Below are 50,899 nucleotides of genomic sequence, written 5' to 3'. Positions count from 1 at the left end.
GTTTGAGGGACGACCGCCTTCCAACCAACAGGCCGCTCGCGAGCGCGCTTCCAAATCGCGCCGTAGCGAGCGGGCGGCCGGCCCGTTACCCCATCTACGCAGGCCGCGGTTCCTAGAGCGGCGGAATGTGGGCGCCCCCTTCCATTTCCCGTCCTCCGACCCCAGATAGACCGCCATGGTTTCCCAATCTCCCGACATGAAAGCCAGGCCCGAAGGCCCGGTTCGCGCACCATCGGCGGTTCCGATCGATGATGCCGTGCTGCCCTACGAGGTCGACGCGCTCGACGTGCGCGGGCGGCTGGTGCGACTTGGCCCGGCGCTCGACGAGATCCTGACCAAGCACGATTATCCGGCGCCGGTCGGCAAGCTGCTCGGCGAGGCCATCGTGCTGACGACGCTGCTCGGCACCGCGCTGAAATTCGAGGGTCGCTTCATTCTGCAGGCCCAGACCGACGGCCCGGTGTCATTCCTGGTCGTCGACTACATGGCGCCGGATCGCCTGCGCGCCTATGCGCGCTTTGACGCCGCGCGTCTCGGCGAGACCAGGGATTCCGGCGCGCTGCTCGGCCGCGGTCATCTCGCCATGACCATCGACCAGGGCCCCGACATGAGCCGCTACCAGGGCCTCGTCGCCCTCGACGGCGGCAGCCTGGAAGACGCCGCCCACGAATATTTCCTGCGCTCGGAGCAGATCCCGACGCGCGTGCGCCTCGCGGTTGGCGAGGAGTGGCGCTCGAACGACGGCGGCAAGCATCGTTGGCGCGCCGGCGGCATGCTGATGCAGTTTCTACCGAAGGCGCCGGAGCGCGCGCGGCAGGCGGACTTGCATCCCGGCGATGCCCCTGATGGCGTCGAGGCGCACAGCGTCACTGAAGACGATGCCTGGGTCGAGGCGCGTTCGCTGATCGAGACGGTCGAAGACGTCGAGCTGATCGATCCCGAGCTCTCCGGCGAACGGCTGCTGTTCCGCCTGTTCCACGAGCGCGGTGTGCGCGTGTTCAATCCGATGGTCCTCAAGGCGCAGTGCTCCTGCTCGCGCGATGCCGTCGCCTCGATGCTCAAGAGCTTCTCGCCCGACGACCGCGCCGCGATGGTCAAGGACGACAAGGTCGTCGTCACCTGCGAGTTCTGCTCGTCAGTGTACGATTTCACGCCGGATGAGGCGGGGGTCGAAGACGCGTAGCGAACTCTCGTAGGGTGGGCAAAGCGAAGCGTGCCCACGTCTCTGAAATCGTGAAAGATGGTGGGCACGGCGCTTTGCGCCTTTGCCCACCTTACGGCACCTCGCTGTGTCGCGCCGCTGTCAATCCACTCGCGCAAAAATATTCCACTTTACCGAAATTCGGTTTCGGCGTATGTGTCGCTCACCCCGGCTCACTCAAGAGGGGCGATCTTGTGGTCGTCACGTTCGCGAGCCGGGTCTGCGGTGGACGCGGCAGCGTCGGCACGAGAGGTGCGGGCAGGGCGGGTAGTCCCTGTGAGCCCGAGGCTTCGTGCAGACGAGCGGCGCTGCTAGGTTCGTCTCGCCTGTAAGTTTCCGGCTCCGTCGACAGGGCTGGAAAAACTGCGGCGAAATGGCGAACCGCGCGTACGGCAAAACCGTGTGGTCCTGACCGTCGTTGCTACGGTCAAGCCTTTCGCGAAGATGCGAGCGAGCTCAACCGGGCAGACTGCATCATCCAATTCGCGGGGCGAGGGAGGCCAGAAGGAAAGTTCGGCTCCCGGGAGAGCACGGCATAAGCCGTCCGACCATCGCGCAGGGAAGGCCGAGTGATCGGCACCACCTGTATGCTGCTGTGCGGTTCTTCCTGCGTGTGCATTTCGCGCAGCGGACCGCGGGTGCGAGCTGGCACCCGGCCTTCCCTGCGCCCTCTTGGCTTTTAGAGGGTGGAGCGACCAAGCAAAGCTCGGGCGAAACCAGCCGCGAGAATGCGAAGGCGTGTCTGTGAGTCAAACTACGTGCCACCCACTCGATATCGTAGGGTGGAAAAGGCGCTCTTGCGCCGTGCCCACGATCTCTCTCGGCCGCGAAAAATACGTGGGCACGCTTCGCTTTGCCCACCCTACGGCACCGCCTCAGTTCAACACCCGCTTGCTGTCCGGGCTGTCCAGCGAAAACGCCGGCACGTCGATCTCGAAGCGCTCGCCGCTTTCGGTGACCATCTGGTAGCGGCCGGTCATGAAGCCGGAGGCGGTCGAGAGCGGGACGCCCGAGGTGTATTCGAAGCGCTCGCCGGGGGCCAGGATCGGCTGCTCGCCGACCACGCCCTCGCCCTTCACCTCCTGCTGGCGGCCGGAGGCGTCGGTGATGATCCAGTGCCGCGTCTTGAGCTGCACGGTCTCCTCGCCGGAATTGGTGATGACGATGGTGTAGGACCAGAAGTAGCGGGAACGGTCGGCCGACGACTGCTCCGGAACAAAGTTCGGCTCGACGGTCACTTCGATCTGGCGGGTCACGGCGCGATACATCTGGCCATCATACCGATTCCCCGGCCGGGAACCAAACGCGCAACACGGCTTTGGCGACATCGTCCCGCCAGAATTCGCGGGGAAGTACACCCCGATTTGATCCAGCCGCTTTGCGAGAAAACGGCCGGACCGGTACACTTCCTTTGACGCGTCGCGATTTGCGGAAGGGTTTTTGGCCCCCAATGACCATTGCCGACCAAGTGACGGGACAGACGATCGCGGGAACCGCGGGGGCCAAGCCCGCAGGGACCAAGCCGCGCGCCGCCGCACCTGCCATCACGCTGCCCGCCATCGGCGAGCGCGAGCTCCGGCTCGACCTGTTCCGCGGGCTCGCGCTGTGGCTGATCTTCATCGACCATCTGCCGGCCAGTCTCTTGACGTGGTTCACCATCCGCAATTACGGCTTCAGCGACGCCACCGAGATCTTCATCTTCATCTCCGGCTACACCGCCGCCTTCGTCTACGGAAGGGCGATGCTGGAGAGTGGCGTCCTCATCGCCACCGCGCGCATCCTGCGCCGGGTCTGGCAGATCTACGTCGCCCACGTCTTCCTGTTCACGATCTTCCTCGCCGAAATCTCCTATGTCGCGACCAGGTTCGAGAACCCGCTCTACACCGAAGAAATGGGTATCCTGGATTTCCTCAAGCAGCCCGACATCACCATCGTGCAGGCGCTGCTGCTGCGCTTCCGTCCGGTCAACATGGACGTGCTGCCGCTCTACATCGTGCTGATGCTGGCGTTGCCGCTGATCCTGTGGTCGATGAAATGGCGCCCCGACTTCACGCTCGGCCTCTCGGTCGCGCTCTACGTTGTCACCTGGGAATACGATCTCTATCTGTCGGCCTATCCGAACGGCTTCTGGGCCTTCAATCCCTTCGCCTGGCAATTGCTGTTCGTGTTCGGTGCATGGTGCGCGCTCGGAGGTGCGCGACGGATGTCGCGCATCCTGGCCTCGCCCGTGACGATGTGGATATCGATCGCCTATCTCGCGGCGGCGTTCTGCGTGACGCTGACCTGGTACGTGCCGCAGCTCTCCCACTTCATGCCGAAGCGGATCGAGCAGTGGATGTATCCGATCGACAAGACCGATCTCGACGTGCTGCGCTTCACGCATTTCCTGGCGCTGGCCGCGCTCACCGTGCGCTTCCTGCCCCGGGATTGGCCGGGCTTGAAATCGCGCTGGCTGCGACCATTGATTCTATGCGGGCAGCATTCGCTCGAGATCTTCTGCCTCGGCGTCTTCCTGGCCTTCGCCGGCCATTTCATTCTCGCCGAAGTCTCCGGCGGCGCAGCCATGCATGCGCTGATTAGTCTCTCCGGGGTCCTGATCATGTGGGGCGTGGCGTGGGTGATTTCGTGGTACAAGCGGGTGGCTGACAAGAGCGGTGCGAAAACCAAAAACGCCGTCGGCAACGCCGATCTGGCGGGAGGGGGCTGATGAAGGCGAAGGTTCTCCTGAGCCTGATCCTGCTATGCGGTAGCCTCGCCGCGCCTGTGGCGCGCGCGGGCGATGCTGCGCCTGCCGCGCCCGCGGCGTGCGAACTGCCGTCCTATCTGCTTACCAGCGAAAGTCGGCTTTCCAGGGTCGCCGATGCCGTCAAGGCCGCCAAACCGCTCGACATCCTCGTCATCGGCAGCCGCTCGACCACGATTCCGTCTTCGGAAAGCAGCTCCTATCCGGCGCGCATGGAGGCAATCCTCAAGGAGAAGCTGCCAGCGTCCGAGGTGGTGCACGTCTCCGTAGAAATACAGAGCAAGAGAACGGCGGAGGAGGCCGCCTCCACCTTCGTTAAGCTGATAGAAGCAAAAACGCCTACTTTGGTCATCTGGCAGACCGGGACCGTGGATGCTATCCGATCCATCGATCCCGACGAATTTCGCAGCGCCGTGACCACAGGGGTTGTTGCGTTGCAAAAGGCAGGGGCCGACGTCGTCTTGATGAATTTGCAGTACAGCCCGCGCACCGAAACGATGATCTCGGCGCAACCGTTTCTCGATAACATGCGCGTGGTGGCGCAGGAGCACGATATTCCGCTGTTCGATCGTTTTGCGATCATGCGGCAGTGGAATGACCAGGGTCAGTTCGACCTGTTCAGCCCGTCCCGCGGGCCCGAACTGGCGAAGCAGGTCCATGATTGCCTTGGCCGGGCGTTGGCACAGTTCGTGATCGACGCTGCCCATCTGGAGCCGGCCCAGCAGCAAAATTGAGGTCTAGCGTTAATGAGTTCTCTCCGCCCTTTTTGCCTGACAACATGGTTTGCCGCGCCTGCAGCCGCGATGCTGTTGTTGCTGACGCCGGCCGCGCAGTCGCATGCGCAGGCGCCGGCCGCACCCGCGCAGTCGGCTGATCCCGCTTCCGCTTCGCCCTCCCAGACCACTGTCGCAGCGACGTCGCCCGAGCAGCGCGGCGTCACGGCGCGCGCCGTCGACAAGGTGAAGCAGGTCGCCAAATCCGCCGCCGACATCTTCAGCCGCGTGCCCTGCCTGCCGCCGAAGGGCGGCTCGAAGGCAATGGGTACGCTGCCGCATGTGGCAAGCAAGCTCGTCGCGGGCCAGCCTGTCTTGATCGTCGCGTTCGGCTCGTCGTCGACTGCAGGTTTCGGCGCGAGCTCGCCGGAGTTCAATTATCCGAACCGTCTCGCCGCGCAGCTGCGCCGGCACTATCCGACCGCCGACATCACCGTCGTCAATGCCGGCGTCGGCGGCGAGGATGCGCCCGAGATGATGAAGCGCCTTCAGACGCAGGTGATCGACGTGCATCCGGATCTCGTGATCTGGCAGGTCGGCACCAACGCCGTGCTGCGCAATCTCGACCCCGGCGATACCGCAAAGCTGGTCGAGGACGGCATCAGCCGCATCCAGGCCGCCGGCGGCACCGACATCGTGCTGGTCGATCCGCAATATTCGCCAGCCGTCAACCAGCGCAAGGAGAGCGCCGGCAAGATGATCAAGCTGCTCGGCAACGTCGCCGAGCTCCGCCACGTCGGCATCTTCCCGCGCTTCGAGGTGATGCGCGACTGGCACGAGAACCAATCGATCCCGGTCGAGAGCTTCGTCATCGCCGACGGCTTGCACATGAACGATTGGGGCTATGCCTGCTTCGCCCAGCTGCTCGGCGACGACATCGTCCGCTCCGTCGGCCAGATCAAGCTCGGGGTGAACGTGCCGGCGGATGTGCGGACGTATCGGCCGATGTAACTCGGCGCCGTAGGGTGGGCAAAGGCGCATCGCGCCGTGCCCACCATCTCGTCATTACAATCGATAACGGTGGGCACGCTTCGCTTTGCCCACCCTACGAGACCTTCGTCGCCTTACGCCTTCTCCAGCGCGGCGGTCAGATCCTCGATCAGATCATCCGCATGCTCGAGCCCCGCGGAGAAGCGGATGAAGCCTTCGCCGATGCCGAGGGCGGCGCGGTCTTCCGGCTTCAGGCGCTGATGCGTCGTGGTCGCCGGATGCGTGACGAGGCTCTTGGCGTCGCCGAGATTGTTCGAGATCCTCGCAAGCTTGAGCTCGTTGAGCACGCGGAACGCAGCCTGCTTGCCGCCCTTGACCTCGAAGCCGACCAGCGTCGAGCCGCCGCGCATCTGCTTTTTCACCAGCGCTGCCTGCGGATGATCGGCGCGGCCGGGATAAACCAGCCGCGCGATCTTCGGATGGCTCGCCAGCACCTCGGCGATGCGCGCAGCGGTATCGGTCTGCGCGCGCACGCGCACGCCGAGCGTCTCCAGGCCCTTGAGCAGGACCCAGGCGTTGAACGGCGAGATCGACGGGCCGGTCTGGCGCATGAAATTGTGGATGTGCTCGGCGATGAAGGCTTCCGAGGACAGGATGACGCCGCCGAGGCAGCGGCCCTGGCCGTCGATATGCTTGGTCGCGGAATAGACCACGACGTCGGCACCCAGCGCGAGCGGGCTCTGCCAGATCGGGGTTGCGAACACGTTGTCGACGATGAGCCGCGCGCCGCCCTTGTGCGCGATCTCGGCGATGCCGGGAATGTCGAGCACATCGAGCGTCGGATTGGTCGGACTCTCCAGGAAGAACGTCTTGGTGTTCGGCCTCACCGCGCGCTGCCATTGGTCGAGGTCGAGCCCGTCGACCAGCGTGGTCTCGATGCCGTAGCGCGGCAGCAGGTCCTGCACGACGTAGAGGCACGAGCCGAACAGCGCCCGCGAGGCCACCACGTGATCGCCGGCCTTGAGCGGCGCCAGGATCGCGGTCGTCACCGCGGCCATGCCGGTTGCCGCCGAGCGGGCCGCCTCGGCGCCTTCGAGCTCGATCATGCGGCGCTCGAACATCGCGATGGTGGGATTGGAGTAGCGCGAATAGATGAAGCCCGGATCCTCGCCCTTGAACCGAGCCTCGCATTCCTCGGCGCTGTTGTAGACGTAGCCTTGGGTCAGGAACAGCGACTCCGACGTCTCGCCATATTGCGAGCGCAGGGTCCCGGAATGGACCAGACGGGTTTCGGGACGGTAGTTGGTGGTCGACTTCGACATAGGTACCTCCGACATGACCGCCTCGTCGAAAACGGTCACAAAAAAACCGGCCTGGATATCTCCACGGGCCGGGATCACAGAGGTCCCCGGCCTGTTTAGCGACTTATTTAACGTGGCTGCAAGCCGGCCGGCTCAAATCACCACGGGATAAGTGATGCTCATATTCCGCAATGCCCTTTCCGTCAAGGCGTCCATCGGATAGCCGTAAAAGGCTTGTATTTTCCGCATGTCCGGATGCATTTGACCCCTGATGAGGATCCCCGGTTGACGTTTACGGTCGCGCCCGACGCCAATGGTATCCTGCCCGACCGCATGATCGCGGCGATGGCGGACGCGGGGCTTATCCTGCCCGCCTACGACTTCGTCGAGAGCCAGATCCAGCCGGCGAGCCTCGATTTGCGTCTCGGCGACATTGCCTATCGCGTCCGCGCCAGCTTCCTGCCCGGTCCCGGCGCAACCGTGGCCGAGCGCATCGACGAATTGAAGCTGCACGAATTCAGCCTCGCCGACGGCGCGGTGCTGGAGACGAACTGCGTCTACATCGTGCCGCTGCTGGAAAGCCTGGCGCTGCCGCCGGAGATCGTCGCGGCCGCCAACCCGAAGAGCTCCACCGGCCGGCTCGACGTCTTCACCCGCGTGATCGCCGACGGCACCCGCCGCTTCGACATGATCGGCGCCGGCTATCACGGTCCGCTCTATGCCGAGATCAGCCCGAAGACGTTTCCGGTGCTGGTCAGTGAGGGCTCGCGCCTCAGCCAGGTGCGCTTCCGCACCGGTGACGCCATCCTCAATGCCGACGAGCTCGATGGCTTGCATGCCGCCGAGCGCCTTGTCGACATCGACGATGCCGATCTGTCTGGCGGCGTCGCCGTCTCCGTCGATCTCTCGGGCGAGAAGGCAAACGGCTTCGTCGGTTATCGCGCCAAGCGCCACACCGGCGTCATCGACGTCGATCGCCGCTCCGGCTACGCGGTGGAAGATTTCTGGGAGCCGATCTCGGCACGTCCCAACGGCAGCCTGATCCTCGATCCCGGCGAGTTCTACATCCTCGCCTCGAAGGAAGCCGTGCAGGTGCCGCCCGACTACGCCGCGGAGATGGTGCCGTTCGATCCGCTGGTCGGCGAATTCCGCGTGCATTATGCCGGATTCTTCGATCCCGGCTTCGGCTATGCCGGCGCCGGCGGGCTCGGATCGCGTGCTGTGCTCGAGGTGCGCTCGCGCGAAGTGCCGTTCATCCTCGAGCATGGCCAGATCGTCGGCCGTCTCGTCTACGAGAAGATGCTGGCGCGCCCCGACGCCATGTATGGCCAGCGCATCGGTTCGAATTATCAGGCTCAAGGCCTCAAACTATCGAAGCATTTTCGGGTGTAGCGATATCGCGTAGCCCGGATGGAGCGACTTGTCCGCCGTAGCTCAAAGAGCGAAGGCGGAAGCGAAATCCGGGAAAGTCTCACTTGTGGCACGATCCCGGATTACGCTGCGCTACATCCGGGCTACAAGGTGGTGACATGACCGATCCATCCCAACTCGACGCAAGAATCCTCGACGACGCCGCGGACGCGCTGATCTATTCGGATCGCTCCGGCACGATCATGCGTTGGAACCGCGCCTCGATCGCGCTGTTCGGCTTCACCGCGGACGAAGCGCTCGGCCAGAATCTGGATCTGATCATTCCCGAACATTTGCGCGCCGCGCACTGGAAAGGTTTCGAGGCCGCGCTTGCGAGCGGCAGCATGAAGCTTGCGGGCAAGCCGACGCTGACCCGCGCGCTGAACAAGAGCGGACGCAAGCTCTACATCGAGATGACCTTCGCGCTGGTGCGGGATTCCAGCGGCAACGTCCTGGGATCTGTGGCGATGGCGCGCGATGTCACCGAACGGGTCGAGCGCGAGCGCGCCGCCAAGGCGCCGCCGCAAACTTCGTGATGCGGAATTGGCGGGCGGTCGCGCAGGGCGCCCTGCTTGGGCGGCATTTGCTAGCTTGAAGGTGCGGTGACACACTCGATCAAAACCACGATCGGGAGCGAACATGACCGCTGCATCGGACCTCGCGCAGGAAGCCCAATGGAAGCGCTGGCGCGCGGTCGCCGACCTCTATCACGCCTACTTCACCGGGCTCATCCTCACCGTCGTCACGCGGCGCGGACCTGCGGATGCCGCCGAGTTCGTCTTCCGCGTATTCCGCCGCCAGCAGCAGGAGCGCTTCCTGCCGGGGCTTGAAAAGCTCGGCCTCAGCCATCTGCCGCCGGCGGTCGCGGCCGCGCAATATCACTACCTCTCCAACTGGATCGGCGGCGTGCATGTCGAATACATGTATGAGAGCGACACCAAGGCCTGGATCCGTTATCCGCCGCCGCGCTGGATCTGGAAGGGCACCGCGATCTGCGGCGTGCCGGGCGAGGTTTCCCGCGCGATGCTGCGCGGCTGGCACGCGAACAATGGCGCAGCCCTCGGCGATCTCCGTCTTGGGTTCGTCTGCACCAAGCAGAGCGTCGATGGCCAGGACGGGCTCGAAGGCTACTATCATCAATACGACCATCCGCTAGAACTCGATCAGCGCCTGGTGTTCGCGCGGCATCTGGAAGCGCCATTATTCGACGCCAAGACCGCGCCGGCGCTGCCGGTCACGAGTTGGCCGAAACCGCGTCTGGAGAAAGCCTATCGCAACTACGCGATGGAATATGTGCGCACCGCCGCGCCCGTGATGGTGCAGCTGTTCGGCCCGGAAGACGCCGGCTACCTGCTGCACCTCACCGGCAAGCTGATCGGGATGCAGTATTTTGACGAAGTCGCAGCCGCGCTGGCGATGAGCCGCGGCGGTGCAAGCGAGTTCGCATCGTTCCTGAGCGCGCTGTTCGCCGCGCAGGATGATGCGGCCACGGCGACGCAATCCGAAAGCACGTTCGAACTCAGCCAGCAGAGCTGGAAGCTGATGGACGACGTCGCCGACTATCATCCCGCTTGCGCTGGGGTGCTGAAGGGATTGTTCGAAGGCCTGGCCGCGGGATGCGGGCGGCATATCGCCGTGCATCTGCGCCCCGCCGCTGGCGGCCGCCCGCCGTTGGTCTGGACGATCGGGTAGACGACAGTGCCGGCGCGCGCGTCACCTCGCCCCGCTTGCGGGGAGAGGTCGGATTGCATCGAAGATGCAATCCGGGTGAGGGGGAGTCTCCGCGAGTCCGACTGTCACCGTCCTCTCGGATACAGCCCCTCACCCCAACCCTCTCCCCGTAAGAACGGGGAGAGGGAGAAGATAATTCACCCATCGAAATGCGCTGCCGCAGGGCACGCCTGCATCTGGCGCAGGAGCAATCGCTCCGCGCCGTGCTAACAAGCCCTCACCGCGCCCCGCGCGCGAGCAAATTTATTGTCACACCTACGCATTGCCGCGCCGCAAAGAGCGCTCGTGCCCCGGAGAGGATATGTCCGACATCGCCGAAATCCCGGTCGATGAGCAAGAGCGTCCGCTGCCGCCGCCTCCGCAGCCGGTGCGAAGCGCACTGACCGACGGGCCGATCCTGCGCACGCTGCTCGGCCTCGCCTGGCCCAACGTGATCGCGCTGTCGGCCGGCACCTGTACGGTGATCGCGGAGACCTCCTATATCGGCCGCCTCGGTGTCGAGGCGCTGGCGGCGATGGCGCTGGTGTTTCCGACCGTGATCCTGACCATGACCATGTCCGGCGGCGCCATGGGCGGTGCGGTGGCTTCCGCCATTGCACGCGCGCTCGGCGCCGGCGATCGCGAGCGCGCCGGCACGCTCGCCATGCATGCGTTGTTGATCGGCATCAGCTTCGGCCTCGTCTTCATGCTGGGCATGTTGATCTTCGGGCCCCGGGTGCTGGAAATGCTTGGTGGCCGCGGCGATGTGCTGACCCATGCGGTTGCCTACACGCAGGTGTTTTTCGGCGGCGCCGTGCTGCCCTGGCTGCTCAACACCATGGCCGGCGTGTTGCGCGGCACCGGCAACATGAAGCTGCCGTCGTTCCTCATCCTCAACTCCGCGGCCTGGCAGATCGTGCTCGGCGGCACGCTCGGCCTCGGGCTCGGGCCGGTGCCGCAGTTCGGCATGCGCGGCGTCGCGGCCGGCGCGCTGATCGCCTATTGCATGAACATCGGCATCATGGGCTGGTACCTGTTCTCGGGGCGTGCGCGTGTCACACCGAAGCTGCGCGGCCTGCGCGTCCAATGGGCGATGTTTTTCGACATCCTCAAGGTCGGCGCCATCGCCTGCTTCTCGCCGCTGCAATCGGTGCTGACGATCTCGATCTTCACCCACATGCTGGCGCAGTTCGGCACCGCGATCCTCGCCGGCTACGGCATCGGCGCGCGGCTGGAATTCCTGCTGACCTCGATCGCGTTCTCGTTCGGCATCGCCTGTGTGCCGATGGTCGGGATGGCGATCGGCGCAGGCAACATCGCGCGCGCCCGGCGCGTCGCCTGGATCGCCAGTGCTGCCGCCTTCGTGGCCGTCGGCGCGCCGGCGTGCATCGTTGCGATGTTTCCCGATCTCTGGATCAATATCTTCACCGACAGCGCGGCTGTGCGCGCGGCAAGCCATCAATATCTCTCGACGGTCGGGCCGTTCTACGCGTTTTTCGGGCTTGCAACGACGATGTATTTCTCATCGCAAGGCGCAGCCAAGGTGATCGGGCCGGTGCTGGCGCAGACGGCGCGGCTGATCTACATCTCCGCCGTAGGCTGGTGGCTGTCGACCCATGACGCCACCGCGCAGAGTTTTTTCTGGCTAGCTGCGAGCTCGATGGTCGTGCTCGGCCTGCTCTCATCCTCCAGCGTCTTGCTGACGCGCTGGGGACCGCGCGGCAGCAAGGGCGCGATCAGACCAGCTCTGTCCAGCTAGCGATGCTTGTGGCGGCGATGGCCAGCGCCGCCGACATTAGTGAGCCGCATCAATTGCGGGATCATCGCCATCATGTCGCCGCCACCGGCGCCACCGAGCATGCCCATGATGTCGCCGCCGCCCATGCCACTGAACCCGGTCGGCATGTAACCGCCTCCGGCCATCGGCGTGTAGCCGCCGTAATTGGGCGCGCCGAAGCCGCCGCCGAGACTGCCGCCGCCGAGGCCATTGATGCCGCCGCCGCCCATCATGCCACCAAATCCACCGCCGCCATTCTCCATCATGCGGCTCATCATCGGGCCCATGGTCTGCATCATCATGGCGAAGCGGCGCTTGCCCATTTTCGCCTTCATCATCTCTAGCATCGGCGCCATCTGGGTCATCATGTCCTCGCCGCCGGCGCCGCCTGCGCCGCCGAACCCTGCGAGCTGCGCCTTCGCCGGCGTGCTCGCGACGGAAAACAGCAGCAGCACAGCGGCCGCCTGGCAGATCACCTTGTCCGCACCTCTCATGGCATGCTCCTCGCGTGCGCAGCGCCGCCGGGAGAGCGGAGCCAACCGGACGCACGCCGCGATGGTTACGGCTGGCGAGGGCGCAGCTCTGTGAGAAAATTCACACAGGAGGATCAGGCCGCCGGCGGAAACGCCCGGTGCATGGCGGCCGCGGCCTCCTTGGTTTGCCCCTGAACGTAGGGCGCAAGCTCGTTCGGCAGCATGTCGATGATCCAGACCAGGCGGCATCGCGTCTCAGCGTCGGCAATCACCTGCACCGAGGCGCTATAGTGCTTCAGTCGCTCGTTGTTGATGGCGTAGACGAGACGCCGTCGCGCATCGTCGCAATCGACCAGCACCTCGCGGGCCACCGACCCGTTGGCGAAGGTGACGATGCGCGCATCGCCGTCAAGCGTGCAGGCAGTGACGAATCCGGGCGCCAACCGCTGATGCAGCGCGCCGAAGTCGCGCACCGCGTCCCAGACGTCGCGCGCCGGGGCGTTGATGAGGATGTCGTTGTGGATGGAGGCCATGGGAGTTTCCTCAAATGAAGTCTTGTAGGGTGGGCAAAGGCGCATAGCGCCGTGCCCACGATTTATCGGCATTGTCGCGAGCAGCTGGTGGGCACGCTTCGCTTTGCCCACCCTACGATCTCGTGAACGGTTGACGGCTCACGCACAAACCGCCTCGACATTGTTGCCGTCAGGGTCGATCAAAAACGCCGCATAATAGGTCGGGCTGTAATCCTTGCGCGGACCCGCGCCGCCATTGTCACGTCCGCCGCTGTTCAGGCCTTCGCTGTGAAATGCCTTCACTGCGTCATGGTCCTTGGCGCGGAACGCGATGTGAGCGCCGTCGGCCTTGCGGCCCTTGTTCAGATGCAGCCACAGGGCCGGCTCGCCCTTCGGGCCGAAGCCGGCATAACCGTCGCCGCTGGAGCACAGGACGTAACCGAGCGGCGCCAGCACCGCGGTGTAGAAGCGCGTCGCGGCGTCGAGATCGGCAACGCGAAGTCCGATGTGGTCGTACATGTCCGTCTCCATTTTCAAAGCGCACCATGAAGGCGCGCGCCGGAGACGAAGCTAGCCGGGCAGAGGCGGATGACTCTTGGAGAATCTTGCGCTCGGAACCCGGCTAGTTCGCCGGTGCCTCCGATTGCCACCGGATCACCCGTTTCAGGTGATGGACCTGAACCCACATGTTCGTTCCGATCACACTGACCGTTGCGACGATCAGCGCCGTGAGCTTTTGCGGGTCATGAAGGGCGAGAACGAGCAGGAACGCGGACAGGCCCGCCGTTACGCCGAAGCTGAACCAGAGTCCGATCAGGCGTGGTGCGAACCAGGCCGGCTGACCGTCAGTGCCCCATTGCATCGGAATCCTGCGCGAGGTGATCTGGCGGCCATAATAAACGGCGCAGCCGGCGATGAAGGCGAGGCCCACGGCAAGCGCGACCGCTGTGGCCGCAATCACGTCATTCGGGGCACTGTTCATCCGCCGCTCGCCGCACTGAGAGAGCGCTCATTCGCTCTTGGGTTGTAGTATCGCGCGGCATGCCGTAAGCCCAGTGCGACGCATCCGTCTGGTCAACAGACTATTACCTGCGATGCCGGCCGACCTGTCTCAGTTGAGGACGAGGCGTTCGGCGAAGATCCCGCGCTCCCCCTTCGAGGCTTGGCGGAATTTGGTCGGCGATACGCCGGCAGCGCGGTGGAAGGTGCGGACGAAGTTGGAGAGATCGCCGAAGCCGACGTCATAGGCGACATCGGTAACCGCGATGCCGTCATCAGCGAGCAACCGCGCCGCGTGCCGCAGCCGCGAGCGCACCAGATATTGATGCGGGGTGACGCCGAGCACACTCGAGAACAGCCGCAGGAAGTGGAACGGGCTGAGGCCCGCCAGCTTTGCTGCCTGTTCGAGATCAATCTCGGCATGCGAGTTGTCGTCGATCCACAGCGCGGCCTCGACTGCGCGGCGGCGGTCGCGCGCGGTGGGTGTGGCCGGCTTGCGCGCCTGACCCGAGACCACATCAACGAAGCGGCCGGCCAGGATCTGACCGACTTCGTCGAGGCCGATGTCGCTGTTGCCATCTGCCGCCGTCTGGGCGAGCTCGCCCAGCACCATCAATTCGGGCAGCGGCGGCGTGGCGCCGACCCGCCAGATCTCGCGCTGCCCACTGAGGGCATCGACCATGTCCTCGCTGAGAAAGAACCCCAGACAGACATCGCCGCTGACATGCTCATGGGTGCAGGTGTATTCCTCGCCGGGCGCGCCGACCAGCATCGAGCCCGCCACCAGCTCGAAGAACCCGGCGCGGCAATGGCAGCCAAAGCTGCCCGAGCGGACATAGGCGATGGAATGCCCGGTGCGGCATTCGGCAAATGGCGTATCGTCGGGTCCCGCATCGCAGCGAAACTCGAAGACCGTGATCGATTGTGTCGTCAGCAGCGTGGTTGCGTCCATGCCACCTTATCTAGGTGGACGGCCTCGGCGGAGCAACGGGCAGGAGCACCTCGAACAGCGTCTTGCTGGCGACGGGATGGGCGCCCTCCAGCGCCAGCAGCCGCCGCTTGGAGATCACCCCGCCATAGGGCGAGAGGCGGTCGGTGTAATTGCCGGCCTCCAGCACCCGGTGGCAGGGCACGATCAGCATGTAGGGATTTCTGGCGATCGCCTGCGCCAGCGAATGCGCCGCGCCTGAGGCGCCCAGCGCCCTGGCGACCTCATGATAGGTGCGGGTTTCCCCGCGCGGAATCGAGCAGGCGAACTCATAGACGCGCCGATTGAAGCCGGGCACGCCGCTGGCATCCAGGCTGACGTCGGAAAAATCGGGATCGCGGCGTTGCAGCAGGCCCACGATGCCCTCGATCGCAAGCTCGGCATTTTCGGACGGCCGCTGCTCACGCGCGTCGGGATGGATTTGAAAAATCCGGCGGCGGGTGTCGATCTCCCGCGCCTCCGGCAATTGCACGGCGACCACGCCGGTGCTGCTCCAGATGATGCCGCAGCGCCCGATCGTTGTGTCGAATATCGAATAGCCACGCCCCACCATGCACACGCCCCACTCAGTGCACGTCTCTCCCCAGACAAAAGATCATAACACCGCCACAATCCGGCGCACCCAAAATCTTGCCAAAACCTTAAGAAGCGTTCGGCCGGTTGCGCCAAACCGCTTGGCGAGGCGCGCCGTCTCGGCTAATCAGGACAGGCGCGAAGCGCATCCGCGGGCGTAGTTCAATGGTAGAACGGCAGCTTCCCAAGCTGCATACGAGGGTTCGATTCCCTTCGCCCGCTCCAAGTTTTCGGCCCGGCCGGTCTGCGGAATGTGGTAGGCTGAGGTTATGGCCAGGACGCTCGAACAAGCCATCGCGCAAATTTCCCAGCTGCCGGCCGCCGATCAGGAAGAGATCGGCCGGAAACTGCTTTCGCATGTCGAAAAGCTCAACGCTCTTCGGTCTGAAATTGATCGGGGCATCCAGTCGCTCGATGCAGGCAAGGGCGAGGCCCTAAATATGGAAGAGTTCCTGCGCGAAAAGAACTCTCGGCATGGGGGAGCGTAAGCTTCAAGTCATTTGGTCGCCGGAAGCGCTCGACGATATTGATCAGCTTTGGGACTACTACGCCGAGGTGGCAGGAGGCGCGACGGCCGACAGGATCTTGCGCCAGATCGGGCAAGCCGTCACGCTCATCGAGGATTTTCCCCTTGCGGGACGGGCGCGAGATGAAATTCGCTCCGGCCTGCGTTCGATGGCGGTTGCTCCGCAAATTGTCTTCTATCGCTTGAGGGATGATCGGGCCGAGATCGTGCGCCTGCTCGACGGCAGGCGGGACATCGAGGCCATTTTTTCCGACGACAAGAATGGGTAGCAGAGCGAGGGCGCCGAAGGCCTCGCTTGTCCACCGAGCCCAAGCATCTCGGCAATCGGCTGCTCCGCAAAGATTCTAATATGTTAGCCTCTAGCTTTCGGCACGCATGCCGCGCCCGCCCTAAGCTTATGCCGCCCGGCGGATGCGGTCCCTGCGCCGGGCGATGTCGGGATGAACCCATGGACCAGCAGAAACTCGACCGCGCGATCGGTCGCCGCTTGAAGACGCTGAGGACGCAGGCGGGCATGACGTTGAACGAACTCGCTGGCCGCTCCGGTGTCAGCCGGGCCATGATCGGGCGGGTCGAGCGGGCGCAGAGCAGCGCGACGGCTTCGCTGCTCGGCAAGCTTTGCGCTGCGCTCGACGTATCGCTCAGCGACGTGGTCGCGCTCGCCGAGAAGCCGCCGGAGCGGCTGGTGCGGCTCGCCGACCAGCCGCACTGGCGTGATCCCGAGAGCGGCTATCGCCGTCGGCACGCCTCACCGACGGATGCGGCGAGCGGCATCGAGATCATCGTCGTCGACCTGCCGGCCGGGGCGCGGGTGCCGTACAGTCCCTGGGGCCGCAACGCCTTCACCCAGCAGCTCCTGATGCTGGAGGGTGCGATCGCCGTGTACATCGACGCCAAGACGGTGCGCCTGCGCGAGGGCGACTGCCTGGATTTCGACGTGATGCGCGCTGTGATCTTCGAGAACGAAACCAAACAGGATGCGCGCTACGTCATCATCACGCGCCGCGGCTCCTCCTACGGCAAGATGTGAGAGCGCCGATGCGACGCGAGACCTTCAAGTGAGGCCCTGACGATGCAGATCCGGACCGGCGATACCTTCGATCCCCGCGTCATCGCCCTGCTCGATCATCACGTTACGGCTGCGCGGGCGCAGACCGCGCCGGGCAGTGCGCATGCGCTCGATCTGGCGGGCCTTCGCGCGGGCGACGTCGCGTTCTGGACCGGATGGGACGGCGAGCTACTCGTTGCCACCGGCGCGCTGAAGACGCTCTCGGTCACCCATGGCGAGGTGAAGTCGATGCACACGCTTCAGACCACGCGGCGGCGCGGCTTCGGCGGCGAGATGCTCCGTCACATCATCACGGAGGCCCGCGCGCGCGGCCTGAAGCGGCTGAGCCTCGAGACCGGCTCATGGGACTATTTCAAGCCGGCGCATGCGCTCTACCAGGCGCACGGCTTCGTCCTCTGCGGCCCGTTCGAGTTCTATGGCGAAGATCCCAACAGCCTGTTCCTGACGCTCGACCTGAGCTGCTGAGCAGGCATCGCGCTGCGCCAGCCGCGACTCGAAAATGCGGCGCCGTCCCTCAAAATGAGTTGCGCACCTCAAAACGCCTCTGCTAGCCTTCAGCCATGGCCGAGACGCTCACCCCGACCGCATTGACGCTGAAGGACATCGCCCGCGAGGCGGGCGTGAGCCTGGCGACGGTGGACCGCGTCCTGCACAACCGGCCGGGCGTACGGCCCGATACGGTGCGGCGCGTCAAGGCGGCGATCGAGCGCAATTCGTTCCAGCCCCACGTCGCCGCCGCGGAGCTCGCCCGTGGCCGAGCCCGCCGCTTTGCCTTCGTGATGCCGTCGGGGTCGAACCCGTTCATGCAGCAGATCGAGGCCTATCTCGGCGAGATGTCGGCTTGGCTCTCGGCGCGCCGCCTCAGCGTCGAGACGGTCACAACCGATGTATTCGACCCGTCGGTGCTCGCAGGCACCCTGGAGGCGCTGTCGGGCGATTGCGACGGCGTCGCGGTGGTGGCGCTGGATCATCCGAGCGTCCGCGCCGCGATCAACGATCTCGTCGATGCCGGCACCAAGGTGGTGACGCTGGTCTCAGATGTGCCGTCGGCACGCCGACACCATTATGTCGGCATCGACAACATCGCTGCGGGGCGCACCGCCGGTGCGCTGGTCGGGCGGCTGGTCGGCCAAAAGTCCGGCAAGGTCGCGATCGTCGCGGGCTCGCAGGGCCTGCGCGACCATGCCGAGCGCATCTTCGGCTTCAACCAGGTGATGGCGTCGGAATTCCCCGGTCTCAGCGTGCTGCCGGTGCTGGAGGGGCGCGACGAGGACGATCGCTCGGAACAGGTTTTGGCGCGACTGCTGGGCAGGCATGCTGATGTTGTCGGCCTTTATAACGTCGGCGCCGGCACGCAGGGCGTCGCCAAAGCGTTGAGCGATGCCGGTGAGGGCAAGGTGGTGTTCGTCGGTCATGACGTCACCGTGCTGACGCGGCGGCTACTGCTGCAGGGTGTGATGGATGCCGCGATCTCGCAGAACCCCGGACATGAAGCGCGCGCCGCGGTGCGCGTGCTGCTCGCGCTCGCCCGCGGCGAACCGATTCTGCGCGAACAGGAGAAGATCAGGATCGACATCGTGATGCGGGACAATCTGCCTTAGCGGCAGGTGGATATCGAACGGCCCCTGGCGGGGAGCGTGACCTTAAGATCGCGCATCGTCATGGGTAAAGAGGAGGATGATTTGTATCTCGGACTGGACATCGGCACATCCGGTGTGAAAGCGGTGCTCGTGAGCGAAGCTGGCGCGATTGTCGCGACGGCCACGCGCGAGCTTGCGCTATCGCATCCGGCGCCGCTGTGGTCCGAGCAGGATCCCGACGCGTGGGTCGATGCGGCGATCGGCGCGGTCGACGATCTCGCGGCCCGCCATCCGCGCGAGGTTGCACAGGTCGCCAGCATCGGCCTGTCGGGCCAGATGCACGGCGCGACGCTGCTCGACGAGGACGGACGGCCGCTGCGTCCCGCGATTCTCTGGAACGACGGCCGCTCGCAGGCCGAAAGTGCGACGTTGGAGCGGCGCTGTCCCTCGCTGCACACGATCGCCGGAAATCTGGCGATGCCTGGTTTCACCGCGCCGAAGCTGCTCTGGGTCGCGCGGCACGAGCCCGGTATTTTCGCGCGCGTGGCAAAAGTGCTGCTGCCGAAGGCCTATGTCCGCTATCGCCTGACCGGCGAGATGGTCGAGGACATGTCCGATGCGGCCGGCACGCTCTGGCTCGACGTCGGCCAGCGCCGCTGGTCGGCCCTGCTGCTGCATGCGACCGGGCTCGACCTTCATCACATGCCGCGCCTCGTCGAGGGCAGCGAGGTGAGCGCAGTGCTCGCGCCGGAATACGCGCAACGTTGGGGCATGACTGAGAACGTCGTCGTCGCGGGCGGCGCCGGCGACAACGCTGCGAGCGCGATCGGGCTCGGCGCCATCGCGCCCGGCGATGCGTTCCTGTCGCTCGGCACATCAGGCGTGGTGTTCCGCGTCACCGACCGCTTCGCGCCGGCGCCGGCCCAGGCCGTGCATGCGTTCTGCCACGCGCTGCCCGGCCTCTGGCACCAGATGGGTGTGATGCTCTCGGCGGCCGCCTCGCTGGCCTGGCTCGCCGGTGTGATGGAGACGCCCGCCGCAGCGCTGCTGGCACCGCTCGGCGAGCGTGTGGATGGGCCGAGCCCGATGAAATTCCTGCCCTATCTCGACGGCGAGCGCACGCCGCACAACGATGCCGCAGCCAGCGGCGCCTTTGTCGGCCTGCGCGGTGCGACCGGGCGCGCGCAGATCGTCCAGGCCGTGCTCGAAGGCGTCGCCTTTGCCGCGCGCGACAATCTGGCGGCGCTGAGCGCGGCGAGCGGGCCTGTTGCCGAGCTCGATCTCGTTGGCGGCGGCTCGCGCTCGCCGCTGTGGGCGCAGATTTGCGCCGATGTGCTCGGCATTCCCGTGCACCGCGTCGAGGAGGGCGAGGTGGGGGCGGCCCTCGGCGCCTCCAGGCTCGGCCGACTTGCCGCGACAGGTGAGGATCCGGCGCAAGTCTGCACCCGTCCGCGGCGGCTCGCGAGCTTCATGCCCCGGGCATCCGTCGCTGAAGCCTATGACGAGGCCTATCGGCGATGGCGTGCGCTTTATCCCGCATTGAAGGAGTCCTCTTAAGTGAACGCGTCAGCCAAATTCTTCGATGCAAGTGCACCCGTCGCCTTCGCCGGCAAGGACGCGGGACAAGCGCCCGCCTTCCGCTGGTACGACAAGGACCGCCTCGTCCATGGCCGCAGGCTCGAGGATCATTTGCGCTTTGCGGTCTGCTATTGGCATTCGTTGTGCTGGCCGGGCGGCGATCCCTTCGGTGGCGAGACGTTTCTGCGCCCTTGGCACCACGGCACCGATGCGATGGCGCAGGCGCGGGCCAAGGCCGATGTCGCCTTCGAACTGTTCCGCCTGCTCGACGTGGCGTTCTTCACCTTCCACGACGTCGACGCGGCGCCGGAAGGCGCCTCGCTCGCCGAGTCCGTCGCCAATCTCAATGCGATCGCCGATCTGTTCGAAGCGAAGATGGCTTCCGCGAAAGTCCGCCTGCTCTGGGGCACCGCCAATCTGTTCACGCATCGCCGCTACATGGCGGGCGCAGCGACCAATCCGGACCCCGACATCTTCACCTATGCCGCCGGCCAGGTCCGGGCCGCGCTGGAGGTGACGCACCGGCTCGGCGGCCAGAACTATGTGCTGTGGGGCGGGCGCGAGGGTTACGAGACCCTGCTCAACACCGATCTCAAGCGCGAGCTCGACCAGCTCGGCCGCTTCATCTCGCTGGTCGTCGAGCACAAGCACAAAATAGGCTTCAAGGGCCCGATCCTGATCGAGCCGAAGCCGAAGGAGCCGACCAAGCATCAATACGACTTCGACGTCGCCACCTGCTACGGCTTCCTCGCGCGCTACGACCTGCTCAAGGACGTCAAGCTCAACATCGAGCAGAACCACGCCATCCTCGCCGGTCATTCCTTCCATCACGAGGTCGCGCTCGCCGAGGCGCTCGGCGTGTTCGGCTCGCTCGACGTCAACCGCGGCGACGACCTGCTCGGCTGGGACACCGACCAGTTCGCGATGAACGTGCCGGAGCTCGCCCTGGTGTTCCACGAGATCCTGAACCGCGGCGGCTTCACCACGGGCGGGCTCAATTTCGACGCCAAGATCCGGCGACAGTCGATCGACCCGGACGACCTGATCCATGCCCATGTCGGCTCGATGGATGCCTGCGCGCGCGCCTTCCTCGCCGCGGCCGACATGCTCGATGCGGGCGCACTCACGACGCCGCTTGCCAAACGCTACGCGGGATGGGCCGGGCCCGAGGGCCGCGCCATTCTCGGCGGCCAGCGCTCGCTCGCCGATCTCGCCGACCGCGCGCTCGAGCCCGGCTTCGACCCGCAGCCGCGCTCAGGCCGGCAGGAATATCTGGAATCCCTGGTCAATCGTCATGTCTGAGGAAGTCCGCTGATGGCAAATGCTGACGCGACTCCGGTCCTCGAGCTGACCGGCATCGGCAAGGAGTTCGGCGCGATCCGCGCGCTGCATGACGTCGACCTGCAGGTCTTCCCGGGCGAGGTGGTCGGGCTGATGGGCGACAATGGCGCCGGCAAGTCGACGCTGGTCAAGATCATCGCCGGCAATTTCCGTCCCAGCCACGGCGAAATCCGCTTTGCCGGCAACGCGGTCCATTTCAGCCGGCCCATCGATGCCCGCGCCGTCGGCATCGAGGTCGTCTACCAGGACCTCGCGCTATCGGACAACCTCACGGCGGCGGCCAACGTGTTCCTCGGCCGCGAGCTGAAGCGCAAGTTCGGGCCCATTGCCTTGCTCGACCACAAGGCCATGGCGGCGCGGGCGCTGGAGCTGTTCGGCGAGCTGCGCTCGGAGACGCGCCCCGACGATCTCGTCAAGCAGATGTCCGGCGGCCAGCGCCAAGCGGTCGCGATCGCGCGGACGCGGCTCTCCAATGCACGGCTGGTGATGATGGACGAGCCGACCGCCGCGATCTCGGTGCGCCAGGTCGAGCAGGTGCTCGGCCTGATTCACCGGCTGAAGGAGCAGGGCGTCGCGGTGATGTTGATCTCGCACCGCATGCCTGATGTCTTCGCGGTGTGCGATCGCGTCGTCGTCATGCGCCGCGGCGAGAAGCGGGCCGACAAGGCGATCCACCAGACCTCCCCCGAGGAAGTCACCGCCCTCATCACCGGCGCGAAGGAGGCGGCGTGATGGCCATGCCCATGGAATCTCCGATCAGCTTCACCAATATCGGCCGGATCAGATGGTGGCAGCGCGGCATCTTCGCCTCCCAGACCGGCTATGTCCTGCTCGCGCTGGCGGTGCTGCTGGTGGTCATGCATTTCGCCAGTCCGTATTTCTTCACCGAAGGCAACATGCAGAACGTGGCGAAGAACTTTTCCTTCATCGCCATCGCCACCCTCGGCGTCACCTTCGTGATCATCACCGGCGGCATCGACCTCTCGGTCGGCTCGATGATGTGCTTCTCCGCCATGATCACCTCGATGGTGATGACCGAGCTGTCGGCGCCTGGCTCGCCCGCGGGCGCCCTGTTCGTTCACATGGCGGCCGACGGCAAGACCGTAGTTGCCAATGTGCCGGGCCTGATCCTGGTGGTCTCTGTTCTCGCCGGGCTCGGCGTCGCGCTGATCGCCGGCCTCGTCAACGGCTTCTGCATCGCGGTGCTCGGCCTGTCGCCCTTCGTCACCACGCTCGGCATGCTCTCGATCGTGCGCGGGCTCGGCTATGTCGTCTCCAACGGCCGCGGCAGTTTCCCGGGTGGGCCGGATGCCAATTACTTCTACGCAGCGACCTCGGGTGACGTGCTCGGCGTGCCCGTGCCTTTCATCTACCTCGTGATCCTCGCGCTGGCGATGGCCGTCGTGCTGCATCACACCTCGTTCGGGCGCCACGTCTTCGCGCTCGGCGGCAACGAGAAGGCTGCCGAACTCACCGGCATTCCGGTCGTGCGGGTGAAGATCGAGGTCTATGTGATCTGCGCGCTCGCGGCAGGCCTTCAGGGCATCATCATCTCAGGCTGGCTGGGGTCGGCGCCGGCCAACATGGCGACATCCTACGAGCTCAACGTGATCGCGGCGGCCGTGATCGGCGGTGCCAACCTCGCCGGCGGCATCGGTGGTCCGCTGGGCGCCATCGTCGGCTGCGTGCTGCTGGAAGTGATCCGCAACGGCCTCGTGCTGGCGCAGGTCAGCTCCTATTGGCAGCAGACGCTGGTGGGCGTGATCATCATTCTGGCCGTGCTGGTCGACCGCATTCGCTCGCGGATGACCTGAATTGACGTCGTTCCGGGAGGGCAAATAAATGCCGCCTGTCCGCTTCCCGGACGTTCCAAAGAGGACGGGCACCAAACGAGGGTGGAGGAGACAATGAGGAAACTGCTTCTTGCCGGCATCGCCGTTGCGATGATGGCGACGCCGGCATTCGCCGCAAACTACCGCTTCGTCATCGTGCCCAAGGCGATGAACAATCCGTTCTTCGACTTCGCGCGTGACGGCTGCCTGAAGCGCGCCAAGGAGCTCGGCAACATCGAGTGCATCTATAAGGGGCCGGTGGAGCATGAGCCGGCGACGCAGGCGCAGATCATACAGGACTTCGTCACCCAGAAGGTCGATGGTCTCGCCATCTCGGTCGCCGACGTCGCGGCCATGACCAAGTCGATCGAGGCGGCGACCGCCGCCGGCATTCCCGTCATCACCTTCGATGCCGATGCGCCCGGCTCCAAGCGGATCGCCTATATCGGCACCAACAACAAGGAGTTCGGCGTCGCGCTCGGCAAGGAATTGCTGAAGATGCGGCCTGACGGCGGCAAATACGCGATGGTCTCGGGCGGTCCCGGCGCCAAGAACCTCGCCGAGCGCGTCGATGGCGTGCGCGAGGCGCTGAAGGGCTCGAAATGGACCGAGGTCCCGGGCTCGCCAACCTTCTGCAACGACGATCCCGCGCTCGCGGTGCAGCAGATGACCGACATGCGCACTGCAACGCCTGACCTCGCCGCCATCGTTCCCATCGGCGGCTGGCCGATGTTCGCCCCCGAAGGCTTCAAGGCCTTCGCCTCCAGGAACAAGAAGGACATCGATTCCGGCAAATTCACACTTGTCGTCGCCGATACGCTGAAGATGCAGCTCGAGCTGCTGCGCGACGGCTATGCCAATGCGCTGGTCGGCCAGCGTCCGTTCGAGATGGGCGAGAAGGCGATGGACACGCTGCTTGCCATCAAGAAGGGCGAGAAGGTGCCGGAGATCGTCTACACCGGCCTCGATCTCGTGACCAAGGACAACGTCGCGCAGATGTTGAAGTAGGAGCGCCGCCAGCCCCGCGCTCCTGCGTGCCTCCCCCGCTTGCGGTTTCCGCGAGCGGGGGAGATGATTTGGACTGTGTACGAAGACTGCTGGAAGGCAATGGGAATGAAACGGTCGCGGCTCGGCGCTCTCGACGTCACTTCAATCGGCCTCGGTTCCGCGCCGCTCGGCGGATTGTTCAGCCCGGTCAGGGATGCCGATGCGGACGCGACGATCGCGCGTGCCTGGTCGCTCGGGGTGCGATTCTTCGATACGGCGCCGCTCTACGGCTTTGGCCTCGCGGAACGGCGGCTCGGCGCCTTCCTGCGGCAACAGAAGCGCGAGTCCTTCGTCATCTCGACCAAGGTCGGCCGCCTGCTGCGTGCGCCGGAGGGCAACGCCGCCGAGGACGAGCACTACAAGGGCACGCCGCGCGAGCGACCGGTGTTCGATTTCTCCTACGACGGCGTGATGCGCTCAGTGGAGGAAAGCCTCGCCAGACTCGGGCTCGACCGCGTCGATATCGTGCTGGTACACGATCCCGATGATCACTACGGCGACGCCGTCGCGGGCGCCTTCCGCGCCCTGCAGCGCCTGCGCGAGGACGGCACGGTGAAGGCGATTGGTGCCGGCATGAACCAGTCGGAGATGTTGACGCGTTTTGCCGAGGCCGTGCCGGTCGACTGCTTCCTGCTCGCCGGCCGCTACACGTTGCTCGACCAGGGTGCGCTGGACGCGCTGTTTCCGGTCTGCACGGCCAGAAGCATCGGCATCCTGCTCGGGGGTATCTACAACAGCGGCATCCTGGCCAATCCGCATACGAGCGCGAAGTTCAACTATCAGGACGCCGATGCGGCGCTGGTTGCGCGGGCGCTCGCGCTCGACGCGCTCTGCCGCAAGCATGGTACCGAGCTGAAGGCCGCCGCGCTGCAGTTCTGCATGGCGCATCCGGCGGTGACGGTCGCGGTGATGGGCGCGCGCAATGCCGGCGAGGTCGCCGACAACATCGCAATGTCGGAGACGGCGGTGCCGGCGGCGCTCTGGCAGGAACTGCGTGCGCGAAACCTCGTCGATGTGCGCGCGCCGCTGCCGGGTGGAGCGTAAGGCATGATCATCGACGGCCACCAGCATTTCTGGGATCCGGCGCGCGCCGACTATCCCTGGATGGACGCGCCCGAACTGACGCCGATCCGCCGCGCCTTCGGTCCGCCCGATCTTGCGCCGCTGCTGAAAGCCAACGGCATCGACGCCAGCATCGTGGTGCAATGCCGTTCATCTCTCGAGGAGACCGAGGAATTTTTGCGCATCGCGCATGCCACGCCATCAGTGATTGGCGTCGTCGGCTGGGCCGACCTGACGGACGGCGGGCTCGGCGACACGCTCGACCGGCTGTGCGGCTCGCCGGGCGGCGAAAAGCTCGTCGGCATCCGCCATCAGGTCCACGATGAGGCTGATCCCGATTGGCTGCTGCGCGAGGACGTCCAGCGCGGCCTCACCGCTGTGTTCGCGCACGATCTCGCTTACGATTTCCTCGTCCGCACCCGCGAGCTCCCCGCCGCCGTCGCAACCGCACAGGCGTTTCCGCAAGCGCGCTTCGTGCTCGACCATGCGGCCAAGCCGCCGATCGCCGACGGCGGCAGCGCCGAATGGTTCGATCGCATCAAAGCGCTCGGGACTTGCGACAATGTCTGGTGCAAGATCTCCGGACTCGCGACCGAGGCGGTCTGGAATGACTGGGATGCGGAACGGCTGTTTCCGTTCGTTGCGCACGCCGCAAATTGTTTTGGCGAGGACAGGCTGATCTTCGGCTCGGACTGGCCGGTGTGCCTGCTTGCGGGAAGCTACGGCGAGATCAAGAGCGCGCTGGAGGCGTGCCTGGCGAGGCTTGGCCCGCAGCTGCGGGACAAGGCTTTTGGCGTGAATGCCAAGGCTGCGTATCGGTTGGGTTAATTGCAGTGGATGCGCTCTCTTACCCTCTCCCCTTGTGGGAGAGGGTGGCTCGCCGCGCAGCGGCGAGACGGGTGAGGGGTCTCTCTCCGCGAGCCACCTTTCACATCTGAGTTTGCTGAAGCAACCCCTCATCCGGCGCTTCGCGCCACCTTCTCCCACAAGGGGAGAAGGGAAGAGGCGGCGGCGCCGCCTCGCACCCCTGCCTATTCCGACATCGGCTTGTCGGAAATATCCCAGTCCTTGCCGGTGAAGGTGGAGATGAACAGCGTCTTCATCGGCGTGTAGTCCTCAGGCGTGTAGCTGTAGGTGACGCCGTCGAGGAAGTAGGGCGAGTGGAAGCCCGCGAGCGTCGAGGCCTGCTTCAGCACGTTCGCGCGGGTGAGATCATCGCCGCAACGGCGCAGGATCTCGCCCATGCTGACGGCCTGGCCGTAGCCGGCGAAGGCGATGGTGTTGTCGGGGTCGATAGCCGGCGTATATTTCTTGCGCAACTCCTCGAACGCCATCACGTCGGGGTCCTTCTCCCATTTGGGCAGGCCGACCTCCTTGTTGTAGCGGATGGCGACGATGCCGGTGGCGTTCTCGAGGCCGGCGGCGTTGAGGATCGAGCGGCCGGTCGAGCCCGCCGACAACAGCTGCAGCGGCTTCCAACCGAGCTCGGCCACTTTACGGATCGACTGCGACGACGCCTTGCCGGTGGAGATGTTGTAGAAGACGTCCGCGCCCGACTTCGAGAGATTGATGAGCTGGGAATCGACGGTCGGCTCGGTGAGATCATAGGTCTGCTCCATGATCACCTGCGCGGTGCCGCCGGCATCCGCCAGCACCTTCTTGAAGGGACCGAGGAAGTCGCGGCCGAAATCGTCGTTCTGATAGAGGATGCCGATCTTGGCGTTCGGCTTTACGCTCACGACGTGCCGCGCGAGAATGCGTGCCTCGGTCGGATAGAGCGGCAGGCCCGCCATCGTCCATTTGAACTCTTTCGGGTTATTCCACTTCGACGCGCCGGTGTTGAGCAGCAGCTGCGGCACGCCCTTGGAGTTCAGGTATTTGTGCACGGCGGTCTGCGGCGCGGTGCCGAGCGAGCCGTACAGCGCGAGCACTTCCTCCTGCTCGACCAGGCGCCGCGTCGCCTCGACGCATTTCGGCGCGCTGTAGGCATCGTCCATGGTGAGGAACTTGACCTTGCGTCCGTTGATGCCGCCTTTCTCGTTCAGCATCTGGAAATAGGCTTCGCCGATGCGGCCGAGCACGCCGTAGAGCGAGCCGGGGCCGGAATGCGGCACGGTCTGCCCGATCTTGATCTCGGTGTCGCTGGCGCCCGCATCGTATTTCTTGTCCGCAGCCCAGACGTAGGGCGCGGGCAAGGTGGATGCGGCGATGGTGGCGAGTGCGGCGGCGCTGAAATCGCGCCGCGATGGATTCTTCGTCATTATTTGTTTCTCCCTGGCGGGAGCATTGTGCTGGCATCGCAGCTCAGCTCGCAAGTGGGAAGTCGCAACTTTGCGACGCAATGACGCTCAAATCGCAGGGCGACTAGCGCCTAGACTCAAGTTTTCTCGGCGACGACGACGAGGCCGCGCACGGGCTCATTGTTCTCGATGCGCGGCGAGGCCGGCTCCAGCGTCAGCAGCATCAGGCCTGCCTTGGCGAGGGCGCCGCGCACATATTCCGCCGAATGGGCATAGCGCAGGCCTTCGCCGAGAACGACGCCGCTGCCGTCATGCGTCTCCAGCGTGAAGGCGAGCACGCCGCCCGATACGAGCACGCGCCTGGCTTCGTTGAGAATCGGCGCCAGATCGGAAAGATAGACGAACGCATCCGCGGCGACGACGAGGTTCGCGCCGGCATCGCCCTTGGTGCGCAGGCCTTCGATCATGTCGGCGACTTCGAGCTCGGCATAGAGATTGGTGGCGCGCGCCTGCTTGATCATGCCGGGCGACAGGTCGATGCCGATGAAATGGTCGACCTGCTTGGCGAAGGCGGCTGCCGCAAGGCCGGTGCCGCAGCCGAGATCGATGGTGCGCTTGAAGAGGGCCGGCTTCTTGGCGGCGACCCGTGCGGCCACCACCGCCTTGAAGATCAGGCTCGGCGCGCGATAGCCGAGATCGTTGATCAGCGTATGCTCGAAGCGCGGCGCGTATTGGTCGAACAGCGCCTGCACATAGGCCTTGGGCATCTCCGCCATCGCGGCATCGCCGAGCCGCATCAGATGCAGGCCGGCGCCGTGCTGATCGCCAGGATCGGACCGGCGCGCCTCCCGAAACGCCGCGATCGCCTTGTCGCGCTCGCCGAGCTGCTGACGGACTTCGCCGAGCGTGAACCAGGCCGAGGTGAAATCAGGCGCGAGCTCAAGCGCCTGCTCGAGCAGGTCGGCGGCGGCGGGCAGATCGCCCTTGAGCTGGAGGTCGCGCGCGAACTCGAAGCGGCGGTCGGCCATGAGATCGCCGGAGGTCAGGAACAAGCGCAGGGGCATGGGGAACCACTTGTCATTGCCGGGCTTGACCCGGCAATCCATCAAAAAAGGCACTGTTTAAAAGGATGGATGCGCGGGTCAAGTCCGCGCATGACGGCTTAATTTGGAGCGGCCCCTCCCTATATGACCACCATGCGTCCCCAAGACATCCTGCTGCCAGTCGCGAGCGGCCTGTGCTGCAAGCCGGGCGGCTTCCATATCGATCCCGTCCGCCCGGTCGAGCGAGCCGTGATCACGCACGGCCATTCCGACCATGCCCGTGCCGGCCACGGCGCGGTGCTGGCGACGCAGGAAACGCTGGACATGATGCGGCTGCGCTACGGCGAGAATTTTGCCGGATCGACGCAGGCCATCCGCTATGGCGAGGAGATCCGGCTCGGCGACGTCCGCGTCAAATTTCACCCGGCCGGCCACGTGCTGGGCTCGGCGCAGATCGCGGTGACCTGCAAAGACACCTGCATCGTCGCCTCCGGCGACTACAAGGACGCGCCCGACCCGACCTGCACGCCATTCGAGCTGGTGCCTTGCGACGTCTTCATCACGGAGGCGACGTTCGGCCTGCCGGTGTTCCGGCATGGCGATGCGAGTGACGAGGTGAAGAAGCTGCTGGCCTCCGTCGCGTTGTTTCCCGAGCGCGCGCATCTCGTCGGCGCCTATTCGCTCGGCAAGGCCCAGCGCGTGATCGCGCTGCTGCGGCAGGCGGGCTACGACGCGCCGATCTATCTGCATGGCGCGATGGAGAAGATCACCGAATATTATCAGAGCCGCGGCATCGCCCTCGGCGAGCTCAGACCGGTCAAAGGCGTGAAGAAGGCCGCGCTCTCCGGCACCATCACGCTGGCCCCGCCCTCAGCGACTTCGGATCTCTGGACGCGGCGCTTTCCCGATCCCGTCACCGCGTTCGCCTCGGGATGGATGCGCGTGCGCGCCCGGGCGCGGCAGCGCGGCGTCGAGCTGCCGCTGGTGATCTCGGACCACGCCGATTGGGATGGCCTCACCGCCACGATCGGCGCGACCGGCGCCGGCGAAATCTGGGTCACGCACGGCCAGGAAGATGCGCTGGTGCACTGGTGCCGGAGCAATGGTCTGCGCGCACAGCCGCTCGATCTCGTCGGTTATGGCGACGAGGAGGAGAGCGAGACGCCGCTTCAAGACGAGGCCGAAGCATGAACCGCTTCGCCGAACTTCTGGACCGCCTCGCTTATGAGCCCGGCCGCAACAACAAGCTGCGGCTGATCACCGGCTATTTTCGTAAGGTCGGCGATCCCGACCGCGGCTACGCGCTGGCCGCGCTCACCGGCGCGCTCAGCTTCAAACATGCCAAGCCCGCGCTGATCCGCGATCTCATCGCGGCGCGCACGGATGAGGTGCTGTTTGGGTTGAGTTACGACTATGTCGGCGATCTCTCGGAGACGGTGGCGCTGATGTGGCCGAAGGCTGCGCTGGCTGGCCATAACAATCCGCCGCCCCCATCCCTCAGCGAAGTCGTCACCACGCTCCGCACGCTCGGCAAGACCGAGTTGCCAAAGCAGCTCGAACGCTGGCTTGACGAGCTGGATGAGACCGGCCGCTGGGCGCTCTTGAAGCTCGTCACCGGCGCGCTTCGCATCGGCATCTCCGCGCGCCTCGCCAAGACCGCGGCCGCCGCCCTCGGCGACAAGGACCCGCATGAGGTCGAGCTGATCTGGCCGGGGCTTGCGCCGCCTTATCTCGACCTGTTCGCCTGGCTGGAAGGCCGCGCCGAGAAGCCGGTCAATCGCGATCCCGCGCCGTTCCGGCCCGTGATGCTGGCGCATGCGATCGAGGAGACGGATTTTGCCGCACTCGATCCCGCCGACTACATTGCCGAATGGAAATGGGACGGCATCCGGGTGCAGGCGGTGGCCGGGCGGGACGACCGCGGCCACATCACGGCCCGGCTCTATTCGCGCACGGGCGAGGACATCACGGGCAGCTTTCCCGACCTCGTGCCGTCGCTGCGTCTGCCGGGTGCGATCGACGGCGAGCTGTTGATTCTGCGTGAGGGCCGCGTGCAGAGCTTCAACGTCCTGCAACAGCGGCTCAACCGCAAGATCGTCTCGCCGAAGCTGATCAAGGAATTTCCGATTCATCTGCGCGCCTATGATTTGCTCGGCGATGACGAGAACGATGTGCGTGAATTGCCGTTCGCGGAGCGGCGCGAAAGGCTGGAGATCTTTATCGGAAAGCTCGGCGATCCCCGCATCGATCTGTCGCCCACCGTGCCCTTCACAAGCTGGGAGGCGCTGGCCGTCGCGCGCGCCGATCCGGCAAGCGCAGGCGCCGGCGAAGATGCGGACGCCGTCGAGGGCGTGATGCTGAAGCGGCGCGATGCGGCTTATTTGCCAGGGCGGCCGAAGGGCCAATGGTGGAAGTGGAAGCGCGATCCGCACATCATCGATGCCGTGCTGATGTATGCGCAGCGCGGTCACGGCAAGCGCTCGTCCTATTACTCCGACTACACCTTTGGCGTCTGGACCGCGGGCGATGGCGGCGACGAGCTGGTGCCGGTCGGCAAGGCCTATTTCGGTTTCACGGACGAGGAGTTGCTCCAGATCGATCGCTTCGTCCGCCGCAACACCACGGAAAAATTCGGCCCCGTTCGCCATGTCGTGCACGAGCCGGACCAGGGTCTGGTGCTGGAGGTGGCGTTCGAGGGCCTGCAGCGCTCGCCGCGGCACAAATCCGGCGTCGCCATGCGCTTTCCCCGCATCAGCCGCCTGCGCTGGGACAAGCCGCCGAAGGAGGCCGATCGGCTGGAGACGTTGGAGAGGATGTTGAAGGCGGAGGCAGTGGAGGCGTGAAGGCGTGCGAGGCTCGATCGTCGCCAAGCGAGAGGTGCGCTCCCTCTCCCGCTTGCGGGAGAGGGTTGGGGAGAGGGTGTCTCCGCATTGGGATTCCCCCAGAGGAGAGAGCCCTCACCCGGCGCTGCGCGCCGACCTCTCCCGCAAGCGGGAGAGGTGAGGGGCCCGCGGCTCGCGTCGCGCCACAAGGGAAGCTCTGGCGGCGCTACCCGAATTAAAACGCGGTAAGCTGATTGACGGTCGGGCCGGGGTTCCCCATGTCCCTCGCCGTGCCCTATAATGGGGTCGAATCCCCTGAGGAGTTTGAGATGGTCCAAGACGTCAGAGATTTGCCGGCCGGCCGCAGCGACGGGCTGAACCGCTTTCTCGGCGGCTCGCCGCTGGCGGTCGCGTTTCGCCTGGTCCTGCTCTCGATCCTGGTCGGCGTCGTGCTCGCCGCGATCGGCTTCGATCCCTGGAACATCATCACCAGCATCCGCCTCCTGTTCCAGCGTCTTTGGGATCTCGGCTTCGACACCGTGAACTGGCTGTGGCGCTACTTCCTGCTCGGCGCGGTCATCGTGATCCCAATCTGGCTGCTCTCGCGCGTCTTCGGCGCGCCGCGCGGCCGCTGAACGTCAAGGAGTTGCGCAGCCGATGCAACTACGCTTTGTCGGCTGCGGCGACGCCTTTGGCTCAGGTGGCAGGCTCAACACCTGCTTCCACGTCTCGGGGCGCGAGACCAATTTCCTGATCGATTGCGGCGCGTCGGCCCTGCCGGCGCTGAAGCGGCTCGAGATCGCGCGCGACGACATCGATCTCATCCTCATCACGCATTTCCACGGCGACCATTTTGCCGGGTTGCCGTTCCTGCTGCTCGACGCGCAATTTTCGCGGCGGACGCGGCCGCTGACGATTGCGGGACCGCAAGGCATCGAGACGCGGCTCAACCAGGTGATGGAGGCGCTGTTCGAGCACTCCTCGAAGACCAAACAGCGTTTCGAGCTCGAGGTCGTGGAGCTCGCGCCCGAGCAAAGCAAAACCTTCGGCGCGGCGAGAGTGACGCCCTATCCGGTGGTGCACGGCGAATCCGGTGGTCCCTTCCTCGCCTACCGCGTCGAGGCCGAGGGCCGCACGCTTGCCTACAGCGCCGATACCGAATGGACGGAAACGCTCATTCCGCTGGCGCACGGCGCCGACCTTTTCATCGCCGAAGCCTATATGTACGAGAAGGTGGTCAAGAACCATCTCAGCCTGAAGACCTTGGAACAGCATCTTCCCGCGATCGGCGCGAAACGCCTCGTCCTCACCCATATGAACGACGACATGCTCTCGCGCCTGGACGATATTGCGCATCTCGCCGCCGAAGACGGCATGGTCCTCGTATTCTGAGATGCACGCGCCCATTCCCCTCAAGATCGGCTCCCGCCAGGTGTTCGCCATCGCCGGTCCTGCGATGGTCGCGAACCTGACCACGCCGCTGATCGGCATTGTCTCAACCACGGCGATCGGGCGGCTCGACGATGCCGCGCTGCTCGGCGGCGTCGCGATCGCGTCGGTGATCTTTGACTGCCTGTTCTGGCTGTTTGGCTTCCTGCGCATGAGCACGCTCGCCTTCACCGCGCAGTCGCTGGGCGCGGGCGAGGTGCGCGAGCCGGCCGCGATCCTGGCACGCGGCTTCATCGTTGCCGGCCTGATCGGCGTTGCGCTGATCGTGCTGCAACTGCCGCTGGCCGCTCTGCTGTTCGACCTCATGGGCGGCAGCGAGGGGGTGACGCACGCCGCGAAGACCTACTTCAAGATCCGGATCTGGTCGTCGCCGTTCGCGCTCGCCAACTATGTCATCCTCGGCTGGCTGATCGGAAAGGCCCGCGCCAATTCAGCCTTGTTGCTTCAGGTCGTCATCAATCTCGTCAACATGGCGGCGACGATCCTGCTGGTGCTGGTCTACGATAACGGCATCGCCGGTGCCGCGATCTCAGCGCTGTTGTCGGAAGCGGTCGGGTTCGCCCTCGGCGTGATCGTCTGCCGCCATTACGCCGAGGGCGGCTTCGCAGTGCCGTACAGGACGCTGCTCGACCGCGAGAAGCTGTTGCGGATGCTGGCGGTGAATTCCGACATCATGATCCGCACCGCGGCGCTGATCGCCGTGTTCCTGTTCTTCACCGCCAAGGGCGCGCAGGCCGGCGACGTCACGCTGGCCGCCAACTCCGTGCTCAACAACTTCCTGCTGGTCAGCGCCTTCTTCCTCGACGGTCTCGCCAACGCGGCGCAGCAGCTGTGCGGCCGCACCCTCGGTGCACGCGATGCAAAGGGATTTGCCGATTCGACCCGGCTGGTGCTGCTGTGGGGGCTCGGCTTTGCAATCGTCGTCGCGGTGCTGTTCGCGCTGTGCGGGCCGGCCCTGATCGATTTCATGACGGCGAGCGAAGACGTCCGCCGTGCCGCGCGCGAATTCCTGCCGTTCGTCGTGCTTGCGCCGATCCCCGGCGTGTTCGCCTTCGGCTTCGACGGCATCTATATCGGCGCGACCTGGGTGCGCGAGATGCGCAATCTGATGCTGGCCTCGCTCGCGATCTTCCTCGGCACCTGGTGGGCGCTGCAATCGTTCGGCAATGCCGGACTGTGGTGCGCGCTGATGGCCTCCTACCTCTCGCGTGGCGGCTTGCAGGCCGCGCGCTATCCGACACAGTTCAGGGCGACGTTCTCGAAGCCGTAGCCCGGATGGAGCGCAGCGTAATCCGGGGCCTTCGAGCCTGCGGACGGATTCCCGGATTGCGCTGCGCTCCATCCGGGCTACGCGCAGCGCCTCACATCCCCGGCCAGTCTTCCGCCGTGAGCGTCGCCGCATCCGCGCCGACGATCTCGGACAAGGAATCCCGCCCCGTGCGGAGCAGCGTCGAGGTGAGATCGCGCTTGATCTCGTCGACGAGACCGAGGCCCTTGTAGACCAGCGACGAATAGAGCTGGATCAGGCTGGCGCCGGCGCGGATTTTCGTCAGCGCAGCGCCGCCGGAGTCCACGCCGCCGACGCCGATCAGCGGGAATGCACCCTCGACACGCACATAGGTCTCCGCGACCATCCGCGTCGACAGGCGGAACAGCGGCCGGCCGGACAGGCCGCCTTGCTCCTTGGCGCGCATCTCCTCGCGCAGCGTGCTCGGCCGCGCGATGGTCGTGTTCGACACGATCATGCCGTCGACCCGGCGCGAGCGCGCGACCTGCACGACGTCGTCGAGCTGGGCAAGGCTCAAATCCGGCGCGATCTTGAGCAGCACCGGCGTGTCGCCGGCCTTCTGGCGCACCCGCTCGCGGGCGTCGATCACGCGCGCGAGGAGATCGTCGAGCAGCGCGCCTTCCTGCAGATTGCGCAGGCCGGGCGTATTCGGCGAGGAGACATTGACGGTGAAATAGCTCGCGACCGGCGCAAAGGTCTCGATCAGCTTGACGTAGTCGCCAACGCGGTCCGGCGAATCCTTGTTGGCGCCGACATTGACGCCGACGATGCCGCCGTGCTGCGCGCGTGCGGCGAGCCGGCGCAACGCGACCTCTGCGCCGTCATTGTTGAAACCCATGCGGTTGATGATCGCTTCGTCGCGCTCGAGCCGGAACAATCGCGGCCGCGGATTGCCGCTCTGCGGCTTCGGCGTCACCGAGCCGATCTCGACGAAGCCGAAGCCGAGCCGCAGCAACGCGTCCGGCACCTCTGCGCTCTTGTCGAAACCCGCGGCCATGCCGATCGGATTGGGAAAGTTGAGCCCGAAGGCGCGCATCGCGAGCTTGGGATCGTCAGCGCGCGGCTTGATCGGCGGCAGGAAGCGCAGGCCCTGGATCGCGAGGCGATGCGCGTCTTCCGGATCGAGCCAGCGCAGCACCGGCAGCGAAAAGGCGTCGAAAGCGCGGATCACGGCAACAGCTCCGGAGTGTCGTGGCCGCCGTCGGAGCGCATGTTGAGGTTCGTCACAGCGATCACCGCGCCGAGATCGAGCTCGCCATAGAGATGTGGAAACAGCTCGTGATTGCGCGAGCGCTCCCAACGCAGCTCAGCTCCGAGCGCGTCGCCGTCGACCTCGACCAGGAACAGCGCGCGCTGCCCGAAATAGTGCTTGCGGAGGGTTTCGGGAACCTGGGCAGCGGTCGAGAAATGGATGAATCCGTCGCGCGCATCGTCCGCGCTGCCCCGGTAGACACCCTGTCGTTCCGCCTCGCGCCAAGCCGAGGCCGGACAGATTTTGTAGATCTTGACCACCGCTACCGCAGCCCTGTTTGCTCTTTGAGTCTTTTGGGTTTTTTCGTCTATTGCGGGTCCTTAAAACCCCGGGGCGACCGTAAAGGCCGCCCCTTCCGAACTCAAGGCTTAGAGCCAATTCCGTTCCGATGAAATCGGATCGAGGCTCTAAATTTCTGTTTGGCGCGTTTTCTGGACACGAACCGGTGTCCGTCTGAGTTGAAATCGCTTCTCCCGCCGCCTCTTGCGCGAAAACCGGAAAACCGGTTGATTTGAGGACAGTTTTCCTGGGTTGCGACGGGCTGGGCCTTCCATGGTCAGACAGGCCAAAGCGCAGAGGATACTGACTCACGACCAGATCTGGGTCGCGCTGGATCGGCTGGCGGAGCGCGCCGGTCTGTCGCCGTCCGGCCTTGCCAGGCGCGCGGGGCTCGATCCCACCACCTTTAACAGGTCGAAGCGCGTCACCTCTGACGGCCGCGAGCGCTGGCCCTCGACCGAATCGATCGCAAAGGCGCTGGCGGCGGCCGGCGCCTCGATCGACAGCTTTGCGAGGCTGGTCGACGACGACGCCGGCGACGGCCGCTCGGTACCGCTGCTCGGCTTCGCGCTGGCCGGCGCGAGCGGCGCTTTCGACGAGTCCGGCCTTCCCGCCGGCAAGGGCTGGACCGAGATCGCGCTTCCCACCGCCGAGGACGACCACGCCTTTGCGCTGGAGATTTCCGGCGATGCGCTCCAGCCTGCCTATCGCGACGGCGACATCATCCTGGTCTCGCCCGGCACGCCGATCCGCAAGGGCGATCGCGTCGTGGTGAAGACGAGGACGGACGAGGTGACGATCGCGACGCTGAAGCGCCGCACGGCGAAGGCGTTGGACTTGCAGCCGCTCGATGCGTCGCAAGTGGCACGGACGATCTCGGTGAGTGACCTCGCCTGGATCGCGCGGATCGTCTGGGCCAGCCAGTGATTGCGGAGACAGTTCCGGTCACGGGGCTCTCGTTGAACCGACAGGCGGCTTCACAGCACTTCGAAAATCTTATAGGCGACGGCGCCTTCGACGAGATAGCCCTTGCCGACGCAGACGATGTCGTTGAGCCAGGCATAGGTTTGCGAGCCGGTTTCGAACAGCGGATTGGTGCGGAAGTAATATCCGGCGGGATCGACCTTGGTGCGTCGCGCCGGATCCGCCATCTCGGCGCGCAAACCCGGCGGCGTCACCCAGCGGCCGCCATAGGTCATGTAGATCAGCTCGCCGTCATGCGTGCGCAGCGACAGACGGACATCGAGTGTCATGGCGCCGTCGGCGCGAAACAATGCCCAGTCGCCGCCGCCCCGCAGCACCTCGCCGCGCAAGCGCGGGCCTTCGAACGAGCCCTTGGCTGCGCCGAACAGCACGCGCTGCCCGACAGGCCCCGCGCCGAAATTGAGGCGCGGATCGAGATCGACGACGATGTCGAAGAGATGCCGGGTCGCAAGGTCACCGGCGGACTTCACGCGTGGATCGGCCATGGTCTGATGCTCCCCGGTAGTCGTGGACGGAAGGGTGTCAGCGATCTAGGCCGCCTGCACGGTGTCGCCAAACAGCTTGCGCCTGACCGCATCGGTCGAGACGCCGGATTGGGCGCAGAGCTCGGAGAGATCGAAGACGAAGCGTTCATGCGCGATTCTGTCGTCACGAAAGGCAAAGGTGATGAACACCGGCAGCTCGGCGCGTCAGGATGCGCTCGTTGTCCGCGAGGCCCTGCACCCGGGTGCCGAAGGCCGGCGTCTCCAGCACCATATCCGGATGCAGAACCTCCAGCGCCGCAGCGACATCCTGCCGGCTCTTCGCGATCGCCAGCCTATCCGCCAGCTCGAACATGCGTTTGCCGTCCATCGCTCGCCTCTGTACATCCAACGTGTCTAATACATACATTATGTATGTTATATGCGGTTTGATACCTGCGCGTCAAGTATTAGGTTGCGCGCGATGCGGACGAAGGATCCTCCGAAGAGTCGTCGGGAAGAGTACAGCGAGGCCACGCGGCAGGCGCTGCTCGATGCTGGCCGCGAGGCGTTTGCGGCCAACGGATTTCAGGCGGCCGGCATGGAGGCGATCTCGCGGGCGGCGCGGGTCACGCGCGGCGCGTTCTACCATCACTTCGAGGACAAGAAGGCACTGTTCGACGCCGTGGTGGTCGCCATGCAGCGCGAGGCCGCAGCCAGGATCGAGGCCGCGGCACGGGGCGAGCGCAAGATCTGGGATCGTCTCAGCGCCGGCATCGACGCCTATCTCGATGCCTGCGAAGAGCCGGACTATGCGCGCATCGTCATCCAGGAAGCGCAGGCCGTGCTCGGCGAGCCGCGCTATCGCGAGATCGAGGAGACCTATCCGACCGCGCTGCTGATCGCGACGTTGCGGGCCCTGAAGCGCGATGGCGAATTGAACGCGGACGATGTCGATCTGCTGAGCCGGATGATCGACGCCATGATCTGCAAGATCGGGCTGTTGCTCCCGCACGCGGACGATTCCAGGAAGCTGCGCAGAAACGGACAGAAGATCGTCGCGGCCGTGCTGGAGACATTCCGCCAGAAGGCGTGAACCTGCCGCGAGCTCGCGATCGTCCCCGATCGCCATTGCGACTCACCGGCCCTCTCGCATAGGTTGCGGCATATTACCGCTCCAGCTTTATCTTAGGGGAATACAATGAATCGCCGTCACGCGTTGAAGGCCCTGGCGGGTCTTGCGCTCTGTCCGCTCTGCAAGCCGGCCTTCGCCGCCGAAGGCGCGCATTGGAGCTATGAGGGCGCCGGCGCTCCGGCCAAATGGGGCGATCTCGACGCGGCCAACAAGGCCTGCGGTATCGGCCTGCAACAATCCCCGATCGACATCGAGGCGACCGTCAAGTCGCAATTGCCTGCGTTGAAGCTGAACTGGGGCAACAGCGCCGACACCATCGTGAACAACGGGCATACGATCCAGCTCGACTTCGCCGAGGGCAGCACACTCATGCTCGGCAACGTCAAGTACAAGCTGCTTCAGGTGCACTTCCACCGGCCGAGCGAGCACATGATCGGCGGCAAGAATTTTCCGATGGAGGCGCATTTCGTCCATCGCAACGAGGCCGGCGGGCTCGCCGTGGTCGGCGTGCTGATGGCCGAGGGCAGGCCGAACGCGGCCTTCGGCAAGATCGTCAAGACCATGCCGACGGCGGAAGGCCCCGCGGTGAAGGCGGATGCGGGCATCGATCCCCACGCCATGCTGCCGCAGCGGCTCAGCTATTTCCGCTATCCCGGCTCGCTGACGACGCCGCCCTGCTCGGAGGTGGTCGAATGGCTGCTGCTGACCGACCCGATCCAGGTCTCGGCCACGGATGTCGCCGCCTTCGCAAAGCTCTATCCGATGAACGCGCGCCCGGTGCAGAAGGATAATCGGCGTTACGTGCTGCGGTCGATTTGAGCGGAAGTCTCGTAGCCCGGATGGAGCGAAGCGCAATCCGGGACCGCTGATGCCGCTCGTGAAGACCCCCGGATTTCGCTTCGCTCCATCCGGGCTACAAGAGCCTCACGCACTCCGCGCCAGCGCGCCGTCGATCATGTTGACCGCGTTCTGCACGCCGTACACCGCGACGAAGGAGCCGAAGCGCGGGCCCTTCTCCTGGCCGAGCAGGACCTGATAGAGCATGTTGAACCAGTCCAGCGTGACGCCGGGCCGGCCGTCCTTGCCCTTCTTGACCTGATCGAGGAACGGCTCGCGGCGGCCGATCTCGTAGACGACGTTCTGGATGTCCTCGGCCGATGCGTCCGGCCCAAGCTGTGACAGCGCATCGCGCAGGTCTTGAAGTGCGGCGCGCTCGGTCTCCGTGGGGACGCGGAATTGCTTCGTCGGCGCGACGAAGTCGCGATAATAATTGATGGCGTAGCCGACCATGGCGTCGAGCTTCGGATGCGTCTGGGGGCTCACGCCCGGGCGGTAGCGGCCGATGAAGCCCCACAGCGTCTCGGCATTCTCTGCGTTCGACGACGACACCAGCGTCAGCAGAAGCTGGAAGGTGACGGGCATGTCGCCCTTCGGCGGATGGCCGTTGTGGATGTGCCAGATCGGATTGCCGAGCTGCTGCTTGCCATCCTGCTTGGCAAAGCCGTCGATGAACTGCTGATAGTCGTCGACGTTGCGCGGGATGACGTCGAAATAGAGTCGCTTGGCCGCCTTCGGCTCGCGATACATGAACAGCGACAGCGATTCCGGCGAGGCGTAGCGCAGCCATTCGTCGATGGTGAGGCCGTTGCCCTTGGACTTCGAGATCTTCTGGCCCTGCTCGTCGAGGAAGAGCTCGTAATTGAAGCCTTCGGGCGGCGTGGCGCCGAGCGCCCTGGCGATCGCGCCGGACAGCTTCACCGAATCAATCAGGTCCTTGCCGGCCATCTCGTAGTCGACGCCGAGCGCGACCCAGCGCATCGCCCAGTCGGCCTTCCACTGACACTTGACGTTGCCGCCGGTGACTGATGTTTCGACTTCCTGGTTCGTATCAGGGTCGACATAGGTCACCGTGCCAGCCGCGACGTCGCGCCGGATCATCGGCACCTGCAGCACGACACCCGTCGTCTTGCTGATCGGGAGGAACGGCGAATAGGTCGCGCGGCGATCGGGACCGAGCGTCGGCAGGATGATCGCCATCACCTTGTCGTAGGCGGCGAGCATCTTCAGCAACGTCGCGTCGAAGCGGCCTGATGTGTAGTAGTCGGTCGAGCTCGCGAACTCGTAGTCGAAGCCGAAATGATCGAGGAACGCGCGCAGCCGCGCATTGTTGTGGTGCCCGAACGACGGATATTCGTTCGAGAACGGATCCGGCACCCGCGTCAGCGGCTTGCCGAGATGCTCGGCCAGCATCTCCTTGTTGGGGACGTTGTCGGGCACTTTCCGAAACCCGTCCATGTCGTCGGAGAAGGCGAGCAGGCGTGTCTTGATCTTGTCCTCGGTCAGCACGTGGAAAGCGTGCCGTACCATCGAGGTGCGCGCGACCTCACCGAACGTGCCGATATGCGGCAGGCCTGACGGCCCGTAGCCGGTCTCGAACAGCACCTCGTCCTTCGGGCTCTTCTTCAGCCGCGCGACAATGGCCTTCGCCTGCTCGAACGGCCAGGCGTTGGATTGTTCGGCGAGCGCACGCAAATCGCTCGGGTTCATGTTGGGATCGATAACGGACATCAAGAAGGGCCTCCGGGTCGCGGAAAATAGCGATTTCCGGGCAGAATGCAATTTGTGAGGGGGTGCAGGCGCCTCCACCGTCATTGCGAGAATCGTAGGGTGGGCAAAGCGACTTGTCCGCCGTAGCTCGAAGAGCGAAGGCGGAAGCGTGCCCACCATTCCGAAGACGTGGGCACGGCGCTTACGCGCCTTTGCCCACCCTACGGCAGCTCGCTCGCCGCAAGAGCAGTGGAATTAAAACGGGCTCACCGAAAAATACCGCAGCCACAGATCGGTGTAGCGGCCTTTTTCCCAGACGCGGAACAGCGCCCAGTTCAGGGCCTGGCGCAGCACGTCGTTGCCCTTGCGCACGGCGATGCCGATGCCTTCGCCGAAGAAACGACTCTCGACGAAGGGACCGCCGGAGAAGGCACAGCAATCGCCGGAATCGGTGCCGTTGATCCAGAACGCGAGCGAGATGGCGTCGCCGAAGATGAAATCGACCTCGCCCTTGCGCAAAGCGGCGCGCATCGCGTCGTCGTTGGGATAGGGATGCAGCTCGGCGTCGGTGAACATGGCCTTGAGATAGGCCTCGTGCGCGGAGCCGGCGATGACGCCGACCTTCTTGCCCTCGAGATATTCAGGCCGGATTTCCGGCATCACCGCGTCCTTGCGCGAGGCGAAGCGCGCCGGCACGCGGTAGTAGGGATCGGTGAAGTCGACCCGGGCGCGCAGCTGCGGGCTCACCGCCATCGAAGCGATGATGGCATCGCCGCGGTTGGAGGAGAGCGCATCGACCAGCGTCTCGAAGCGGCGCATCTGCACGGTGCAGGTGACCTTGATCTCCTCGCACAGCGCCCGGGCGAGATCGACATTGAAGCCGGCGGGATTGCCGTCAGCGCCGGTGTAATTGAACGGCGGATAGTCGGTCTCGGTCAGGAAGCGGATCACGGTCAGACGCGACAGGTCCGGCCGTTCCGGTCGCCGCCGCGGATCCCAGAAGCCGGGCACGGCCTGCGGGGCGGCCTGGGGCGCGACCTGCGGCGTGGCCTGAGGTGCCGCCGGGGGCCGCTTGGCAGGAGCCTGAGCCTCGGCGGCGGGCAGGCCCGTGAGCAGGCAGGTGCCGACGGCCAGCGCCATCAGCAAGCTACGGGCAGATTGGGACGATTTCGCCTGGTGCGATGGAGCCATCGGCCGGAAATGAACGAATGTCATTGAGATCGGAGGGCCTTATAGACCATCCCGGCAGGAACGCGAACGCGGATTATAGGCTGGGTAAAGGTCTCTCGCCCGTCATGCCCGGGCTTGTCCCGCCTGCGCGGCCGAAGCCGCTTCGGCGAGGCGAAGGCCCGGGCATCCACGAACTTTCCTAGCCTGCCCCAGAACGTGGATGGCCGGGACAAGCCCGGCCATGACCACGGAGAAGCAGCTGCGTCTGGACAAGGTCCTCAGAGATACTTCTTCAAATCAGCCGCCGCTTCTTCCGGGGTGCGCTTCAAATTGAACGGGGAGACGAAGCGGCCATCGCGGTCCATCAGATAGATCAGCGCGGTGTGGTCCATGGTGTAGTCGCCGTCCTTGGTCGGGACCTTCTTGGCGTAGACCCGATAGGAGGTGATGACCTTGGCGGTCTCGGCGGGGTCGCCGCTGAGGCCTTCGAGATGCGGATCGAAGCTCGACAGATACTCCTTCATGGTCGCCGGCGTATCGCGCTCGGGATCGACCGAGATGAAGATGGCATTGACCTTGTCGGCATCCTTGCCCATCGCCCGCAGCACTTCCGAGATCTCGAACAGCGATGTCGGACAGACGTCGGGGCAATGGGTGTAGCCGAAGAAGATCAGGGTCGGCTTGCCCTTGAGGCTCTTGTCGGTGACGGCCTTGCCGTTCTGGTCGGTGAGCTGGAACGGGCCGCCGATCGCGGCCGGCTGCGCCACCTTGCTGACCCCGCCCATGGCCCAGAACATGATCAGGAGCCCGACAACGAGGCTTGCGGCGAAGGCGGTCGCGATCACCAGCGGACGGGTGGCGGAACTCATGGGCGGAAAACTTCCTGTCGGGGATCAGAAGCAGGCGGCGAAACCGGTCCTGATCATTTCGAAGAACATCTGCGTGCCGTAGTGGAACCACAGCGCCAGCGCGCCGAGCACGAGCAATCCACCGATCGCCGCACCCACCCACAGCAGCACGGACGGCGTCCGGCCGGCAGTGGGCGAATTGTCCTGTAGCGGGTGCGTCGGGTGCAGTGGTTGAGCCATGGCAATGATGGGGGCAAAAGCCCGGGTTCCCAACCCTCAGATAAGCTTCGGCCCGCCTGCGGGCAAGGCGCCGCCAGCAGGGAAGGCGCCGCCTGCAGGGAAAGGCGCCGCGGGCGGGCCAGAACGACCCAGTCAGGCCGAGAACGTCAACGCAGGAGCTGGCCCCGGGCGGATTCGATCTGGTCCGCCTGCGGGAGAGGCCGTCGCGACGGCTTGATCGCCGAGGCCTGCGCATCCAGGTAGCAGGGCTTGTACATGGCCTGGAGCTGCTTGCCCTTTAGGAACAGCATGTGCGGGGTGAGACCGCCGCGCTGGTTGATCCAGCGCCTCACCTGCGAGGGATACATCGCATAAAGCATCTGAGTCGCCTCGGTATTGGTGACGGCGCGGCCATTGCTGCCGAAATCCCAGGCCGCGTGGAAGCCAAGCGTCGCACTCGAGGTCACGCAGATGCGGTCATGCGGGATAGCGCCGAGGACGATGGTGCAGGCGGAGGCGCAGAGGCCGTCGATGATGACGGTTTCGCCTGACTGACGCAGATCCTGGTACCTGTCGACATAGGTTCCAATTCGGCCGCCGCGGTCATCCGCGATCCGAACCACTGCGTGAGAAGCCCCCATGCCAGCGATCAACAGAACCGCCGCAAGCAACCCCGTCAGAAACTTCATTGGCCCCCGCCCCGGTCGAATTCGAATCTGCTTGTCAGGTGGTGATGCACGGCTAGCGTCCGTCGTAACCGAGGTTTTGTCTAGGCAGGCCGGCTCGCTCAAAACAAATTCAAATCCAGTGTTGCGTCCGCGCTGCACTCGGAAGGTCTCTATCCCAAAGTGGAACAAGTTAACGATGTCTTGCGCGCCACACACTTGATCTCAGTTACAACCGTCGGCTTCAATCCGGGCAAATACAGGGGAACCTAGGGGTGGGGGAAATACATGGCTGAAGAGACGGACGTGATCGTTGTCGGCGCGGGACTATCGGGACTGGTTGCCGCAACCGAAATCGCCGAGGCGGGCAAGCGCGTGATCGTGGTCGATCAGGAAGGCGAGCAGTCGCTCGGCGGCCAGGCGTTCTGGTCGTTCGGCGGATTGTTCCTGGTCGATTCGCCCGAGCAGCGCCGGCTCGGCATCAAGGATTCCTTCGACCTGGCCATGCAGGACTGGATCGGTGCCGCCGGCTTCGACCGCGACGAGGATTTCTGGCCGCGGCAATGGGCCGAGGCCTATGTGGCGTTCGCAGCCGGCGAGAAGCGCGCCTGGCTGCGGGCCATGGGCCATCGCATCTTTCCCGTGGTCGGCTGGGCCGAGCGCGGCGGCTACGACGCGATGGGCCACGGCAATTCCGTGCCGCGCTTTCACGTCACCTGGGGCACCGGCCCCGGCATCGTCGAGCCGTTCGAGCGCCGCGCGCGAGAGGCCGCCAACAGCGGCCGGCTGAGTTTCAGGTTCCGCCACCGCGTCGACGCGCTCTCGATCACCAACGGCACGGTGGATGGCGTCAGCGGCGCCGTCCTCGCTCCTGATACGATCGAGCGCGGCAAGAGCTCCTCTCGCAACGTGGTCGGCGAGTTCGCGCTGAAGGCGCAGGCCGTGATCGTCGCCTCCGGCGGCATCGGCGGCAATCACGAGCTGGTCCGGCAGAACTGGCCGAAGCGGCTCGGTGATCCCCCGAAATTCATGATCTCCGGCGTGCCCGAACATGTCGACGGCCGCATGATCGGCATCACGGAGAGATCAGGCGCGCGGCTGATCAATCGCGACCGCATGTGGCATTATGTCGAGGGCATCCAGAACTGGTCACCGATCTGGCCGCGCCACGGCATTCGCATCCTGCCCGGGCCGTCCTCGATGTGGTTCGACGCAACAGGCACGCGGCTGCCGGCGCCGCTCTTCCCGGGCTCCGACACGCTCGGCCAGCTCCAATACATCATGTCGACGGGCTATGATTATTCCTGGTTCGTCCTGACCCAGAGCATCATCAAGAAGGAGTTTGCGCTGTCAGGCTCGGAGCAGAACCCCGACCTGACCGGCAAAAGCTGGCGCATGACCTTGCGCCGCGCCACCAACAAGGGCGCACCGGCGCCGGTGGAAGCGTTCAAAAGCCACGGTGTCGACTTCATCGTACGCGACAAGATCGAGGACCTTGTTGTGGAGATGAACAAGCTTGCCGGCAGCGACCTTCTCAAGCTCGAGCACATCAAGATGCAGATCGAGGCGCGCGACCGCGAGATCGCCAATCCCTACGTCAAGGACGCGCAGGTGATGAACATTCACAATGCGCGCCGCTATATCGGCGACAGGCTGATCCGCACCGCCTCCCCACACCGGATCCTGGATCCCGCGCAGGGGCCGCTGATCGCGGTCAAGCTCAACATCCTCACCCGCAAGACGCTGGGCGGCTTCGAGACCGATCTCGACTCGCGTGTGTTCGGCAGCGAGGGCAGCGTCATTCCCGGCCTCTATGCGGTCGGCGAAGCCGCCGGCTTCGGCGGCGGCGGGGTGCACGGCTATCGCTCGCTGGAAGGCACGTTCCTCGGCGGCTGCCTGTTCTCGGGCCGCAATGCGGGCCGTGCCGCTGCCAAAGCGGTGGGCTAGATCATGCGGCGGTGGATGCGCTTCGGGGCGCTGGTCGCGGCATTGGCCGCCGCTTCGGCTGCATCCGCCGAGACGATCGACGTCAACGGCGTGAAGCGCTCCTACACTGCGCAGCTGCCGGCCAAAAAGCCTGCAGCGCTCGTGATCGTGCTGCATGGCAAGACCCAGCGCGGCGCCGACATGATCACGCGGACGGCGTGGCCGCAGGTCGCGAAACGAGATGGCTTTGCCGTGGTGTTTCCCGACGGCCTCAACCACGCCTGGGCCGATGCGCGGACGAAGGCGGGACCGGCGCTGCGCGGCCCACCGGTGGGTACCGATGATGTCGCCTTCATCGCAAAGCTCGTCGAAAAGCTGGTGGCCGACGGCACGGCCGATGCAAAGCGCGTCTATGTCGCGGGCGTCTCCAATGGCGGCGCCATGGCGATGACGCTGATTTGCGCCCGCGCCGATCTGTTTGCCGCGGGCGCGAGCGTGATCATGAATCTCACTGATGAGGCCGCGGTCACGTGCCATCCGGCACGGCCGCTGCCGATGCTGCTCATGAACGGCACGGCCGATCCGCTGGTGCCTTACGAGGGCGGACGCGGATCGAGCTATTACGCCGCAGACGGATTCTGGTCGACCGACGAGACGCTGGCGTTCTGGCGCAAGCTCAATGGCTGCGAGACTGACGACGCCGCGATGGTCGATTTGCCTGACAAGAATCCCGCGGACCAGTCCACGGTCACCCGGATCACCTCGCGCTGCTCGGCCGGGCACGACGTCGTGCTCTATCGCATCAATCATGGCGGCCACCGCATGCCCGGCTTCGCCCCGGATGCCCGCTTCCCGAGGGTCGCAGCCAGCCTGCTGGGGGCACAGAACAGCGACATCGACGGCGCCGAGACAATCTGGACATTTTTCAGTCAGTTTCCGTAAACGGCGCATGCATGCCTGGGCAACGCATGCGTGGCTGGCAACGCATGCGTGCCGGGGGTGGCAGAGCGCGAGGCGCTGGGCTAGACAGGGCCGCCATTCCAGTGAGGAGATCCCAATGAGCATTCAGCGCCTTGAAACCGGCCCGCGCATGAGCCAGGTCGTCGTGCACGGCAACACCGTCTATCTCGCCGGCGTCGTCGCGAACAAAGCCGGCGGCGAAAGCGTGACGAAGCAGACCCAGGACATCCTGGCGACCATCGACGGCCATCTCGCCAAGGCCGGTACCGACAAGTCGAAGCTGCTCTCGGCCACGATCTACATCACCGACATGAAGACCTTCGGCGAGATGAACGCGGTGTGGGACGCCTGGGTCTCGCCCGGCAACACCCCGGCGCGCGCCACCGTCGAAGCCAAGCTGGCGGCGCCGCAATACACCGTCGAGATCATGGTCGTTGCGGCGAAGTAATTTTCGCGAAAACGTCACGCGCGTTGATGACCTCCGAGGTAATCGATCGACGCGCGTGAACCTTCGATAGTCAGGTCAGCCGAATACGGCGCCATCGAAGGAGAGCACCATGACCGACCCCATCACCATCGCCCGCCGCTACATCGAGCTCTGGAACGAGCGCACCGCCGGCCGACGCCGCGAGTTGCTCAGCGAAAACTGGACGACGGATGCGAGCTATGTCGATCCCTTGATGGAGGGCGACGGCCGCGACGGCATCGAGGCGCTGATCGCAGGCGTGCAGCAGCGCTTTCCCGATTTCAAGTTCAAGCTGATCGGCGAACCCAACGGCTACGGCGATCACATCCGCTTTTCGTGGGGACTTGGTCCCGATGGCACCGACAGCCCGATCAAGGGCACTGATTTTGCCGTGCTGAAGGACGGCCGTATCAGAAGCGTGACCGGATTTCTCGATCAGGTGCCGGCCGGAGGGTGAGACCGCTCGCCCTCCCTCGCCGTTGGCGAGAGGGTACCCGCATTCGGACTTTCACAAGAGGTCGTCATGCCCGGGCTTGTCCCGGGCATCCACGTTCTTGGTGCGCCATCGGAAGACGTGGATGGCCGGGACAAGCCCGGCCATGACGATGTGGAGAAGATCGTGGTCCCAATGTACGAGCGCATACGCGATTGTTCTGCCGCAGACGGAGAGGGCGGCACCCCCTCGACGAAGCCGTCGCCACGGCTTACCTGTTCATGCGTGCCGCCCCGTATCCTCCAGACATCGGCCCAGCCGGCCGCGCTGTTGCCTCGCCGCTTCCAGCAATGGTTCGCGGCCCGCGGTTGGTCGCCGCGCGCGCATCAATTGGCGCTGCTGGAGAAGGCGCGCGAGGACGCCAGCGCCCTGCTGATCGCACCGACCGGCGCCGGCAAGACGCTGGCGGGATTTCTGCCGACGCTGGTCGAACTTTCGACTGAAGCGGCTGAACGGAATGCGGGTGCGAAGCAAGGCCTCGTCTCCACCGGCCGCAGCGTGCAGCGTACCGGCGGCCTTCACACGCTCTACATCTCGCCGCTCAAGGCGCTGGCCGTCGACATCGCGCGCAATTTGGAGCGCCCGATCGCCGAGATGGGCCTGCCGATCAAGGTCGAGACCCGCACCGGCGACACCCCGGTGTCGCGTCGCCAGCGGCAGCGGCGCTATCCGCCGGACGTGTTGCTGACGACGCCCGAACAGCTCGCCCTGCTGCTGTCCTCCGACGACGCGCCGTTCCTGTTCTCCTCCTTGAAGCGCATCGTGCTCGACGAGCTGCATGCGCTGGTGACGTCCAAGCGCGGCGATCTGCTCTCGCTCGGGCTCGCACGGCTGTGGCGGCTGGCGCCGCGGATGCGCGCGATCGGCCTGTCGGCAACCGTGGCCGAGCCGGATCAGCTCGCGCGCTTCCTGGTGCCGCAGCCGGGCGGCAAGCAAGCTGCCGCCGATATCGTCATCGCGGGCGGTGCGGCTCCGCCTGAGGTCGAGATGCTCGACACGCGCGAGCGCCTGCCCTGGGCCGGCCACAGCGCGCGCCATGCGCTGCCCGAGATCTATGAGCTGATCAAGGCGAACAGGACCACGCTGGTCTTCGTCAACACCCGCAGCCAGGCCGAGATGCTGTTCCAGAATCTCTGGAGCATGAATGACGACGGCCTTGCGATTGCGTTGCATCACGGCTCGCTCGACGTCGCCCAGCGCCGCAAGGTCGAGGACGCAATGTCGGCGGGCAGGCTGCGCGGCGTGGTCTGCACCTCTTCGCTCGACCTCGGCGTCGACTGGGGCGATGTCGATCTCGTCGTCAATATCGGCGCGCCCAAGGGCTCCTCGCGCCTGATGCAGCGCATCGGCCGCGCCAACCACCGCCTCGACGAGGCCTCGCGCGCGGTGCTGGTGCCGGCCAACCGTTTTGAAGTGCTGGAGTGCCGCGTCGCGATCGACGCCATTGCCGAGAACGCGCAGGATACGCCGCCGTTGCGCACCGGTGGCCTCGACGTGCTGGCCCAGCATGTGCTGGGCTGTGCCTGCGGCGAGCCGTTCCTCTCCGATGACCTTTATGCCGAGATTCGCAGCGCTGCGCCTTACGCCGACCTGTCGCGGCAGGATTTCGACGACGTCGTCGATTTCGTCGCCTCCGGTGGGTACGCATTGAAGACCTACGAGCGCTTCGCCCGCATCAAGCAGGACAAGGAGGGGCGCTGGCGCGTCGCCAACCCGAAGGTGCGGCAGAGCTACCGCATGAATGTCGGCACCATCGTCGAGGACGACATGCTGAAGGTGCGGCTGGTGCGCTCGCGCGGCGGCGGCCAAGGAAAAGCAGGCGGCTCGACCGGCGTGATCGCGCGCGGCGGCAGGTTGCTTGGCGAGATCGAGGAAGCCTTCATCGAGGGCTTGAGCCCCGGCGATACCTTCGTGTTCTCAGGCGAGGTGGTGCGCTACGAGACCCTGGTCGAGGACCAGGTCTATGTCTCGCGCGCGCATGACAAGGACCCGAAGGTGCCGTCCTATATGGGCGGCAAGTTTCCGCTCTCGACCTATCTCGCCGAACGCGTGCGCCGGCTGCTCGACGACGGCCGCGCCTGGGGCGGCTTGCCGGAGCAGGTGCGCGACTGGCTGTCGCTGCAGAAGGACGTCTCGCAGGTGCCCGCGGTGCGCGAGCTGCTGGTCGAGAGCTTTCCGCGCGCCAACAAGCATTATCTCGTCTGCTATCCCTTCGAGGGACGCCTCGCGCATCAGACCCTCGGCATGCTGCTGACGCGGCGGCTGGAGCGTGCCCGGGCGCGGCCGCTCGGCTTCGTCGCCAATGAATATGCGGTGGCGATCTGGGGGCTTGGCGATCTCTCCTTCATGATCCGCGATGGCCGGATCGACCTCAACGCCCTGTTCGACCCCGATATGCTCGGCGATGATCTCGAGGCGTGGCTCGCCGAATCCGCACTGATGAAGCGCACCTTCCGCAACTGCGCGATCATCTCCGGCCTGATCGCGCGCCGCCACACCGGCGAGGAGAAGACCCGCCGCCAGGTGTTGTTCTCGACCGATCTCGTCTATGACGTGCTGCGCAAGCACCAGGCCGATCACGTCCTCTTGCGCGCCGCCCGCGCCGACGCCGCCACCGGTTTGCTCGACCTGCGCCGCCTCGGCGACATGCTCGCCCGCATCCACGGCCGCATCACGCACAGGGAACTCGACCGCGTCTCTCCGCTCGCGGTGCCCGTGATGCTGGAAATCGGCCGCGAGTCAGTCTATGGCGAAGCTGCAGACGAGCTCCTGGCGGAAGCCGCCAATGAGCTCGTCAAAGAGGCGATGGGATAAGAGCAGGTTCGGACGTGACCGTTGGCGCGCAGGTTTCAGGAGATGTCGACGACATGCGCGTGTCCAGAGTCACCATCAGCGATGTGAGCTTTACCGCCGATCTCTCCGGCGCGCTGTTCTGGGAAGAGCAGCGCCTGCTGGTCGTCTCCGACCTGCATCTGGAGAAGGGTTCGAGCTTCGCCACCCGCGGGGTGCTGCTGCCGCCTTACGACACCATCGCGACGCTCGGCCGTCTCGCTGCTGTCATCTCCCGCCATGATCCACGCATCGTCATCGCGCTCGGCGACAGCTTTCACGACCGCACCGCGCATCAGCGCTTGTCGTCGGACGACCGCGATGCCGTCACGGCGCTCCAGACCGGTCGCGACTGGATCTGGATCTCCGGCAATCACGATCCGATGCTGCCCCGCGAT

At 65.3% G+C, this 50,899-nt stretch carries 54 protein-coding genes, 1 tRNA gene and 1 riboswitch (1 of these 56 running past the window's edge); of the genes, 35 read left to right on the top strand and 20 right to left on the bottom strand.

Annotated elements, in window-relative coordinates:
* Positions 1-175: 175 nt before the first annotated feature.
* Positions 176-1,183 (top strand): Hsp33 family molecular chaperone, encoded by a 1,008-nt coding sequence (locus IVA81_RS15575; RefSeq protein WP_247319583.1) that lies wholly within the window; start codon positions 176-178, stop codon positions 1,181-1,183.
* Positions 1,184-2,076: 893 nt separating this feature from the next.
* Here IVA81_RS15575 and apaG read toward each other — a convergent pair.
* Positions 2,077-2,469, bottom strand: coding sequence for a Co2+/Mg2+ efflux protein ApaG (gene apaG / locus IVA81_RS15570; RefSeq protein ID WP_246931092.1), 393 nt, complete (start codon positions 2,467-2,469; stop codon positions 2,077-2,079).
* Between the two features lie 182 nt (positions 2,470-2,651).
* On the opposite strand from apaG, the gene IVA81_RS15565 reads away from it, so the two are divergent.
* Genes IVA81_RS15565 through IVA81_RS15555 form a run of 3 tightly spaced genes read left to right on the top strand, consistent with a single transcriptional unit; the run spans position 2,652 to position 5,668 of the window.
* Positions 2,652-3,908 (top strand): OpgC domain-containing protein, encoded by a 1,257-nt coding sequence (locus IVA81_RS15565; RefSeq protein ID WP_247319581.1) that lies wholly within the window; start codon positions 2,652-2,654, stop codon positions 3,906-3,908.
* On the top strand, positions 3,908-4,678 hold the full coding sequence (locus IVA81_RS15560; RefSeq protein ID WP_247319577.1) for an SGNH/GDSL hydrolase family protein: 771 nt from the start codon (positions 3,908-3,910) through the stop codon (positions 4,676-4,678). The genes IVA81_RS15565 and IVA81_RS15560 overlap by 1 nt, the downstream gene beginning before the upstream one ends.
* A gap of 12 nt (positions 4,679-4,690) precedes the next feature.
* A complete protein-coding gene (locus IVA81_RS15555; protein WP_247319574.1) occupies positions 4,691-5,668 on the top strand; it encodes an SGNH/GDSL hydrolase family protein in 978 nt (325 codons plus the stop codon).
* Positions 5,669-5,781: 113 nt separating this feature from the next.
* Here the strand turns inward: IVA81_RS15555 and IVA81_RS15550 are convergent, their stop codons facing one another.
* Positions 5,782-6,969, bottom strand: a complete 1,188-nt coding sequence (locus tag IVA81_RS15550; RefSeq protein WP_246925532.1) for an O-succinylhomoserine sulfhydrylase — start codon at positions 6,967-6,969, stop codon at positions 5,782-5,784.
* A gap of 74 nt (positions 6,970-7,043) precedes the next feature.
* Positions 7,044-7,123, bottom strand: a riboswitch (SAM riboswitch).
* 110 nt (positions 7,124-7,233) lie between these two features.
* On the opposite strand from IVA81_RS15550, the gene IVA81_RS15545 reads away from it, so the two are divergent.
* From IVA81_RS15545 to IVA81_RS15530, 4 genes are all read left to right on the top strand, one after another.
* Positions 7,234-8,340: a 2'-deoxycytidine 5'-triphosphate deaminase gene (locus tag IVA81_RS15545; protein ID WP_247319572.1), complete on the top strand. Its 1,107-nt coding sequence runs from the start codon at positions 7,234-7,236 to the stop codon at positions 8,338-8,340.
* A 137-nt stretch (positions 8,341-8,477) separates the two neighbouring features.
* On the top strand, positions 8,478-8,894 hold the full coding sequence (locus IVA81_RS15540; protein WP_247319570.1) for a PAS domain S-box protein: 417 nt from the start codon (positions 8,478-8,480) through the stop codon (positions 8,892-8,894).
* Between the two features lie 103 nt (positions 8,895-8,997).
* Entirely contained in the window at positions 8,998-10,050 is a 1,053-nt protein-coding gene (locus tag IVA81_RS15535) for a hypothetical protein (RefSeq protein ID WP_247319569.1), read from the top strand.
* A gap of 340 nt (positions 10,051-10,390) precedes the next feature.
* Positions 10,391-11,827, top strand: coding sequence for an MATE family efflux transporter (locus IVA81_RS15530; RefSeq protein WP_247319568.1), 1,437 nt, complete (start codon positions 10,391-10,393; stop codon positions 11,825-11,827).
* Here IVA81_RS15530 and IVA81_RS15525 read toward each other — a convergent pair.
* From IVA81_RS15525 to IVA81_RS15500, 6 genes are all read right to left on the bottom strand, one after another.
* Positions 11,824-12,339, bottom strand: coding sequence for a hypothetical protein (locus IVA81_RS15525; protein ID WP_247319567.1), 516 nt, complete (start codon positions 12,337-12,339; stop codon positions 11,824-11,826). The genes IVA81_RS15530 and IVA81_RS15525 overlap by 4 nt on opposite strands.
* A 113-nt stretch (positions 12,340-12,452) precedes the next feature.
* On the bottom strand, positions 12,453-12,851 hold the full coding sequence (locus IVA81_RS15520; protein WP_247319566.1) for an SRPBCC family protein: 399 nt from the start codon (positions 12,849-12,851) through the stop codon (positions 12,453-12,455).
* Between the two features lie 138 nt (positions 12,852-12,989).
* Positions 12,990-13,349 (bottom strand): VOC family protein, encoded by a 360-nt coding sequence (locus tag IVA81_RS15515; protein ID WP_247319565.1) that lies wholly within the window; start codon positions 13,347-13,349, stop codon positions 12,990-12,992.
* Between the two features lie 103 nt (positions 13,350-13,452).
* Positions 13,453-13,812: a hypothetical protein gene (locus IVA81_RS15510; RefSeq protein ID WP_247319564.1), complete on the bottom strand. Its 360-nt coding sequence runs from the start codon at positions 13,810-13,812 to the stop codon at positions 13,453-13,455.
* A 129-nt stretch (positions 13,813-13,941) separates the two neighbouring features.
* On the bottom strand, positions 13,942-14,781 hold the full coding sequence (locus tag IVA81_RS15505) for an AraC family transcriptional regulator (protein ID WP_247319562.1): 840 nt from the start codon (positions 14,779-14,781) through the stop codon (positions 13,942-13,944).
* A 10-nt stretch (positions 14,782-14,791) separates the two neighbouring features.
* Entirely contained in the window at positions 14,792-15,370 is a 579-nt protein-coding gene (locus IVA81_RS15500; RefSeq protein ID WP_247319560.1) for a methylated-DNA--[protein]-cysteine S-methyltransferase, read from the bottom strand.
* A 171-nt stretch (positions 15,371-15,541) separates the two neighbouring features.
* Between IVA81_RS15500 and IVA81_RS15495 the strand changes: the two genes are divergently transcribed.
* The 13 genes from IVA81_RS15495 (at position 15,542) to IVA81_RS15435 (ending at position 26,253) form a co-directional block, all read left to right on the top strand.
* Positions 15,542-15,615 (top strand) — tRNA-Gly (locus IVA81_RS15495).
* Between the two features lie 44 nt (positions 15,616-15,659).
* Positions 15,660-15,878: a hypothetical protein gene (locus IVA81_RS15490; protein WP_247319559.1), complete on the top strand. Its 219-nt coding sequence runs from the start codon at positions 15,660-15,662 to the stop codon at positions 15,876-15,878.
* Complete coding sequence (locus IVA81_RS15485; RefSeq protein ID WP_247319557.1) at positions 15,865-16,185, top strand: type II toxin-antitoxin system RelE/ParE family toxin; 321 nt, start codon at positions 15,865-15,867, stop codon at positions 16,183-16,185. Before IVA81_RS15490 ends, IVA81_RS15485 begins: the two co-directional genes overlap by 14 nt.
* Before the next feature lie 179 nt (positions 16,186-16,364).
* Complete coding sequence (locus tag IVA81_RS15480; protein ID WP_247319555.1) at positions 16,365-16,946, top strand: XRE family transcriptional regulator; 582 nt, start codon at positions 16,365-16,367, stop codon at positions 16,944-16,946.
* Between the two features lie 42 nt (positions 16,947-16,988).
* Positions 16,989-17,450: a GNAT family N-acetyltransferase gene (locus tag IVA81_RS15475; protein WP_247319552.1), complete on the top strand. Its 462-nt coding sequence runs from the start codon at positions 16,989-16,991 to the stop codon at positions 17,448-17,450.
* Positions 17,451-17,545: 95 nt separating this feature from the next.
* A complete protein-coding gene (locus tag IVA81_RS15470) occupies positions 17,546-18,586 on the top strand; it encodes a LacI family DNA-binding transcriptional regulator (RefSeq protein WP_247319551.1) in 1,041 nt (346 codons plus the stop codon).
* Positions 18,587-18,667: 81 nt separating this feature from the next.
* A complete protein-coding gene (gene xylB / locus IVA81_RS15465) occupies positions 18,668-20,122 on the top strand; it encodes a xylulokinase (RefSeq protein ID WP_247319603.1) in 1,455 nt (484 codons plus the stop codon).
* The gene (xylA, locus tag IVA81_RS15460; RefSeq protein WP_247319550.1) at positions 20,123-21,445 is read left to right on the top strand and encodes a xylose isomerase; all 1,323 of its coding nucleotides are present in this window, start codon (positions 20,123-20,125) and stop codon (positions 21,443-21,445) included.
* A 12-nt stretch (positions 21,446-21,457) separates the two neighbouring features.
* Positions 21,458-22,216: an ATP-binding cassette domain-containing protein gene (locus IVA81_RS15455; protein WP_247319549.1), complete on the top strand. Its 759-nt coding sequence runs from the start codon at positions 21,458-21,460 to the stop codon at positions 22,214-22,216.
* Positions 22,216-23,298, top strand: coding sequence for an ABC transporter permease (locus IVA81_RS15450; RefSeq protein WP_247319547.1), 1,083 nt, complete (start codon positions 22,216-22,218; stop codon positions 23,296-23,298). Before IVA81_RS15455 ends, IVA81_RS15450 begins: the two co-directional genes overlap by 1 nt.
* A 93-nt stretch (positions 23,299-23,391) precedes the next feature.
* A complete protein-coding gene (locus tag IVA81_RS15445) occupies positions 23,392-24,324 on the top strand; it encodes a sugar-binding protein (RefSeq protein WP_247319545.1) in 933 nt (310 codons plus the stop codon).
* A gap of 105 nt (positions 24,325-24,429) precedes the next feature.
* Complete coding sequence (locus tag IVA81_RS15440) at positions 24,430-25,407, top strand: aldo/keto reductase (protein WP_247319542.1); 978 nt, start codon at positions 24,430-24,432, stop codon at positions 25,405-25,407.
* A 3-nt stretch (positions 25,408-25,410) separates the two neighbouring features.
* Positions 25,411-26,253, top strand: coding sequence for an amidohydrolase family protein (locus tag IVA81_RS15435; RefSeq protein ID WP_247319540.1), 843 nt, complete (start codon positions 25,411-25,413; stop codon positions 26,251-26,253).
* Between the two features lie 203 nt (positions 26,254-26,456).
* Here IVA81_RS15435 and IVA81_RS15430 read toward each other — a convergent pair whose 3' ends face one another.
* Both IVA81_RS15430 and IVA81_RS15425 read right to left on the bottom strand, forming a co-directional pair.
* Complete coding sequence (locus IVA81_RS15430) at positions 26,457-27,686, bottom strand: ABC transporter substrate-binding protein (RefSeq protein WP_247319538.1); 1,230 nt, start codon at positions 27,684-27,686, stop codon at positions 26,457-26,459.
* Positions 27,687-27,802: 116 nt separating this feature from the next.
* Positions 27,803-28,729 carry a methyltransferase domain-containing protein gene (locus tag IVA81_RS15425; RefSeq protein WP_247319527.1) on the bottom strand — a complete coding sequence of 309 codons (927 nt, stop codon included), beginning with the start codon at positions 28,727-28,729 and terminating at the stop codon, positions 27,803-27,805.
* Positions 28,730-28,861: 132 nt separating this feature from the next.
* On the opposite strand from IVA81_RS15425, the gene IVA81_RS15420 reads away from it, so the two are divergent.
* From IVA81_RS15420 to IVA81_RS15400, 5 genes are all read left to right on the top strand, one after another.
* The gene (locus IVA81_RS15420) at positions 28,862-29,899 is read left to right on the top strand and encodes a ligase-associated DNA damage response exonuclease (protein ID WP_247319525.1); all 1,038 of its coding nucleotides are present in this window, start codon (positions 28,862-28,864) and stop codon (positions 29,897-29,899) included.
* Positions 29,896-31,551 (top strand): cisplatin damage response ATP-dependent DNA ligase, encoded by a 1,656-nt coding sequence (locus tag IVA81_RS15415; RefSeq protein ID WP_247319524.1) that lies wholly within the window; start codon positions 29,896-29,898, stop codon positions 31,549-31,551. Before IVA81_RS15420 ends, IVA81_RS15415 begins: the two co-directional genes overlap by 4 nt.
* Positions 31,552-31,859: 308 nt before the next feature.
* Complete coding sequence (locus tag IVA81_RS15410; RefSeq protein WP_247319523.1) at positions 31,860-32,165, top strand: DUF6460 domain-containing protein; 306 nt, start codon at positions 31,860-31,862, stop codon at positions 32,163-32,165.
* A gap of 22 nt (positions 32,166-32,187) precedes the next feature.
* Entirely contained in the window at positions 32,188-32,922 is a 735-nt protein-coding gene (locus tag IVA81_RS15405) for an MBL fold metallo-hydrolase (RefSeq protein ID WP_247319522.1), read from the top strand.
* 1 nt (position 32,923) lies between these two features.
* Positions 32,924-34,249: an MATE family efflux transporter gene (locus IVA81_RS15400; RefSeq protein WP_247319521.1), complete on the top strand. Its 1,326-nt coding sequence runs from the start codon at positions 32,924-32,926 to the stop codon at positions 34,247-34,249.
* Between the two features lie 91 nt (positions 34,250-34,340).
* Here IVA81_RS15400 and IVA81_RS15395 read toward each other — a convergent pair whose 3' ends face one another.
* Both IVA81_RS15395 and IVA81_RS15390 read right to left on the bottom strand, forming a co-directional pair.
* Positions 34,341-35,438: a quinone-dependent dihydroorotate dehydrogenase gene (locus IVA81_RS15395; protein WP_247319520.1), complete on the bottom strand. Its 1,098-nt coding sequence runs from the start codon at positions 35,436-35,438 to the stop codon at positions 34,341-34,343.
* Positions 35,435-35,779, bottom strand: a complete 345-nt coding sequence (locus tag IVA81_RS15390; RefSeq protein WP_247319519.1) for a DUF952 domain-containing protein — start codon at positions 35,777-35,779, stop codon at positions 35,435-35,437. Before IVA81_RS15390 ends, IVA81_RS15395 begins: the two co-directional genes overlap by 4 nt.
* A 292-nt stretch (positions 35,780-36,071) precedes the next feature.
* Between IVA81_RS15390 and IVA81_RS15385 the strand changes: the two genes are divergently transcribed.
* Positions 36,072-36,725 carry a helix-turn-helix transcriptional regulator gene (locus IVA81_RS15385; RefSeq protein ID WP_247319518.1) on the top strand — a complete coding sequence of 218 codons (654 nt, stop codon included), beginning with the start codon at positions 36,072-36,074 and terminating at the stop codon, positions 36,723-36,725.
* A gap of 50 nt (positions 36,726-36,775) precedes the next feature.
* Here IVA81_RS15385 and IVA81_RS15380 read toward each other — a convergent pair whose 3' ends face one another.
* From IVA81_RS15380 to IVA81_RS15370, 3 genes are read right to left on the bottom strand one after another with little or no spacing between them, the layout of a single operon-like run.
* Complete coding sequence (locus tag IVA81_RS15380) at positions 36,776-37,267, bottom strand: DUF3237 domain-containing protein (protein ID WP_246921246.1); 492 nt, start codon at positions 37,265-37,267, stop codon at positions 36,776-36,778.
* Between the two features lie 45 nt (positions 37,268-37,312).
* Positions 37,313-37,456: a hypothetical protein gene (locus tag IVA81_RS15375; RefSeq protein WP_247319516.1), complete on the bottom strand. Its 144-nt coding sequence runs from the start codon at positions 37,454-37,456 to the stop codon at positions 37,313-37,315.
* The gene (locus tag IVA81_RS15370) at positions 37,431-37,634 is read right to left on the bottom strand and encodes a hypothetical protein (protein WP_247319514.1); all 204 of its coding nucleotides are present in this window, start codon (positions 37,632-37,634) and stop codon (positions 37,431-37,433) included. The genes IVA81_RS15375 and IVA81_RS15370 overlap by 26 nt, the downstream gene beginning before the upstream one ends.
* Before the next feature lie 93 nt (positions 37,635-37,727).
* On the opposite strand from IVA81_RS15370, the gene IVA81_RS15365 reads away from it, so the two are divergent.
* Complete coding sequence (locus IVA81_RS15365; protein ID WP_247319512.1) at positions 37,728-38,339, top strand: TetR/AcrR family transcriptional regulator; 612 nt, start codon at positions 37,728-37,730, stop codon at positions 38,337-38,339.
* A 105-nt stretch (positions 38,340-38,444) separates the two neighbouring features.
* The gene (locus IVA81_RS15360) at positions 38,445-39,197 is read left to right on the top strand and encodes a carbonic anhydrase family protein (RefSeq protein ID WP_247319510.1); all 753 of its coding nucleotides are present in this window, start codon (positions 38,445-38,447) and stop codon (positions 39,195-39,197) included.
* Positions 39,198-39,302: 105 nt separating this feature from the next.
* On the opposite strand, the gene IVA81_RS15355 is transcribed toward IVA81_RS15360, so the two are convergent.
* The 5 genes from IVA81_RS15355 to IVA81_RS15335 all read right to left on the bottom strand — a co-directional run bounded on the left by IVA81_RS15355 (position 39,303) and on the right by IVA81_RS15335 (position 43,851).
* Positions 39,303-40,946, bottom strand: coding sequence for a lysine--tRNA ligase (locus tag IVA81_RS15355; protein ID WP_247319509.1), 1,644 nt, complete (start codon positions 40,944-40,946; stop codon positions 39,303-39,305).
* 234 nt (positions 40,947-41,180) lie between these two features.
* Positions 41,181-42,116, bottom strand: a complete 936-nt coding sequence (locus tag IVA81_RS15350; RefSeq protein ID WP_247319602.1) for a transporter substrate-binding domain-containing protein — start codon at positions 42,114-42,116, stop codon at positions 41,181-41,183.
* Between the two features lie 257 nt (positions 42,117-42,373).
* Positions 42,374-42,964: an SCO family protein gene (locus IVA81_RS15345; RefSeq protein ID WP_247319506.1), complete on the bottom strand. Its 591-nt coding sequence runs from the start codon at positions 42,962-42,964 to the stop codon at positions 42,374-42,376.
* Positions 42,965-42,988: 24 nt separating this feature from the next.
* Positions 42,989-43,183: a hypothetical protein gene (locus tag IVA81_RS15340; protein ID WP_247319505.1), complete on the bottom strand. Its 195-nt coding sequence runs from the start codon at positions 43,181-43,183 to the stop codon at positions 42,989-42,991.
* A gap of 146 nt (positions 43,184-43,329) precedes the next feature.
* Positions 43,330-43,851, bottom strand: a complete 522-nt coding sequence (locus IVA81_RS15335) for a hypothetical protein (RefSeq protein ID WP_247319503.1) — start codon at positions 43,849-43,851, stop codon at positions 43,330-43,332.
* A 264-nt stretch (positions 43,852-44,115) separates the two neighbouring features.
* Here IVA81_RS15335 and IVA81_RS15330 point away from each other — a divergent pair, with 264 nt between their 5' ends.
* The 6 genes from IVA81_RS15330 to pdeM form a co-directional block, all read left to right on the top strand.
* Positions 44,116-45,774, top strand: a complete 1,659-nt coding sequence (locus IVA81_RS15330; RefSeq protein ID WP_247319500.1) for an FAD-binding dehydrogenase — start codon at positions 44,116-44,118, stop codon at positions 45,772-45,774.
* Between the two features lie 3 nt (positions 45,775-45,777).
* Positions 45,778-46,695 (top strand): PHB depolymerase family esterase, encoded by a 918-nt coding sequence (locus IVA81_RS15325; protein WP_247319498.1) that lies wholly within the window; start codon positions 45,778-45,780, stop codon positions 46,693-46,695.
* A 115-nt stretch (positions 46,696-46,810) separates the two neighbouring features.
* The gene (locus IVA81_RS15320) at positions 46,811-47,161 is read left to right on the top strand and encodes a RidA family protein (protein ID WP_247319496.1); all 351 of its coding nucleotides are present in this window, start codon (positions 46,811-46,813) and stop codon (positions 47,159-47,161) included.
* Positions 47,162-47,270: 109 nt separating this feature from the next.
* Entirely contained in the window at positions 47,271-47,636 is a 366-nt protein-coding gene (locus IVA81_RS15315) for a nuclear transport factor 2 family protein (protein ID WP_247319494.1), read from the top strand.
* Between the two features lie 261 nt (positions 47,637-47,897).
* Positions 47,898-50,486: a ligase-associated DNA damage response DEXH box helicase gene (locus tag IVA81_RS15310; protein WP_247319600.1), complete on the top strand. Its 2,589-nt coding sequence runs from the start codon at positions 47,898-47,900 to the stop codon at positions 50,484-50,486.
* 53 nt (positions 50,487-50,539) lie between these two features.
* A protein-coding gene (gene pdeM, locus IVA81_RS15305) for a ligase-associated DNA damage response endonuclease PdeM (protein WP_247319492.1) crosses the window boundary here: on the top strand, positions 50,540-50,899 show its 5' portion. Its footprint extends 312 nt past the window's final position; only the first 360 of its 672 coding nucleotides appear in the window; it begins with the start codon at positions 50,540-50,542; the stop codon falls past the right edge of the window.

It is taken from the genome of Bradyrhizobium sp. 141 (assembly GCF_023074055.1).
Taxonomy (GTDB): Bacteria; Pseudomonadota; Alphaproteobacteria; order Rhizobiales; family Xanthobacteraceae; genus Bradyrhizobium.
Note: the sequence above shows the minus strand (reverse complement) of the source record. Positions and strands in the feature narration are given on the sequence as shown.

Excerpts from the sequence above, each read along its gene's own strand:
- IVA81_RS15575 (WP_247319583.1), top strand. The coding sequence starts at position 176 with ATGGTTTCCCAATCTCCCGACATGAAAGCCAGGCCCGAAGGCCCGGTT.
- apaG (WP_246931092.1), bottom strand. The coding sequence starts at position 2,469 with ATGTATCGCGCCGTGACCCGCCAGATCGAAGTGACCGTCGAGCCGAAC.
- IVA81_RS15565 (WP_247319581.1), top strand. The coding sequence starts at position 2,652 with ATGACCATTGCCGACCAAGTGACGGGACAGACGATCGCGGGAACCGCG.
- IVA81_RS15560 (WP_247319577.1), top strand. The coding sequence starts at position 3,908 with ATGAAGGCGAAGGTTCTCCTGAGCCTGATCCTGCTATGCGGTAGCCTC.
- IVA81_RS15555 (WP_247319574.1), top strand. The coding sequence starts at position 4,691 with ATGAGTTCTCTCCGCCCTTTTTGCCTGACAACATGGTTTGCCGCGCCT.
- IVA81_RS15550 (WP_246925532.1), bottom strand. The coding sequence starts at position 6,969 with ATGTCGAAGTCGACCACCAACTACCGTCCCGAAACCCGTCTGGTCCAT.
- IVA81_RS15540 (WP_247319570.1), top strand. The coding sequence starts at position 8,478 with ATGACCGATCCATCCCAACTCGACGCAAGAATCCTCGACGACGCCGCG.
- IVA81_RS15535 (WP_247319569.1), top strand. The coding sequence starts at position 8,998 with ATGACCGCTGCATCGGACCTCGCGCAGGAAGCCCAATGGAAGCGCTGG.
- IVA81_RS15530 (WP_247319568.1), top strand. The coding sequence starts at position 10,391 with ATGTCCGACATCGCCGAAATCCCGGTCGATGAGCAAGAGCGTCCGCTG.
- IVA81_RS15525 (WP_247319567.1), bottom strand. The coding sequence starts at position 12,339 with ATGAGAGGTGCGGACAAGGTGATCTGCCAGGCGGCCGCTGTGCTGCTG.
- IVA81_RS15520 (WP_247319566.1), bottom strand. The coding sequence starts at position 12,851 with ATGGCCTCCATCCACAACGACATCCTCATCAACGCCCCGGCGCGCGAC.
- IVA81_RS15515 (WP_247319565.1), bottom strand. The coding sequence starts at position 13,349 with ATGTACGACCACATCGGACTTCGCGTTGCCGATCTCGACGCCGCGACG.
- IVA81_RS15510 (WP_247319564.1), bottom strand. The coding sequence starts at position 13,812 with ATGAACAGTGCCCCGAATGACGTGATTGCGGCCACAGCGGTCGCGCTT.
- IVA81_RS15505 (WP_247319562.1), bottom strand. The coding sequence starts at position 14,781 with ATGGACGCAACCACGCTGCTGACGACACAATCGATCACGGTCTTCGAG.
- IVA81_RS15500 (WP_247319560.1), bottom strand. The coding sequence starts at position 15,370 with ATGGTGGGGCGTGGCTATTCGATATTCGACACAACGATCGGGCGCTGC.
- IVA81_RS15490 (WP_247319559.1), top strand. The coding sequence starts at position 15,660 with ATGGCCAGGACGCTCGAACAAGCCATCGCGCAAATTTCCCAGCTGCCG.
- IVA81_RS15485 (WP_247319557.1), top strand. The coding sequence starts at position 15,865 with ATGGGGGAGCGTAAGCTTCAAGTCATTTGGTCGCCGGAAGCGCTCGAC.
- IVA81_RS15480 (WP_247319555.1), top strand. The coding sequence starts at position 16,365 with ATGGACCAGCAGAAACTCGACCGCGCGATCGGTCGCCGCTTGAAGACG.
- IVA81_RS15475 (WP_247319552.1), top strand. The coding sequence starts at position 16,989 with ATGCAGATCCGGACCGGCGATACCTTCGATCCCCGCGTCATCGCCCTG.
- IVA81_RS15470 (WP_247319551.1), top strand. The coding sequence starts at position 17,546 with ATGGCCGAGACGCTCACCCCGACCGCATTGACGCTGAAGGACATCGCC.
- IVA81_RS15455 (WP_247319549.1), top strand. The coding sequence starts at position 21,458 with ATGGCAAATGCTGACGCGACTCCGGTCCTCGAGCTGACCGGCATCGGC.
- IVA81_RS15450 (WP_247319547.1), top strand. The coding sequence starts at position 22,216 with ATGGCCATGCCCATGGAATCTCCGATCAGCTTCACCAATATCGGCCGG.
- IVA81_RS15445 (WP_247319545.1), top strand. The coding sequence starts at position 23,392 with ATGAGGAAACTGCTTCTTGCCGGCATCGCCGTTGCGATGATGGCGACG.
- IVA81_RS15440 (WP_247319542.1), top strand. The coding sequence starts at position 24,430 with ATGAAACGGTCGCGGCTCGGCGCTCTCGACGTCACTTCAATCGGCCTC.
- IVA81_RS15435 (WP_247319540.1), top strand. The coding sequence starts at position 25,411 with ATGATCATCGACGGCCACCAGCATTTCTGGGATCCGGCGCGCGCCGAC.
- IVA81_RS15430 (WP_247319538.1), bottom strand. The coding sequence starts at position 27,686 with ATGACGAAGAATCCATCGCGGCGCGATTTCAGCGCCGCCGCACTCGCC.
- IVA81_RS15425 (WP_247319527.1), bottom strand. The coding sequence starts at position 28,729 with ATGCCCCTGCGCTTGTTCCTGACCTCCGGCGATCTCATGGCCGACCGC.
- IVA81_RS15420 (WP_247319525.1), top strand. The coding sequence starts at position 28,862 with ATGCGTCCCCAAGACATCCTGCTGCCAGTCGCGAGCGGCCTGTGCTGC.
- IVA81_RS15415 (WP_247319524.1), top strand. The coding sequence starts at position 29,896 with ATGAACCGCTTCGCCGAACTTCTGGACCGCCTCGCTTATGAGCCCGGC.
- IVA81_RS15410 (WP_247319523.1), top strand. The coding sequence starts at position 31,860 with ATGGTCCAAGACGTCAGAGATTTGCCGGCCGGCCGCAGCGACGGGCTG.
- IVA81_RS15405 (WP_247319522.1), top strand. The coding sequence starts at position 32,188 with ATGCAACTACGCTTTGTCGGCTGCGGCGACGCCTTTGGCTCAGGTGGC.
- IVA81_RS15400 (WP_247319521.1), top strand. The coding sequence starts at position 32,924 with ATGCACGCGCCCATTCCCCTCAAGATCGGCTCCCGCCAGGTGTTCGCC.
- IVA81_RS15385 (WP_247319518.1), top strand. The coding sequence starts at position 36,072 with ATGGTCAGACAGGCCAAAGCGCAGAGGATACTGACTCACGACCAGATC.
- IVA81_RS15380 (WP_246921246.1), bottom strand. The coding sequence starts at position 37,267 with ATGGCCGATCCACGCGTGAAGTCCGCCGGTGACCTTGCGACCCGGCAT.
- IVA81_RS15370 (WP_247319514.1), bottom strand. The coding sequence starts at position 37,634 with ATGGACGGCAAACGCATGTTCGAGCTGGCGGATAGGCTGGCGATCGCG.
- IVA81_RS15365 (WP_247319512.1), top strand. The coding sequence starts at position 37,728 with ATGCGGACGAAGGATCCTCCGAAGAGTCGTCGGGAAGAGTACAGCGAG.
- IVA81_RS15360 (WP_247319510.1), top strand. The coding sequence starts at position 38,445 with ATGAATCGCCGTCACGCGTTGAAGGCCCTGGCGGGTCTTGCGCTCTGT.
- IVA81_RS15355 (WP_247319509.1), bottom strand. The coding sequence starts at position 40,946 with ATGTCCGTTATCGATCCCAACATGAACCCGAGCGATTTGCGTGCGCTC.
- IVA81_RS15350 (WP_247319602.1), bottom strand. The coding sequence starts at position 42,116 with ATGGCTCCATCGCACCAGGCGAAATCGTCCCAATCTGCCCGTAGCTTG.
- IVA81_RS15345 (WP_247319506.1), bottom strand. The coding sequence starts at position 42,964 with ATGAGTTCCGCCACCCGTCCGCTGGTGATCGCGACCGCCTTCGCCGCA.
- IVA81_RS15340 (WP_247319505.1), bottom strand. The coding sequence starts at position 43,183 with ATGGCTCAACCACTGCACCCGACGCACCCGCTACAGGACAATTCGCCC.
- IVA81_RS15335 (WP_247319503.1), bottom strand. The coding sequence starts at position 43,851 with ATGAAGTTTCTGACGGGGTTGCTTGCGGCGGTTCTGTTGATCGCTGGC.
- IVA81_RS15330 (WP_247319500.1), top strand. The coding sequence starts at position 44,116 with ATGGCTGAAGAGACGGACGTGATCGTTGTCGGCGCGGGACTATCGGGA.
- IVA81_RS15325 (WP_247319498.1), top strand. The coding sequence starts at position 45,778 with ATGCGGCGGTGGATGCGCTTCGGGGCGCTGGTCGCGGCATTGGCCGCC.
- IVA81_RS15320 (WP_247319496.1), top strand. The coding sequence starts at position 46,811 with ATGAGCATTCAGCGCCTTGAAACCGGCCCGCGCATGAGCCAGGTCGTC.
- IVA81_RS15315 (WP_247319494.1), top strand. The coding sequence starts at position 47,271 with ATGACCGACCCCATCACCATCGCCCGCCGCTACATCGAGCTCTGGAAC.